General features: G+C 61.7%; 54 protein-coding genes (1 of these 54 running past the window's edge). 33 read left to right on the forward strand and 21 right to left on the reverse strand.

Features of this window, described 5'->3' with window-relative positions:
• The first annotated feature begins 896 nt into the window (after positions 1-896).
• On the forward strand, positions 897-1,856 hold the full coding sequence (locus H7E91_RS00005) for a ParA family protein (RefSeq protein ID WP_277814752.1): 960 nt from the start codon (positions 897-899) through the stop codon (positions 1,854-1,856).
• Positions 1,856-2,914 carry a ParB/RepB/Spo0J family partition protein gene (locus tag H7E91_RS00010; protein ID WP_182353024.1) on the forward strand — a complete coding sequence of 353 codons (1,059 nt, stop codon included), beginning with the start codon at positions 1,856-1,858 and terminating at the stop codon, positions 2,912-2,914. Before H7E91_RS00005 ends, H7E91_RS00010 begins: the two co-directional genes overlap by 1 nt.
• A 10-nt stretch (positions 2,915-2,924) precedes the next feature.
• On the opposite strand, the gene H7E91_RS00015 is transcribed toward H7E91_RS00010, so the two are convergent.
• The 7 genes from H7E91_RS00015 to H7E91_RS00045 are packed head-to-tail and all read right to left on the reverse strand — an operon-like array spanning position 2,925 to position 12,340.
• Positions 2,925-3,884: a D-alanine--D-alanine ligase family protein gene (locus H7E91_RS00015; RefSeq protein ID WP_182353025.1), complete on the reverse strand. Its 960-nt coding sequence runs from the start codon at positions 3,882-3,884 to the stop codon at positions 2,925-2,927.
• A gap of 13 nt (positions 3,885-3,897) precedes the next feature.
• A complete protein-coding gene (locus tag H7E91_RS00020; RefSeq protein ID WP_182353026.1) occupies positions 3,898-5,229 on the reverse strand; it encodes an aminotransferase-like domain-containing protein in 1,332 nt (443 codons plus the stop codon).
• Between the two features lie 24 nt (positions 5,230-5,253).
• Positions 5,254-5,553, reverse strand: coding sequence for a thioredoxin family protein (locus H7E91_RS00025; protein ID WP_182353027.1), 300 nt, complete (start codon positions 5,551-5,553; stop codon positions 5,254-5,256).
• Complete coding sequence (gene trxB, locus H7E91_RS00030; RefSeq protein ID WP_182353028.1) at positions 5,543-6,475, reverse strand: thioredoxin-disulfide reductase; 933 nt, start codon at positions 6,473-6,475, stop codon at positions 5,543-5,545. Before trxB ends, H7E91_RS00025 begins: the two co-directional genes overlap by 11 nt.
• Positions 6,476-6,485: 10 nt before the next feature.
• Positions 6,486-9,788, reverse strand: a complete 3,303-nt coding sequence (murJ, locus tag H7E91_RS00035; protein WP_182353029.1) for a murein biosynthesis integral membrane protein MurJ — start codon at positions 9,786-9,788, stop codon at positions 6,486-6,488.
• A gap of 3 nt (positions 9,789-9,791) precedes the next feature.
• Positions 9,792-11,807 carry a DUF6049 family protein gene (locus H7E91_RS00040; protein ID WP_182353030.1) on the reverse strand — a complete coding sequence of 672 codons (2,016 nt, stop codon included), beginning with the start codon at positions 11,805-11,807 and terminating at the stop codon, positions 9,792-9,794.
• Complete coding sequence (locus tag H7E91_RS00045) at positions 11,804-12,340, reverse strand: NUDIX domain-containing protein (RefSeq protein ID WP_206680298.1); 537 nt, start codon at positions 12,338-12,340, stop codon at positions 11,804-11,806. Before H7E91_RS00045 ends, H7E91_RS00040 begins: the two co-directional genes overlap by 4 nt.
• A gap of 88 nt (positions 12,341-12,428) precedes the next feature.
• Here H7E91_RS00045 and H7E91_RS00050 point away from each other — a divergent pair, with 88 nt between their 5' ends.
• From H7E91_RS00050 to H7E91_RS00110, 13 genes are all read left to right on the forward strand, one after another.
• The gene (locus H7E91_RS00050; protein ID WP_338401676.1) at positions 12,429-13,874 is read left to right on the forward strand and encodes a CCA tRNA nucleotidyltransferase; all 1,446 of its coding nucleotides are present in this window, start codon (positions 12,429-12,431) and stop codon (positions 13,872-13,874) included.
• The gene (locus H7E91_RS00055; protein ID WP_182353032.1) at positions 13,874-15,175 is read left to right on the forward strand and encodes an MFS transporter; all 1,302 of its coding nucleotides are present in this window, start codon (positions 13,874-13,876) and stop codon (positions 15,173-15,175) included. The genes H7E91_RS00050 and H7E91_RS00055 overlap by 1 nt, the downstream gene beginning before the upstream one ends.
• Positions 15,176-15,266: 91 nt before the next feature.
• Positions 15,267-16,613: an AI-2E family transporter gene (locus H7E91_RS00060; RefSeq protein ID WP_182353033.1), complete on the forward strand. Its 1,347-nt coding sequence runs from the start codon at positions 15,267-15,269 to the stop codon at positions 16,611-16,613.
• 8 nt (positions 16,614-16,621) lie between these two features.
• Positions 16,622-18,928: a transglycosylase domain-containing protein gene (locus H7E91_RS00065; RefSeq protein ID WP_182353034.1), complete on the forward strand. Its 2,307-nt coding sequence runs from the start codon at positions 16,622-16,624 to the stop codon at positions 18,926-18,928.
• Positions 18,929-19,022: 94 nt separating this feature from the next.
• On the forward strand, positions 19,023-19,316 hold the full coding sequence (rpsF, locus tag H7E91_RS00070; protein ID WP_182353035.1) for a 30S ribosomal protein S6: 294 nt from the start codon (positions 19,023-19,025) through the stop codon (positions 19,314-19,316).
• A 23-nt stretch (positions 19,317-19,339) separates the two neighbouring features.
• Positions 19,340-19,855 carry a single-stranded DNA-binding protein gene (locus H7E91_RS00075; protein ID WP_182353036.1) on the forward strand — a complete coding sequence of 172 codons (516 nt, stop codon included), beginning with the start codon at positions 19,340-19,342 and terminating at the stop codon, positions 19,853-19,855.
• 41 nt (positions 19,856-19,896) lie between these two features.
• A complete protein-coding gene (rpsR, locus tag H7E91_RS00080) occupies positions 19,897-20,133 on the forward strand; it encodes a 30S ribosomal protein S18 (RefSeq protein ID WP_126040888.1) in 237 nt (78 codons plus the stop codon).
• A gap of 9 nt (positions 20,134-20,142) precedes the next feature.
• A complete protein-coding gene (gene rplI / locus H7E91_RS00085) occupies positions 20,143-20,592 on the forward strand; it encodes a 50S ribosomal protein L9 (protein WP_182353037.1) in 450 nt (149 codons plus the stop codon).
• Between the two features lie 63 nt (positions 20,593-20,655).
• Entirely contained in the window at positions 20,656-21,480 is an 825-nt protein-coding gene (locus H7E91_RS00090) for a ribonuclease H family protein (RefSeq protein WP_182353038.1), read from the forward strand.
• A 132-nt stretch (positions 21,481-21,612) separates the two neighbouring features.
• The gene (locus tag H7E91_RS00095; RefSeq protein ID WP_182353039.1) at positions 21,613-22,269 is read left to right on the forward strand and encodes a DUF3152 domain-containing protein; all 657 of its coding nucleotides are present in this window, start codon (positions 21,613-21,615) and stop codon (positions 22,267-22,269) included.
• A gap of 10 nt (positions 22,270-22,279) precedes the next feature.
• Complete coding sequence (locus tag H7E91_RS00100; RefSeq protein ID WP_182353040.1) at positions 22,280-24,364, forward strand: S9 family peptidase; 2,085 nt, start codon at positions 22,280-22,282, stop codon at positions 24,362-24,364.
• A 45-nt stretch (positions 24,365-24,409) separates the two neighbouring features.
• Positions 24,410-25,459 (forward strand): LLM class flavin-dependent oxidoreductase, encoded by a 1,050-nt coding sequence (locus H7E91_RS00105; protein WP_182353041.1) that lies wholly within the window; start codon positions 24,410-24,412, stop codon positions 25,457-25,459.
• Between the two features lie 49 nt (positions 25,460-25,508).
• Complete coding sequence (locus H7E91_RS00110; RefSeq protein ID WP_182353042.1) at positions 25,509-26,735, forward strand: TIGR04053 family radical SAM/SPASM domain-containing protein; 1,227 nt, start codon at positions 25,509-25,511, stop codon at positions 26,733-26,735.
• Here H7E91_RS00110 and mtnN read toward each other — a convergent pair.
• Positions 26,713-28,026, reverse strand: coding sequence for a 5'-methylthioadenosine/S-adenosylhomocysteine nucleosidase (gene mtnN / locus H7E91_RS00115; protein ID WP_182353043.1), 1,314 nt, complete (start codon positions 28,024-28,026; stop codon positions 26,713-26,715). The genes H7E91_RS00110 and mtnN overlap by 23 nt on opposite strands.
• A gap of 2 nt (positions 28,027-28,028) precedes the next feature.
• A complete protein-coding gene (locus H7E91_RS00120) occupies positions 28,029-28,484 on the reverse strand; it encodes an S-ribosylhomocysteine lyase (RefSeq protein ID WP_206680319.1) in 456 nt (151 codons plus the stop codon).
• 121 nt (positions 28,485-28,605) lie between these two features.
• Between H7E91_RS00120 and H7E91_RS00125 the strand changes: the two genes are divergently transcribed.
• The 3 genes from H7E91_RS00125 to H7E91_RS00135 are packed head-to-tail and all read left to right on the forward strand — an operon-like array spanning position 28,606 to position 30,787.
• On the forward strand, positions 28,606-28,905 hold the full coding sequence (locus H7E91_RS00125) for a thiamine-binding protein (protein WP_182353045.1): 300 nt from the start codon (positions 28,606-28,608) through the stop codon (positions 28,903-28,905).
• A 26-nt stretch (positions 28,906-28,931) separates the two neighbouring features.
• Positions 28,932-29,459, forward strand: a complete 528-nt coding sequence (locus tag H7E91_RS12045; protein ID WP_338401701.1) for an NUDIX hydrolase — start codon at positions 28,932-28,934, stop codon at positions 29,457-29,459.
• Positions 29,351-30,787: an L-serine ammonia-lyase gene (locus H7E91_RS00135; RefSeq protein ID WP_338401702.1), complete on the forward strand. Its 1,437-nt coding sequence runs from the start codon at positions 29,351-29,353 to the stop codon at positions 30,785-30,787. The genes H7E91_RS12045 and H7E91_RS00135 overlap by 109 nt, the downstream gene beginning before the upstream one ends.
• A gap of 92 nt (positions 30,788-30,879) precedes the next feature.
• On the opposite strand, the gene H7E91_RS00140 is transcribed toward H7E91_RS00135, so the two are convergent.
• Positions 30,880-32,169 (reverse strand): citrate synthase, encoded by a 1,290-nt coding sequence (locus H7E91_RS00140; RefSeq protein WP_182353047.1) that lies wholly within the window; start codon positions 32,167-32,169, stop codon positions 30,880-30,882.
• A gap of 656 nt (positions 32,170-32,825) precedes the next feature.
• On the opposite strand from H7E91_RS00140, the gene H7E91_RS00145 reads away from it, so the two are divergent.
• From H7E91_RS00145 to nrdE, 4 genes are all read left to right on the forward strand, one after another.
• Positions 32,826-33,164 (forward strand): TM2 domain-containing protein, encoded by a 339-nt coding sequence (locus tag H7E91_RS00145; RefSeq protein WP_241698271.1) that lies wholly within the window; start codon positions 32,826-32,828, stop codon positions 33,162-33,164.
• An 838-nt stretch (positions 33,165-34,002) separates the two neighbouring features.
• Complete coding sequence (gene nrdH / locus H7E91_RS00150) at positions 34,003-34,254, forward strand: glutaredoxin-like protein NrdH (protein ID WP_182353048.1); 252 nt, start codon at positions 34,003-34,005, stop codon at positions 34,252-34,254.
• A gap of 50 nt (positions 34,255-34,304) precedes the next feature.
• Positions 34,305-34,721 (forward strand): class Ib ribonucleoside-diphosphate reductase assembly flavoprotein NrdI, encoded by a 417-nt coding sequence (gene nrdI, locus H7E91_RS00155; protein ID WP_182353049.1) that lies wholly within the window; start codon positions 34,305-34,307, stop codon positions 34,719-34,721.
• Positions 34,691-36,838 (forward strand): class 1b ribonucleoside-diphosphate reductase subunit alpha, encoded by a 2,148-nt coding sequence (gene nrdE, locus H7E91_RS00160; RefSeq protein ID WP_182353050.1) that lies wholly within the window; start codon positions 34,691-34,693, stop codon positions 36,836-36,838. The genes nrdI and nrdE overlap by 31 nt, the downstream gene beginning before the upstream one ends.
• Before the next feature lie 90 nt (positions 36,839-36,928).
• On the opposite strand, the gene H7E91_RS00165 is transcribed toward nrdE, so the two are convergent.
• Positions 36,929-37,408, reverse strand: a complete 480-nt coding sequence (locus H7E91_RS00165; RefSeq protein WP_182353051.1) for an aminoacyl-tRNA deacylase — start codon at positions 37,406-37,408, stop codon at positions 36,929-36,931.
• A gap of 48 nt (positions 37,409-37,456) precedes the next feature.
• On the opposite strand from H7E91_RS00165, the gene H7E91_RS00170 reads away from it, so the two are divergent.
• Positions 37,457-38,077, forward strand: coding sequence for a sugar O-acetyltransferase (locus H7E91_RS00170; RefSeq protein WP_182353052.1), 621 nt, complete (start codon positions 37,457-37,459; stop codon positions 38,075-38,077).
• Here the strand turns inward: H7E91_RS00170 and H7E91_RS00175 are convergent.
• Positions 38,004-39,218, reverse strand: coding sequence for a heparan-alpha-glucosaminide N-acetyltransferase domain-containing protein (locus H7E91_RS00175; RefSeq protein ID WP_182353053.1), 1,215 nt, complete (start codon positions 39,216-39,218; stop codon positions 38,004-38,006). The genes H7E91_RS00170 and H7E91_RS00175 overlap by 74 nt on opposite strands.
• A 154-nt stretch (positions 39,219-39,372) precedes the next feature.
• On the opposite strand from H7E91_RS00175, the gene H7E91_RS00180 reads away from it, so the two are divergent.
• Positions 39,373-40,287, forward strand: coding sequence for an ABC transporter ATP-binding protein (locus H7E91_RS00180; protein WP_182353054.1), 915 nt, complete (start codon positions 39,373-39,375; stop codon positions 40,285-40,287).
• The gene (locus H7E91_RS00185) at positions 40,284-41,102 is read left to right on the forward strand and encodes an ABC transporter permease (RefSeq protein ID WP_182353055.1); all 819 of its coding nucleotides are present in this window, start codon (positions 40,284-40,286) and stop codon (positions 41,100-41,102) included. Before H7E91_RS00180 ends, H7E91_RS00185 begins: the two co-directional genes overlap by 4 nt.
• Positions 41,103-41,188: 86 nt before the next feature.
• On the opposite strand, the gene H7E91_RS00190 is transcribed toward H7E91_RS00185, so the two are convergent.
• Entirely contained in the window at positions 41,189-41,647 is a 459-nt protein-coding gene (locus H7E91_RS00190) for an SRPBCC family protein (RefSeq protein ID WP_182353056.1), read from the reverse strand.
• 265 nt (positions 41,648-41,912) lie between these two features.
• On the opposite strand from H7E91_RS00190, the gene nrdF reads away from it, so the two are divergent.
• The gene (nrdF, locus tag H7E91_RS00195) at positions 41,913-42,887 is read left to right on the forward strand and encodes a class 1b ribonucleoside-diphosphate reductase subunit beta (RefSeq protein WP_182353057.1); all 975 of its coding nucleotides are present in this window, start codon (positions 41,913-41,915) and stop codon (positions 42,885-42,887) included.
• Between the two features lie 147 nt (positions 42,888-43,034).
• Here the strand turns inward: nrdF and H7E91_RS00200 are convergent, their stop codons facing one another.
• The 3 genes from H7E91_RS00200 to H7E91_RS00210 form a co-directional block, all read right to left on the reverse strand.
• Positions 43,035-44,657, reverse strand: a complete 1,623-nt coding sequence (locus H7E91_RS00200; RefSeq protein ID WP_182353058.1) for an MFS transporter — start codon at positions 44,655-44,657, stop codon at positions 43,035-43,037.
• Between the two features lie 455 nt (positions 44,658-45,112).
• Complete coding sequence (locus H7E91_RS00205) at positions 45,113-45,742, reverse strand: class I SAM-dependent methyltransferase (RefSeq protein WP_182353059.1); 630 nt, start codon at positions 45,740-45,742, stop codon at positions 45,113-45,115.
• 12 nt (positions 45,743-45,754) lie between these two features.
• Positions 45,755-46,180 (reverse strand): hypothetical protein, encoded by a 426-nt coding sequence (locus H7E91_RS00210; RefSeq protein WP_182353060.1) that lies wholly within the window; start codon positions 46,178-46,180, stop codon positions 45,755-45,757.
• Positions 46,181-46,884: 704 nt separating this feature from the next.
• Here H7E91_RS00210 and H7E91_RS00215 point away from each other — a divergent pair.
• Complete coding sequence (locus tag H7E91_RS00215; protein WP_182353061.1) at positions 46,885-47,451, forward strand: HdeD family acid-resistance protein; 567 nt, start codon at positions 46,885-46,887, stop codon at positions 47,449-47,451.
• A 111-nt stretch (positions 47,452-47,562) separates the two neighbouring features.
• Here the strand turns inward: H7E91_RS00215 and H7E91_RS00220 are convergent, their stop codons facing one another.
• The gene (locus H7E91_RS00220; protein ID WP_182353062.1) at positions 47,563-48,999 is read right to left on the reverse strand and encodes a multicopper oxidase family protein; all 1,437 of its coding nucleotides are present in this window, start codon (positions 48,997-48,999) and stop codon (positions 47,563-47,565) included.
• Entirely contained in the window at positions 48,996-49,244 is a 249-nt protein-coding gene (locus H7E91_RS00225) for an SHOCT domain-containing protein (protein ID WP_206680299.1), read from the reverse strand. The genes H7E91_RS00220 and H7E91_RS00225 overlap by 4 nt, the downstream gene beginning before the upstream one ends.
• A 209-nt stretch (positions 49,245-49,453) precedes the next feature.
• Between H7E91_RS00225 and H7E91_RS00230 the strand changes: the two genes are divergently transcribed.
• Positions 49,454-50,440 (forward strand): winged helix DNA-binding domain-containing protein, encoded by a 987-nt coding sequence (locus H7E91_RS00230; RefSeq protein ID WP_182353063.1) that lies wholly within the window; start codon positions 49,454-49,456, stop codon positions 50,438-50,440.
• Positions 50,441-50,480: 40 nt separating this feature from the next.
• Here the strand turns inward: H7E91_RS00230 and H7E91_RS00235 are convergent, their stop codons facing one another.
• Complete coding sequence (locus H7E91_RS00235) at positions 50,481-51,209, reverse strand: hypothetical protein (protein WP_182353064.1); 729 nt, start codon at positions 51,207-51,209, stop codon at positions 50,481-50,483.
• Between the two features lie 94 nt (positions 51,210-51,303).
• On the opposite strand from H7E91_RS00235, the gene H7E91_RS00240 reads away from it, so the two are divergent.
• Positions 51,304-51,870, forward strand: a complete 567-nt coding sequence (locus H7E91_RS00240) for a low molecular weight protein-tyrosine-phosphatase (RefSeq protein WP_182353065.1) — start codon at positions 51,304-51,306, stop codon at positions 51,868-51,870.
• Positions 51,871-52,008: 138 nt separating this feature from the next.
• Here the strand turns inward: H7E91_RS00240 and H7E91_RS00245 are convergent, their stop codons facing one another.
• On the reverse strand, positions 52,009-52,458 hold the full coding sequence (locus tag H7E91_RS00245; protein ID WP_182353066.1) for a SprT-like domain-containing protein: 450 nt from the start codon (positions 52,456-52,458) through the stop codon (positions 52,009-52,011).
• A gap of 88 nt (positions 52,459-52,546) precedes the next feature.
• On the opposite strand from H7E91_RS00245, the gene H7E91_RS00250 reads away from it, so the two are divergent.
• The 4 genes from H7E91_RS00250 to H7E91_RS00265 all read left to right on the forward strand — a co-directional run bounded on the left by H7E91_RS00250 (position 52,547) and on the right by H7E91_RS00265 (position 55,520).
• Positions 52,547-53,749: an NAD(P)-binding domain-containing protein gene (locus H7E91_RS00250; RefSeq protein ID WP_206680300.1), complete on the forward strand. Its 1,203-nt coding sequence runs from the start codon at positions 52,547-52,549 to the stop codon at positions 53,747-53,749.
• 7 nt (positions 53,750-53,756) lie between these two features.
• The gene (locus H7E91_RS00255; protein ID WP_182353067.1) at positions 53,757-54,431 is read left to right on the forward strand and encodes a hypothetical protein; all 675 of its coding nucleotides are present in this window, start codon (positions 53,757-53,759) and stop codon (positions 54,429-54,431) included.
• A 97-nt stretch (positions 54,432-54,528) separates the two neighbouring features.
• Positions 54,529-55,272, forward strand: coding sequence for a hypothetical protein (locus H7E91_RS00260; protein ID WP_182353068.1), 744 nt, complete (start codon positions 54,529-54,531; stop codon positions 55,270-55,272).
• A complete protein-coding gene (locus tag H7E91_RS00265; protein WP_182353069.1) occupies positions 55,269-55,520 on the forward strand; it encodes a hypothetical protein in 252 nt (83 codons plus the stop codon). The genes H7E91_RS00260 and H7E91_RS00265 overlap by 4 nt, the downstream gene beginning before the upstream one ends.
• A gap of 6 nt (positions 55,521-55,526) precedes the next feature.
• On the opposite strand, the gene hrpA is transcribed toward H7E91_RS00265, so the two are convergent.
• Positions 55,527-57,671, reverse strand: partial view of an ATP-dependent RNA helicase HrpA gene (gene hrpA, locus H7E91_RS00270; protein ID WP_182353070.1) — the 3' portion only. The gene runs 1,647 nt beyond the window's last position; 2,145 of the gene's 3,792 nt are visible here — the last part of the coding sequence; its start codon lies beyond the right edge, outside the window; its stop codon occupies positions 55,527-55,529.

The raw sequence follows: 57,671 nt of genomic DNA on the forward strand, positions 1-57,671 counted from the left end.
AGATCTCACCCAGGACGACCTCAACAAAGTGGCGGCACGGTTGAACTCACGACCGCGTAAGACACTCAGTTTTGATACCCCAGCCGATAGGCTTGAAGCACTGTTGCGCTGACCGGTTGAATCCACCCGTGCTTACTTTGGACAGCCGAGATGACAGCTCTGAAAGAGGAACAGATTCAACGGGACTGCGTCTAATGAAGATTTACGAGAGGGTTGCAGCAGGCGGTGCCGGCGAGGTTAGTCGGCCTCTATCTTGGTTTGGGCAATTGATCGATCACCCCAGTGATCGAGAATATTGAGGCGACGGTTGTTGTAGAAGTCGCCTACCGCTATGCCGATCGGTCCAGCGCTACACATTCGTCGAGAGCATGCGCAAAGTCACGGTCGGATAGTGCGCCAAGCAATTGTGACGAACACATTGAAATACCGTCATTCCAGCTGTTCTCGTGTACAAGACGTCATTGTCTATTTGAAACCCGGATCCGGTATGTGCCTCAAGCTGTCGTTGCACCGGCTAGCACAATGATGAAAGTAGACGTAAGCCGAGAATGCGTGATCTACATGAGGGCGTCTGTCTTGCAGCGATGTTTCACGTGAAACATCGGCGCGGAGATCTCACACCGAGTTATGAATCCTGGTAGCCCGAAAGAAGGTCGTAGCGACGACGAGCAGAGCCACTCGTGCAGCGCACGGTTGGTGACTGCAACAGAAAACCAAATTCGCAGGTTGAAACTCGTTCGACTAAACATTTCGTCTCGTCATGTTTCACGTGAAAAATTTGCCTACGCATGCACAGCGAGAGATGCATCGTGTTTCACGTGAAACGCGGGTCCACCTCGCCGCGAAATTATCGAAGACCCATAGAATCATGACAGAAGAAGATTACAGGAGTTCGAATGGCGGATCCCCGAAACAAGAAGTTGCAGGTGCAGGCAACGAAGTCGACAACATTTTATGACACGATCGCTACCGGAAGCGTTGGTTCGCCAATCGCCTCTGAACTCGCGCAAACCAAAAGTGCACGCCAACGACTCATGGAAGCGGAGTTCCCGAAGCCTGCGCACACCCGAATTATGGCGGTAACCAACCAAAAAGGAGGCGTTGGAAAAACAACGACAGCCGTCAACATCGCTGCCGCGCTCGCCAAGCACGGTCTTAATGTCATGGTTATCGACTCAGACCCTCAGGGCAACGCGTCCACAGCGCTCGGGATCGAGCATCATTCGGAGATTGCGTCTGTTTATGATGTGCTGCTCGGTGATATGTCGATTCGGGAGGTTGTACAGCAGAGTGCTGAAGGTCCGATGTTATCCGTCGTGCCAGCAACGATCGAGCTGTCTGGGGCTGAGATTGAACTCGTCGGTGTCGAGAACCGGGAAAGCAAGCTTGAAGCGCCCCTGGATGAATATCTCCGCACGGCCACTGAACACGATGAGCCCCGGCTCGATTATGTCCTAATTGACTGTCCTCCCAGCCTGGGTCTCCTGACGATCAATGCCATGGTGGCGGCTAATGAGGTGCTCATCCCTATTCAAAGCGAGTATTACGCGCTCGAGGGACTCAGCCAGCTTCTTAACAATGTTCAGCTGGTTAAGAATTCTTACAACAACATACTTGAGATATCAACTATATTGCTTACGATGTTTGACCGGCGAACTAATCTTGCGAATGAGGTGGCGCAAGACGTACGTGAGCACTTCCCAGAAACGACGTTGAACACAAAGATTCCACGCTCAGTGAGGATTTCTGAGGCGCCGAGTTTCGAGCAGACGGTCATCACTTATGACCCGTCCTCACCCGGTGCTATCGCGTACGAACAGGCCGCGCTCGAGATCGCGAAGCAGGGAGGAAAGTAATGACGGAGCGACGCAAAACCCCGGCACGGAAAAGCCTTGGAAAGGGGATATCGGCGCTCTTTCCGGCTCAGCAAGATACCTCAGGTGAAGCACCAAAGAAGCAGGCTATCGACGTATTCTTCGGAGAGGGTCCTCTCGCCGCCGTGGAAGAATTGTCTGTGCCCGAATCGGCACACACGCAAGAGCAAATTGCGCTCACGTCCGCTTCGCCAGAAGAGCCTCCACAGCTCGTGCCAGTGCCGGGGGCAGTCTTCACGAACATTCCTATCGGTGCGATTGTTGCCAACACAAAACAACCGCGCACTGTGTTCGACGAAGACGAACTCGCAGAACTTGCACAGTCGATAGCTGAAGTCGGACTCCTCCAACCGATTGTCGTTCGTCAAACGAGCGAGCACGATTACGAGCTCATCATGGGTGAGCGGCGGTGGCGCGCTTCTGCTCGAGCAGGGTTGACAACGATCCCTGCAATTGTCCGTGACACATCGGACGACGACTTACTACGAGATGCCCTGTTGGAGAACCTCCATCGAGTGGATCTGAATCCGCTCGAAGAGGCTTCTGCTTACCAGCAACTTCTTGAAGAATTTGGCTGCACGCAGGAGGAACTCTCACGTCGCATTGCACGCTCACGTCCGCAAATTTCCAATACGCTACGACTGCTCAAGCTACCTCCGCTTGTTCAACGCCGCGTTGCCGCTGGAGTGCTTTCTGCCGGACACGCTCGCGCCCTCTTGGGTCTAACGGATCCCGCCGCGATGGAGCGGATCGCCCAGAGGATTGTCGCAGAGGGGCTGTCGGTACGCGCGGTTGAGGAGATTGTGGCGCTGGGGGACGAGCCGCGCACGCGGGGAGGCGGCAGAACATCTGAGCGCCAGGCAGCACCACAGCTACAACGACTGTCAGAAGACCTGTCAAACAGGCTCGATACCCGTGTCAAAATCAGACTAGGAGCACGCAAGGGTACAATGACGGTCGACTTCGGTTCCATTGACGATCTCAACCGGATTCTCGACGTCCTCTCCCTACCAGTCGAGAGGGTCCCCGAGGCGGAATAGACTGATCGACTCAGAAAGCGAGTGCGGCCTCGACGATCTGCGCATACAGATCGGTCGGGGCCGTTCCGTTTTCCTCCGCATACCGCACGACCGCCTGCGGAAGTAGCGAGGTCTGTGTCATGCCCGGTGCCGAATTGACGTCGATGAACCACGGGATTCCCTGCGAGTCGACGATGAGGTCGGTGCGGGAAATGTGGCGCAGGTGGAGTGTGCGGTGGGCGGTCAGAGCAGCCTCCATACACGCATTGAGCAGATCATCAGATAGCCGAGCGGGAACAAAGTACTCGGAGCGCCCTGCGTTGTAGCGAGCATCGTAATCGTAGCGACCGTTCGTCACGATCTCGACAGGGGGCAAGGCAAAGGGCATGCCGCGCTCTACTTCAACGACTGACACCGCGATCTCTGAGCCAGCAATGTACTTTTCTATCAGCACCTGATCGCCGTACGCGAAGCTGTCGACCATCGCGCCCGGTAGATCCTTCGCCTCCGAAACGATGCTGACACCGAGAGCGCTTCCCCCGGCGGCTGGCTTGATGACAACGGGGAAGCCGTATCGCGCGGCAACGAGGTCAAGAATCGCGGTAGCGCCTACTTCCCTAAAGAGGGACTGCGGGAGCGACGTGGAGTCGGCGACCGCCACCCCGGCGTTCGAGACAATCGCCTTTGCGACAGGCTTTTGAAACCCGAGTCGGCAGCCGTGGGAGTCCGATCCAACATACGGCAGGCCAATGAGCTCCAGAAGGTCTTGCACGGAGCCGTCTTCGCCCGTCGAACCGTGAATGAGAGGCCACACAACATCCGGTTCAATAGCATCGAGGCGCTGCAGGAGGTTTGAATCGACGTCGAGCATCTTGACGTGGTATCCCGCCTCGGCCAAAGCCCCAGCAACGCGACGTCCAGAGTGGATCGATACGTCTCGCTCGTGGTTCAGTCCGCCAGCCAGAATTGCGACGGTGCGTGGTTCGGTCATAGCTCCTCCAGCTTCAGATCGTCTCGGTTGACGGGTATTCGACAGTGGAGCCAGGCGGGGTCCGATGCTGGACACCGAACATGTTGACCAGCTCCTTCTCGGCTTCAATAACGGTGCCAAGCCGGCGCACACCCTCGCGAATGTTCTCGGGCGTGGGATAGCAGAAGGACAACCGCATATAGTCCCTACCCTCACCATTGGCATAGAAAGCGGTTCCAGACACGTAAGCAACACGATGAGTGACAGCTCGCGGAAGCATGGCGTGAGCGTCGAGACCGTCGGGAAGCGTCACCCACGTGTAGAAGCCACCGTCTGGTACGGTCCACGTCGAACTGGGCAGGTACTCGGCGAGGGACTCCATCATCGCGTCACGCCGCTCCCGATACATGCTGCGATATTCCTTAACCTGCTGGAACCAGTCGTAGGATTTCAGGTACTCGGCGATCGACAACTGCCCCATCATGTTCGGGGAGAGAATCGCTGACTCTGCGGCGAGGACCATACGCTGGGTAACAGCATGAGGGGCCAGCGCCCATCCGACCCGGTAGCCGGGTGCAAAGATCTTTGAAAAGGACCCGAGGTAGACAACGGCGTCCGGATCGAATGTCTGCAGTGCCGGTAACGGCTCAGAGTCGAAGCCGAGAAGACCGTAGGGATTGTCCTCAAGGACAATGACGCCGTGGCGGCGACAGATTTCGACGACCTGCGGACGACGTTCGAGAGACATTGTCACGCCAGCAGGGTTATGGAAGTTCGGCACGGTGTAAAGGAACTTCACCTGTTTGCCGAGAGCCTCGGCCCGCTGAAGAGTCTCCTCCAGGGCGGCGGGAATGAGGCCATCATTGTCCATGGGCGTGTGAATAACTTCCGCCTGATAAGCGCGGAACACCCCGAGCGCCCCCACGTATGACGGCGATTCAGCGATGATGACGTCGCCCGGGTTGATGAAAATCTCGGTCATGAGGTCAAGCGCCTGTTGCGATCCGGTTGTCACGATGACGTCGTCGGGATGGGCATGAATCCCGTCGTAGCGCATGACCTCGACGATTTGGGTTCGGATTTCTTCCTCGCCTTGCCCGCCGCCGTATTGGAGCAACTTAGGGCCGCGATCACGTAGGAGACGCGCCGTCATCTCAGCCAAAAAGTCCAGCGGGAGCCCTTCGATATTTGGCATGCCGCCGGCGAGGGAGACGACTTCTGGTCGGTTAGCGACGGCGAACAGGCTGCGCACTTCGGAGGCCCGCATTCCCAGGGAACGGTCCGCATACGACGCGTACCACGGGTCGAGTCGGTTGCCAGCAGAGGCGCGTGCCGATCCCGTGGTGTTCTCGGTCGGATGTGCCATTGTTACTCCTCTACTGGACCTGTTCTAGTCTGCCACCCCTGTGGTTCCGGTTGGGGACACCGCGCGGACCGAGTTGCGGAGGAAGCTCCGAAGGTCGGCCTTGGGTCTGGTCCCAGTAAGACTATCGCGAACCTCTCCGTCACAGACGACGACGACCGTTGGGAGAGATTCGACCCCGAACCTGTCGGCGAGGTTCGGGGTCAGATCTGCATCGACGATCGACGCATCAAGGCCGAGCTCCCGCGTCACCTCAGAGAAGATCGGGGCGGCCTGATGGCAGGGATCGCACCAGGGTGCAGTGAAGAACAGTGCTTCACAGCTCATCAAGATATTTTTCGGCATCGAGAGCTGCCGAGCATCCAGTTCCGGCCGCTGTAATGGCCTGGCGGTAGCGGTGGTCAACCACATCACCACAGGCGAAAACGCCGGGGAGCGATGTTGCGGTCGTCGGATGATCGACGGTGATGTAACCGTTGACGTCGACGTCAAGCTGGTCCTTGACGAGAGCTGTGCGGGGGTCGTGCCCAATGGCGATAAAGAGACCACCGACCGGGAGCTCTCGCTGCTCGCCCGAATGTGTGTCGGTTAAGGTAACCGATTTGAGGCGACCATCCGGAGTGCCGTTAATCTTCGTGACAGCGCTATTCCACGCCATCTCAACCTGGTCGGCCGCAAGCAAACGGTCGGCCATGACCTTCGAGGCACGCAACTCGTCGCGGCGGTGGATAACTGTCACCTTCGAGGCGAACTTCTTGAGGAAAAGAGCCTCGGTCACGGCCGAGTCGCCGCCACCGACAACGGCGATTTCCTGGCCCCTGAAGAAGAAGCCGTCACACGTGGCGCACCAGGAGACGCCCTTGCCTGAGTAAATGGTTTCACCCTCAAGGCCGAGTTTCCGGTACTCGCTTCCGAGCGCGAGAATGACCGCCTTCGCTCGGTAATCACTCGTGTCGGTCGTGATCTCCTTGATGTCACCCTCGAGCTTGAGCTCGGTGGCATCTTCGAAGCGAACATCAGCGCCGAAGCGTTCAGCCTGCTCCCTCATATTCTCCATGAGGGCGGGGCCTTGGATGCCCTCGGGGAAGCCGGGGAAGTTCTCGACTTCGGTAGTCGTCATCAGTGCTCCACCGGCGTCGATTGCGCCAGCCAGCACGAGGGGTTTGAGTCCCGCACGTGCTGTGTAAATGGCGGCGGTGTATCCGGCGGGGCCGGATCCGACAATGATGATGTCGTGGATCTCAGTCATTGATTCCTCTTCAGCGAACAGTTATTTCAGAGATGTCGATTCGGAACAGTCCGTCTGAATTGGCGACCGGCAACTCGGTGAACCATAGAATGACCGTCTGCGAGACGATCGGCTCAGCCGCTGTCAGCACCGTTTCGGCGGACATGGCGGACTCCGCAAGAACCTGACCAGAGTCGGGAGCCGCATTGACGGTATCCCGCCACTGGACCAATCCGCCACTGCCATCAACGTTGAGCACGACGTCCGTGATCTCAGTTTCCTCAGTCAGCGTAATCTCGAGGCCGATGCCGTCCTTCAGCCAGAATTCCGGATCTGAATACCACCAGGACGACCAGGAGGTGGCCGGGTTGCCGTCGTACAGATTTGGGATCGAGCCAGGGTTGTCCTGAGCGTCGACGGTCGCCGGATCGAGCTGCGCGGCCTGTGGGTTGAGGAGGGTCACCGACTCGATCTGTGGCTCTGGATAGTCGACCGCCTCCTCTGTCGTCGGCTCGTCGGCAGGCGTTGACTCTTCTCCGTCGGTCTCTTCGTCGACAGCGGCCGTTGTCTCATCGTCCGCGATCGTGACGGGACTCGTATCGCTCATAAGGTACCGCAGTGCAAGGACTCCGATGACGACGACGAGGACGGCGATGACGGCGATAAGAATGTTCGAGGTCCGATCGGAGCGAACGTCATCCACCTGTTCCGCGGGACGAGCAGTCCACGCTGGCGGCTCAGCCGGCGACTCCGGGGTGCGCTGCGGCCAGACGGTCAACGCAGGACGCGGCGGGATGGGGCTCGCCGCCGTCATTGCGGGCCGCACGGGTTCCGCGAACGGGTCCGTGACAGCCGTCATTGCTCTCGTCGGCTCGAGATCCGGCATGCTGGCCGAATTGATCGTGCCCCACGGCGCAAGTGCTCGGATAACACCGCTCGTCGAGGTCGGACCGTCGCCACGGCTCACATCAGCCAGAAGAGTAGAGACCTCCTCGGAGGTGCTCGCGTCTGCGGCTCGTTGGAGGAAATCAGTGGTCTCCCCATCCCGGGCCGTCTCACCGAGAATGAGGGAAGCGAGGAGGACCGCGAGATTCTCGGCGTCCCTGCGGTCAAGCCCCTCCGGGTCGAGGTCAGCAGCATGCTGTCCTGCGAAGGCCGCATCGATTCCGAGACCGTCGACGAAGACCGAGCCCTCAGAGTCGAGACGGACGAGCTCCGCGCGAAGAGTGAGATGACGGACTCCGCGGCGCACTCCTGCCTGGATTGCGCCAGCTGTTTCGCCGACGATGGCGCGGGCCTGGTCTTCGGGGACTGGTCCTGCCGCAATATAATCCGCCATCCTCGTCCCGGTCGGAAGCTCGGAGACGATGACCGAGGCGCCTGGAATATCGAAGATCGACAGAAGCTTGATAAGGCGGACATCATCGACAAGGACGCCGCGGCGTGCCGCGTCGACGATCGCCTCACGGTCAGGATGATCGGTGGGAAGGACCATGAGGCGAACGTCCGCACCGAGCACGGTATCGACGCCGTTCCAGACTTCCATGCCGCCAGTCGACTCCATATGGTCGACGAGTTCGTAGCGATCGCGCAGCCGTCGTCCTGGTTCGAGGTTCAAGGACACATTTACTCCGTCGGTCGAGGATCTCTCACTTCGATCCAGTGTAGTGTCTTGTGATGACGGCCGTAGGCGCCGCAACACGCCCAGCAGGGGCCGCATGAGCACCGTGAGCTCCGGCATTCCACCCAGCCACATGATCCCCAGATAGATGGCGGTGACGATTGGGGTGATGACGATGATTCTCAGCACCGCCTCTGAGAACGTGAACTCCGCCATCACAGGTCCGAAGAGTCGAAGGACGGCGAAGCCGGCGACAGTGGCGATGAGAGCAGCAGCGGCGAGCCGGCTGAAGGAAGAGAGGATCGTCCGACCGTCGATCCGGCCGAGCCGGCGACGGAGCTGGAGCAAAGCCGCAAGGAACGTCGCAGTGTTCGTGATCGCCATCGACAACCCGACGCCCACGACAATGAAACGCGGTGGTAGGAGGAGCGCGGAAAGGATGAGGGCGGCGTGGAGAATAAAGAATGGGATCTGGATGAAGAACAGGCCCTTGGCGTCCTCCAGCGCGTAGTACACCCTCTGGAGCACGGTGAAAGAGCCAACACCAACGAGTCCGAGTGACATCGTCAGGAGAACGGGGCCGATCGATGAGACCTCTTGCCACGTCGATCCGGGGCTGACGACGCGGATAGCGGAGGTGGCGAGAACGGCGATGAGGGCGGTGGCGAGGAACGTGAAGACAGCAACGACCCGAAGGGCGCGCGACGTGTCGTCGCGGACACCCGCCATGTTTCCGCTCGTTGCCTTCTGTGCCATCCGGGTGAAGATCGCGGTGACGATCGAGACGACAACGAGGGAAGTCGGCAACGAGTAGAGGCTGTAGGCGGTTGTGTAAGCAGCGTTGCCAGGTACGCCGAGTGCGTCCAGCGGGTCCATCGTCGATGCTCGCTGGGAGGCAACCGAGGCAACGTTTGAGATGAGAAGCGTCGGGATCATGCCCGCACCCATCGAGGCAAGGACCCAGCCGCCCGACTGTGCCACTGAGCGGAGACCGGCTCCACGGAACGAGAAATCCGGCTTCAGCCGCACTCCCATCCGATACAGCGGCACGAGAAGGATCGCGGCCTGTGCAACGATCCCGAGCGTGGCGCTGCCGCCCAGGATCGCGATCCGCGTGCCATCCCACACCGACGCGTCGAGTGCGGTCTCGGGGCTCGTCGGGCCATAGAGGCCGAGGAGGGCGAGCATTCCGCCAATGGCGACGATGTTGTTGAGAACAGGCGCCCACATGTAGGGGCCGAAGTTCTCGCGGGCATTGAGGATCTGACCGAGTAGCGTGTACATGCCGTAAAAGAACACCTGGGGCACGCACCAGTACGCGAAGGCAACGGCGAGCTGATACCACTCGCCTCGCAGGCCGGATGCAAAGAGTGTGACGAGCAGGGGGGAGGCGAGAGTGAGGACGGCCGTGATCGCCCCGAGCACGACAACCCCGAGCGTCACAAGCTTATTGATGTAGGCCGTCCCGCCGTCATTATGGCGGCTCGAGGCGCGAACGATCGCTGGCACGAGAACGGCGTTGACGACGCCGCCTGCAACCAGCATGTAGATGAGGGTGGGGAGCTTGTTCGCAACGTCGAAGGCGTTGCCCGCCGGATAGTTGAGACCGACGACGATGGCAAACAGCAACGGGGAGCGGACAAGTCCCAGGATGCGCGAGACGAGAGTACCCGCGAACATCACCGCAGAACTGCGGGCAATATTGCCGGCCACTGCCTACTCCTCCGATTCGAGAGCGCCCGGCTCGCTGACGGGCGGGGTGCGGGTACCGCGTCGAGCGGAGCGGACAACACCAACGATAAGAATGATAAGGAAAGCTCCCGCGATGATTGCGGTGCCCATGTTCTCCCAGTCCGCACGAACCCGGATGTTGATCTCGGTGCCGGTGCCGATGACCTGGCCGACCGGACCGACGATATCGACCCGGGTGCTGATGTTGCCGGATCCGATTGCCCGCACGGGTACGCCGACTGTCTTTGTCGTATTCGGCTGAAGGACCGTCGACACGGGCTCGAACTCCAGCCTGCGATCGTCGCTCCGCATCTCAACCGCGACCGAGATCGGGACGGGCAGACCGGATGTGACGTGGACGGGGAACTCCGAGGCGCGGGAGATGAGGTTGACAGTCGATGAGGGCTGGACGGCGAGCTGGGCCGATAGTGATGCCGCCAAGGTCTCGAGTTCCTCGACCCTCGAGTCGAGATCCTGCGGTGTGAGCGCCGCCGAACCAGCGACTTGGACCGTCGCCGCGACTGCGTCTCGGAACATGTCCGGACGGACCGTGAGATCACCGATCGTCGCGATGAAGATCTCGGCCTCACGGATGCTCGCCACCGCTTGTTCCAGCCGAGATCCACTGACAGGATCGGCGCTCGCCAACCCTGCCCGGTCAAATGGGTCGAGTGGGAGCTCCTCGATGTCGGATGCCGTTCCACCTTCAAGCCACGCCGCACCATCCAAAATCTCGAGCACGTCGTTCACCTCGGCCGCGTCCGCACCGCGTGGAAGCATGAAGGCGAGAGGCCGGTGGTCGTTGGGGCGCTCGCGGTAGTGGGCGGCGGTCAAGGCGACGAGGGTCTGCCGTCGGTCGAGGTCAGACATGCTCCCTTCCCCGGCGAGGAGGCGGGACAGCTCCGCATCCGCGACGATCGCAGGAGTTTCGTCGATGACGGCATGTGCGGACGGGGTCCAGTTGAGCGGCTCGATGGGTGGCACGTCCGTGTTCTCGAGCGCGAGAACGTCCGCCCCATTCGCCGCCCCGAGCTCGGCGACCTCGTCTGTCAGCGGTCCTGGAGCAACGAGCAGATCGGTTCGGGCCGGGACATCGCGCTCGTCGAGGTCAGCCCGCGTGCGTTCGACCTGCTCGACGTGGGGCTTGAAGAATTCATCCGCTCCCGTCTTCGCCCAACCGGCGAGGTCCGCATCGAGGGCAGGCAAGAGGACGAGCTCGTGACCATCGCCCGAGGCGAAGGCTCGGAGAGGGTCCGCAGTCGCATCGAGCGTCCCATAGTCGGAAGCGGCGAAAGAAGAATCGAGGGCGAGGGTGATGCCGGGGCTTGTCAGCGCGCCGATATCATCGACGACTCGCTCTGTTGCCGACTGGATGGCATCACCGATCGGGTCCGGTAGCTCACCCTCCGGGTCGAGCGTTCCCTCGCGCAGGGCAGCGACGCTCTCCTCGTAACGTTGACGTGATGACGGAACCTCGTCAAGCTCATCGGCGGAGACCGTCAGGGGAAGAATCGTCGTAAATGTCATCGGCTCGAGTTCGAAGGACGGCTCCGTTGTGAGGATTGTTCGGTCGATGATCGTCTCATCATCGACGCTGACACTCGCCTGGAAGCCTCGCGGTCCCCACGAGACGGACGTGTTGCCCCATGTGAGAACCTCGGCAGGTATGTCGATATCGAACGTTGTCTCGCCTGTCGGCACATCGACTGTTCGCCGATCGAGAGTCAGCATCTGCGCCGACATACTGTCGTCCGAAATCCAGGATGACAACGTCGCGCGGTAGAGCGGAACCGACGCCTGAACGGTGAGATCGAGCGGCACATCCCGAAGCCGACTGCCGGGGTTCGTCACAGTGACGGACACGGGGACTGATTCGCCGGGACGATGGACGGCGGCAATGTCGGTGATCTCGATGTCGATGGCGTCGCTGGACTGCGCCGCCGCCGGTGGCGCGAATCCGAAAATGGCGGCCACGCTCACCGCTGCCATGAGCTGCTTCACGCTTTACCCGTCAAGACATCACGAGCGAGAGAGGCGATTCGGCGCTCGTTCGGGTAGGCGAGACGGGAAGCAACGTGATCGAGACGGATCCACGCCACGTCTTCCGCCTCTTGATCGGGGTCATTCTCGGTTGTCAGCTCTCCGGAGAGGGCTTCGAGAAGGAAGTGATGGACAACCTTATGCACCCGTCTGTCCGTCCCGGAGAACCAGTAGTCGATTGTCGCAAGGTGCGTGAGGATCTGGCCAAGGATGCCGGTTTCCTCGTGGATCTCCCGTACCGCGGCCTCTTCGGCGGTCTCCTCACCTTCGAGATGGCCCTTGGGCAGGCACCATTCGAGTCGACCAGCACGGTTTCGGCGAGCGATGACGGCGACCCAAGCGATGCCATCGACGGGTTTGACGACAATGCCGCCCGCCGAGGTCTCGTTGACGACGGGAAGATAGGAGCGTCGGGAGCCGATTCGGGTCGCTGGAACCGCACGGCGCCACGGCTGTGGGCCGCGCGGTCGAGGAATCGGGTCCGGCATCGGCATACTCTTAACTGTAATAATGTTCGCGCAAGTCTATCCCAGCAGGCACGTCACCGGCGTGGCCCTGCCCCACGTAAGGACGTGACCGAAGGTGTCCAGCACTCAGGAAACCGCACGCCGTCTCGGGGCCGCACAAGCGGCCCTCGCCGAGCTACCCGCCGCAGTTATGCGGCTATCTCAGCGTTTTACGGCTGCCGGTCACGAGTTTGCGCTCGTCGGCGGACCGGTGCGCGACGCCTTCCTCGGCATCCCCGCAAACGACATGGACTTCACGACGTCCGCACGGCCGGACGAGACCCTGGCATTGCTCAACGAGGCGGGCGCGTCGACGTGGGACATCGGGAGAGAGTTCGGCACAATCGGTGCCTCTTACCAGGGCGTCACGGTCGAGGTTACGACCTATCGCTCGGATGAATACGATCCGGACTCCCGCAAGCCTCAGGTTGCCTTTGGCGACACCCTTGAGGGGGATCTCACACGCCGGGACTTTACGGTCAACGCGATGGCGGTGCGGCTACCTTCCCTCGAGTTAGTCGATCCGTGCGGCGGCCTGCAAGACATTGTCGACGGGCTCCTGCGTACTCCTATCGACCCACATATCTCCTTCAGCGACGATCCTCTTCGGATCATGAGGGCCGCCCGATTCACGGCCCAGCTCGGCTTTGATGTCGACGAGGCGACGATGTCAGCGATGGCGGAGCTGGCTGACCGCCTGGAGATCGTTTCGGCGGAGCGGATCCGGTCGGAGCTCGAGAGGCTCATGGTGTCCCCGCACCCTCGGAGGGGAATTGAGCTCATGGAGTACACGGGTGTGGCCGAGCTCGTCCTGCCTGAAGTCGCCGCCCTGAAGACAACCGTCGATGAGCACGGCCGACACAAGGACGTGTACGAGCACACTCTGACCGTCGTCGACCAGGCGATCCAGCTGGAGACGGATGAGGACGGCCCGGTCCCGGCACCGGATTTTGTGCTTCGCTTCGCAGCCCTCATGCACGATATCGGCAAGCCACCGACCCGACGTTTCGGCCCGGGAGGGAAGGTGACGTTCCACCAGCACGATATTGTCGGCGCGAAGATGACGCGCCGCCGCATGCAGGCGTTGCGGTTCGACAAACAGACGATCAAGGACGTCTCCAGGCTCGTTGAGCTGCATCAGCGTTTTCATGGTTACGGTGATGCGACGTGGACGGACTCGGCTGTTCGCCGCTACGTCAACGACGCGGGTCCGCTACTGGAGCGTCTCCATCGGCTCACCCGCGCCGACTCCACAACTCGCAACCAGCGCAAGGCTATGCGGCTCCAGGCCGCGTACGACGATCTGGAGGGCAGGATTGCGAAGCTCGCTGAAAAGGAGGAGCTTGCATCTGTTCGGCCGGACCTTGACGGGAGTCAAATCATGGAGATCCTTGGCCTGGAGCCGGGGCCGGCCGTCGGCAGGGCTCGCAAACACCTCCTCGATCTGCGGATGGAGCACGGCCCACTCGAGGCCGAAGAGGCCGAGAGGTATCTCAGGCAGTGGGCGGAGGAGAACCTGTAGTGGCGGTCCTGGCCGACCTTAAGACCCTTCTCGTCCACGACGGCTTTCGGCGGCTTTTCCGTGTTCGGCTCATTTCCCAGTCGGGAGACGGCATGTTCCAGGTCGGTCTTGCCACCCTTTACTTCTTCAATCCGACAACGATGACAACGGCAGCTGGTGTGGCGGCCGCGTTCACAGTCCTTCTATTACCGTTCACCATCGTCGGACCATTCGTGGGTCCACTCCTCGACCGGTGGAGCCGTCAGGCGGTCCTTTTCTGGGGTAACGCCATCAGGGCCGTTCTCTGCGTCATCCTCGCGGTGCTCATGTTCACTGGAGCCGGCTTCATTCCCATCTCTGTCCTCGCGCTCAGTACCCTCGGTATCAATCGTTTCCTCCTGTCGGCCCTCTCCGCGGGTTTGCCGCACGTCGTACCCCGCCCGCAACTCATCATGGCAAACTCGATCGTCCCGACAATCGGTGCGGTCGCGACAGTTGTTGGTGCAGTGCTGGGCTTTATCCTCAACAGGCTCACCCCCGAAGGTTCCGTGCGGGACGCGTCGGCACTGGTCGCCGCGGCGCTCCTTCTCCTCGCGGCTGTTTGGGCTGCCTCGCGGCTCGGTCACCGTGAGCTTGGCCCGGACGAGCCGGCCGAGGTTCCGCTCGGATCCCAGGTCATGGCAGTGTTTGAGGAGCTGTGGCGCGGGGCTCGCTACCTTGCTCAACGCGGCACCCCCGGCCACGCCCTCGTCGTCATGGCTGCCCACCGATTCCTCTACGGCGTCAACTTCATTGCCTTGCTTCTAATCTCCCGCAACCTGCTCTCGGACCCGGCTGATCCGGATGCGGGACTCGCCATGTTTGCACTGCTCGCGGGGATATCGCTTGCCGGCAACGGGTCCGCCATCATCCTTACCCCCATCGCGCACGAGCGCCTCCAGCCATGGCAGTGGATCGTCATGTGCCTCGGCATCTCCACCCTGTCCCAGGCCATCCTCATCGCCACACCCGGCCTGCCGTGGATCGCGGTCGCGGCAGCCCTGATGGGACTTGGCGTCCAGGGAGCGAAAATCGCTGTCGACACGATTGTGCAAAGGGACGTTGTCGACGGCTTTCGGGGCAGAGCCTTTGCCCTGTACGACATGATGTACAACGCCGCCTTCGTCGGCGCAGCTGCGCTTGCCGCACTCATCCTCCCGGACACGGGCTGGTCGCGAATCAGTTTCGCCGCGCTTGTCGCCCTCTATCTGATCCTCGCCGCCTGGTATTCCTATGCGACAACGAAAATTAGCGGCACGCCGCGTCCGGTGACGTCCAGCTAGACGTCGAAGCCGGCCGTGCCACGACGACCCACGTACTGAGAATGGTCCGCTGTGGCTGTAATCTCAGATCTGGAAGAGAAGGGTGGCTCCCGTGACGAAAGACGAGACGGAATCGACCGCGCCGAGCTCGGCGTCCCCGGACGCGTCAGCGTCTCATGTAGCCGAGCCCGACAGTCAGAAGCCTGAGGTCGGCGACGTCGTTCTCCGCCAGAGCGGGGGGAGCCCGATTCCCTCCGGTGCGTGGATCCTTATTGTCGGGGCGTTTATGACGGTTGGCTTATGGGGGCTCAGCAGGTTTGCCTCGATCCTCGCCCCGGCCTTCCTTGCCCTCACGCTCGTGCTGACGATTCGTCCGATTCACCGGCGGATGGTCCGCAAGGGGGTACCGAAGTGGGTTTCCGCGATCGCGTCGATTCTCGTTCTTGTCCTCACTCTGTCGCTCGTTATCGGCCTCACCGTGCTCGCGTTCCTCCCGCTGCCGGATGTCATTGCCTCCTACCAGTACAGCTTCACCCGGATGGTGAACGACGTCGCTAACTTCCTGGAGAACAACCAGTTCCTCCAGGAGCAGGGGTACGACGTGTCGGCGTTTGACACGCTCCTCGCACAGCTCGACCTCAACACGGTCATGTCAACGGTTGGCACCCTCATCAACCAGATATCGGGCTTTAGTGGCTTCGTTGCCGTTACCGCGCTCTCAATCTTCTTTATCGTTATCGACACGATGACGATGGATTCGCGTTCCCGGATCGTTGAGAGAGCGGCACCTGAACTACATGAGGCTCTGTCGGGTTTCGAAGGGAGGGTGCGTCAGTACTGGCTTGTGTCGACGATCTTCGGCGCCATCGTCGCTGTGTTCGATTGGATCGCCCTCGAGGCTCTCGGCATTCCTCTTGCGCTTGCGTGGGCGGTCATCGCCTTCGTCACGAACTACATTCCGAACATCGGCTTCATCCTCGGTGTGTTTCCGCCCGCTCTTATCGGACTGCTCGAAGGCGGTTGGCAGCTCATGCTGTGGGTGGTTGTCGCGTATTCGCTCATCAACTTCGTCATCCAGTCCCTCATCCAACCAAAGTTCACGGCCGACGCGGTCGGACTATCGGTGACGGTCACATTCCTCTCGCTCATGGTGTGGGGTATCGTCATCGGCCCGCTCGGCGCTCTCCTCGCGGTCCCGCTCACGCTCTTTTTCAAAGCGATCCTCGTCGACTCGTCGACGTCGACGAGATGGTTGGACGCATTCCTTATCTCGGAAGGCGAGGCGAAGCGGAAGCTCGACTCCGGACGGTACGATGTCACGTACTCGTCACCCCACATGAGGGGCCGGCTACCGACCGTCGTGGCCCGCGCCACGAGAGGAATGAAGGGCTCCGGTGCTAAGCCGGAAAAAGTGACACAGCGCAGGATTATGCGCAGACGCTTCTCCCGTAGGGAATAATCGGGCGCATGGCAGGAAAGCGAACGAGCGCCGCACAAACGGGCAGAGCGCAGAGCACACGCAAACCGCTGTGGAACTACCCCCGCAGGGGCAGGGGCCCGATCCGGCGCTGGCTCCCGTCCTGGCGGTTCATCCTCGGCTCCATCCTCATCGTCATCGCCATCGGGGTCGGAGCGTTTGCCTACCTTTACGCGACGACCGACGTGCCCGAGCCAGATGACTTCGCTCTCGCTCAGTCGACCGACATTTACTACGCCGACGGCGAGACTAAGCTCGGCACGTTCGCAGACGTGCAGCGGACGTCGGTCTCCCTCGACTCGCTTCCCGACTTCGTTCCGCATGCCGTTGTCGCATCGGAGGATCAGCGCTTCTACGAGAACGCTGGCGTCGATATCCGTGGCACCGCACGCGCCGCTATCAACAACCTGCGCGGCCGGCCCCGCCAGGGCGGCTCGACCCTTACGCAGCAGTACGTCGAGCGGTACTACATGGGGACGACGACCGACATTCCTGGCAAGCTCCGCGAAGCTGTGCTCGCACTCAAGATCGATCAGGAGCAGTCGAAGGACGAGATCCTCGAGAACTACCTCAACACGATCTACTTCGGTCGCGGCACGTACGGCATTCAGGAGGCCGCCCAAGCGTACTTCGATGTCGACGCGGCTGATCTGACACTCGACCAGGCCGCCCTCCTTGTCGCCGTCATTCCCTCCCCGTCGCGCTGGGATCCCGCTATCGACCCCGATACGGCCATGGCTCGCTGGGAGCGCGTCATTCGGCGCATGACGGAAGACGGCTGGATCACCTCCCAGCAGGCAGCGGAGGCCCGGTTCCCGGACGTCGTCGAACGGGCGAGCCAGAACCAGTTCGCAGGCCCAACGGGCCACATCCTCGACGAGGTTCGCAGGGAGCTCGTGCGGTCCGAGGCGTACACGGAGGATGAGCTGGACACGCTTGGTCTCGACATCGTGACAACGATCGACCCTGATATGCAGCAGGACGCTGTGGATGCGGTTGCGAACCTTCCTGAGGACCGCCCGGACAACAACTACGTTGGACTCATCTCGGTCGACCCGGAGAACGGTGAGATCCGTGCGATGTTTGGCGGCGAGGACTACCTCGAACGCTCACGCAACAACGCAACTCAGGATCGGGCGCAGGCTGGCTCGACGTTCAAGCCGTTCGCGCTCATGGCCGGCATCGAAGACGGCATTAGCCTCAACGAGACATACGACTCGTCGTCGCCCTATCGGGTTGGCGACCTCGAGTTCGAGAATTTCCAGCAACGCGGCCTTGGCCAGATCAACCTTCTCGAGGCGACGGCGAACTCCGTCAACACGGTCTACATCCGGCTGAACGAACAGGTCGGACCTTCCGCGACGAAGGATGTCGCCATCCGCGCCGGAATCCCCGAATCCATTCCCGGTCTCGATGACACCTTGTCGAACGTGCTCGGCTCGGCCTCGCCAACGGCGAAAGAGATGGCGGGAGCATATTCGAGATTCGCGGCGCAGGGTGTTCGCACAACTCCTCATATCGTCCGCGAAGTTCGTAACGTCGAGGGTGACGTCACCTACCGGGGAGATACGTCCGGCGATCGGGCGTTCGAATCGGCTGACACCGCCCAGCTCACATATGCACTAGAACAGGTCGTTGCACCCAACGGCACAGCCCCACAGATTTCGCAGTTGGGCCGGCCGGTCGCAGGCAAAACCGGCACATCGTCGTTCCTTGTCTCAGCCTGGTTCGCTGGCTACGTTCCGCAACTTGTCACGGTCGTTGACATGTATCAGATCGGGCCGAACGGTGAAGAGGAGTCGCTCACCCCGTTTGGCGGGGCCTACGCCATCCAGGGTGGCGGTTATCCCGCGCAAATCTGGCTCGACTTCATGATGGAGGCGACGCGGGACATGCCGGTGGAGAACTTCCCTGAGCCGAAGATCCCTGAGCCAACCGGCATCCCAACACCGACGGAAGAGCCGACGACCGAGGAGCCGACGGAGGAACCGACGACGGAGGAACCCACCGAGGAACCGACGACGGAGGAACCCACCGAGGAACCGACGACGGAGGAGCCGACGACGGAGGAGCCGACCGAGGAACCAACGACTCCGGCGCCAACGACCGAACCAGAGCCGTCACCATCACCGACGCCAGCCCCGCCAACTCAGACGCCGACGGCGCCTCCTGGCCAGGGTGACGACCGGCCGGGGCGGCCCGGCGACGGTTCGAGGCCGACACCGCCGAATACCAATGCGGCGCCGCCAGGTGCGGAACGGCACACGGTGAACGCCCGCAGAGTTATGACATTTTGAAGCGACAACCTGTAGGGTGATCGGGTGTCTTCATTGACACAGATACCCTCCTGCCACGGAAAGACCGTGGCCGTTGAGACCAGAGGAGGTGGGTATGGATCAGCGTCAGTATGAACTGATGATCATCCTCGATCCGGAAGTTGACGAACGCAACCTCGCGCCCGCGTTGGAGAAGCTACTGAAAGTCGTTATCGACGACGGTGGCTCGATTGACAACGTGGACATCTGGGGCAAGCGTCGCCTTGCGTACGAGATCCACAAGAAGACCGAAGGCGTTTACGTCGTCGTCGAGCTGAAGGCTACGAGCGCTACTGCGCAGGAGCTTGATCGCCAGCTGGGTCTGAACGAATCCATCATGCGCACCAAGCTGCTGCGCAAGAACGACTGAGCAAGGCCAGTAAGGACTGAATCATGGCAGGCGAACCGATTATCACCATCGTCGGCAACCTCACCGCCGACCCGGAGCTCCGTTACGTGAGTTCCGGAATCCCGGTAGCGAGCTTCACGGTGGCGTCGACCCCGCGCACTCTCAACAAGCAGACCCAGCAGTGGGAAGACGGTGAACCGATGTTCGTCCGTTGCTCTGTCTGGCGTGAGTACGGCGAGAACGTCGCCCAGTCGCTCACGAAGGGCGCGCGAGTTGTCGTGACAGGAAAGCTCCAGGTCCGGTCCTACGAACACGAGGGCCAGCGACGCACCTCTATTGAGATGCAGGTTGACGAGATCGGCCCCTCTCTCCGCTACGCGACGGCGCAGGTCCAGAAGACCCAGCGCTCCGGCGGCGGTGGAGGCGGTTTCGGCGGCGGCTACGGCGGAGGAAACCGTGGCGGCAATGTCTCGTACGACGGCCCTTCCGGCGGCTCGACGAACGACCCGTGGGCCGATGGCCCGGCGGGCTCCAAGTTCGACGATGCCCCACCGTTCTAACTAACTTTCTGCGCGTCAGCGCGTAATCGAGGAGATCAATCATGGCGAAGCCAAACCTTCGCAAGCCGAAGAAGAAGCTCGGCCCCGTCAAGGTGACGAAGGTCGACAACATTGACTACAAGGACACCGCAACCCTGCGGAAGTTCATTTCGGACCGGGGCAAGATCCGTGCCCGCCGGGTGACCGGTGTGTCCGTCCAGCAGCAGCGACTCATCGCTCGGGCCATCAAGAACGCCCGTGAGATGGCACTGCTTCCGTACACGAGCAGCAGCCGCTAGGAGGTCATCATGGCAAAGCTTATTCTGACCCATGAGGTCGACCGTCTCGGCCAGCCCGGCGATGTCGTCGAGGTGAAGGACGGGTACGCCCGTAACTTCCTTATCCCCCGCGGCTACGCCACCCGCTGGACGAAGGGCGCTCAGAAGCAGATTGACCAGATGGAGATTGCTCGCCGCAAGCGCGACATCGCCTCGGTTGAGGATGCCCAGACCCTGCGTGACAAGCTCGAGGAGATGACGCTGACCATCACGGTCCGCACCGGCAACTCCGGTCGCCTCTTCGGCGCTGTCACCGCGGCCGATATTGCCCAGGCTGCGCAGGAGCAGACTGGAGAGGTCATCGACCGCCGCAAGGTCATGGTCGCGAACCCGATCAAGTCTGTCGGAACCTACCGGGTGGAAATCCGTCTCCACTCCGACGTCTCCGTCATGACGACGGTCGACGTCGTCCCAGAGTAGACAGCAGTCGAAGCGCCCGCCCGAGTGGCGGGCGCTTCGTCATGCTCGGGTAGCCTAGTTCGTATGGAATCCAGTGAGTGGCTCACCGCCGCAGATATTGCCCTTGCCTGCGGCACCGATCCGCAAACGGTGGTCCGCCACCTGGGCAGGCTCGGCCTCATTGGCACCGGGTCAGCACCGTCCCCAATGGCGCTACGCCACGATTTGGCGGTCGAGGCAAGTGACTACGCGCACGGTGCTGGACTTTGGCACGAGGACGTTTATGCGCTTCTCTCAGCGACAGGGCTGGAGAAGACCGCGGCACCGGTCGAGTACTCGGCCGAGCCGCTATTCGACGAGGAGGATGTCTCCCCGATTGAGCGGGCACGTTCCCGCGCGAAAAGCGCGCCCGCTGACGTGCCATCCAATCCGCCGACTAACAGGACCGGTCCGCACGTGCCGGGGGCAGATCTTTACGGCTTTGAACAGGTCATTGCGACCGATGGTGCGTGTTCGGGCAATCCGGGTCCAGGTGGCTGGGCGTGGGTTGACGAGCTGACGGGACAGGCCGGGTCAGGCGGGTCGCATCGAACGACGAACAACATCATGGAACTCACGGCCATGCTCGAGGCGCTGAGATATGCGGACCGTGACAAGAGCCTCCTCATCCGCGCCGACTCCCAGTACGTTATCAACGTCGTGACGAAGTGGGGTCCGACGTGGCGGCGGAAGGGGTGGAAGAAGGCAGACGGTAAGCCCGTTGCCAACCAGGAGCTCGTTGCCGCGCTGCTCGAGGAATACGAGAAGCGCACAGCCAAGACACGTATCGACTGGGTCCGCGGCCATGACGGTGACGCAGGCAATGAGCAGGCTGATCGCCTTGCCGTTGCCGAGCGTGACCGGCACTGACAACCGGTCGTACAGTTCGCGCACCTCTCAGCGCCCTGCTTCTCGGCATCGAGCTGCGCGGCCGTCGAACGCTGAGTGGCCGCTGGACGGATGCCTTGACGGGGCACCGGCAGTACTGCCTACGATCGCTGCATGGTCCGTTATCTTATTGTGATCCCATCTTTGCTAGCGGCGGCCGGATTGGCTGTCGTCGATGACGGGATCGGTGCAGCGTCGAAGGAGGGTGAGAGCCTCGGCGGTCTTCACCGTGAGGATCAGCCACGTGAGGGCTCTGGTGAATTCGACGAAGCGCAGGTTGATCATGACGCCCCCGATAGGGAGCGGATGATCGGTACTGCAGTGCTGACAGAGAAGGACGTGATGGTCGACACGGATGCTTTCGCCGAGATTGTCCTCGAGACATTGAACGACGAACGGGGCTGGGGAGGCGATGGCTCAGTCGGCTTCGAGCCTGTCGTCGTTGACGCTGCGGACCTGACTGTTCGCCTCGCGACGCCGGGGACTGTCGATGAGTTGTGTGCTCCGCTCAACACAAACGGTTACACGTCATGCCGGATCGGCGACGAACTCGTCCTCAACGTCGACCGGTGGGCGGCGGCAACGGAGGAGTTCCTCGACGCGGGTGGCACCCTCGATGACTATCGCGCCTACCTCCTCAACCACGAGGCAGGCCATTACCTCGGCCACGGGCATGAAGACTCCTGTGAGGACGGACTGGCGCCGGTCATGATGCAACAGACTCTCGACCTGCGAGGCTGTGAGCCTAACGGATGGCTCAACATCCCCTAACCTTGAAGGCATGACTAAGCCTCCTACGCCCCGCCGCGTGCCCGTCAACCGTGTCTTCCACGGCGACACTGTCACAGATCCATACGAGTGGTTGAGAGACAAGGACGATCCGGGGGTGATCGACTATCTCCATGCCCAAAACGCCTACACCGACCAGGTCATGACACCGACGGCGGACCTGCAGAAGACGATCTTCAACGAGATTAAGTCGAGGACGAAAGAGACTGACTCTTCGGTGCCGTTTTACAACCGCGGCTGGTGGTACTTTGCGCGGACCTACGAAGGTCAGGCGTATTCCTCCTATCATCGGGTGAAGGCGGACAGCCGCCCGGACCCGGACGTCATGACCGACGGCGAGCAGCTCCTCTTCGACCAGAACGTCCTCGCAGAGGGATATGACTTCTTTATCACCTCGGGCTTCGAGGTTTCTCCCGATGGTCGGCTACTGGCACTTGGCATTGACGCTGAAGGTGACGAACGATTCACCATCCGCATCATGGAGATTGACTCAGGTGAGGTCATCGACGAGGCCATCGTCGGCGCCGGGTACGGGATGGAGTGGTCGACCGACTCGCGGCACCTGTTTTACGGCATGGTCGACGACGCGTGGCGGGGTCACCAGGTATGGGCTCACCGCATCGGTGAGTCGATGGAGGGTGACCGCCTCATCTTCGAAGAGGAGGACGAGAAGTACTCCGTCCACCCCTACACCTCCCGCGATGGTCGGTGGCTCATCCTTCACTCCTCGTCCCGACTCACGTCAGAGGTGCGAGTCATGGAGGCGACGCCAGATGCGAACCCGGTCATCGTCTCTGAGCGCCGGCCGGGACTCGACTACACGGTTGAGCCAGCTGGGGACCATCTCCTTATCGTCCACAACCTGTCGCGCGTCGACTTTGAGGTGGCGACGGCACCGCTTGGAGCATCCGAACCGGAGTCGTGGGTGCCCCTCCTGGCCGCGAGTGAGGGTGAGCGAATCGAAGGCGTTAGCGCGTTTGCTCGCTTCGCAGTCGTCTCGATGAGGTCGGACGGGCTCCCGCAATTAAGGATCATTCCCCGGAATGACAGGTGGGGTGAGCCTTTTGTGCTGCCGAGCGCTGAACTGTCGACGATCGATCTCGCGAACAACCCCGACTACGAGACAGAGACGATCGATTACGCCCTTACCTCCCTTATCCAGCCGCCCTCGGTCTACAGCTACTCCGTCACGACCGGTGAGACCGTGCTTCTCAAAGAGCGCGATGTCCCCGGGTACGACCGGGGCCAGTACAGGACGAGCAGGGAATGGGCGACGGCGGACGATGGGACACAGATCCCGCTGACCCTCGCCTACCGTGCCGATGTGGAGCCGGACGGGACAAATCCGGGCCTCCTCTATGGCTACGGCTCATACGAGATCTCGATCGACCCCGTCTTCAGCACGTCGGTCGTCTCCCTCCTCGACCGGGGTGTCGTCTTCGCCTACGCACATGTCCGCGGAGGTGGGGAGATGGGCAGAGCCTGGTACGACACGGGCAAGATGCTGAGCAAGAAGAACACGTTCACCGACTTCATCGCCGCCGCCGATCGTCTCTTCGAGACCGGATGGGTCGACCGGAGCCGCCTGGCGGCTGAGGGCGGCAGCGCGGGCGGCCTGCTCGTCGGTGCCGCCGCGAATATGGGCGGAGACCGTTTCCGGGCCATCTCCGCAGTGGTGCCCTTCGTCGACAACCTCACGTCGATCCTCGATCCCTCGCTGCCCCTCACGGTCGGCGAATGGGAGGAGTGGGGCGACCCGTACCATGACCCGGACGTGTACGAGTACATCAAAAGCTACTCCCCGTATGAGAACCTTGAGGCGAAGGAGTACCCGGCGATCCTCGCGACCACCTCACTCAACGACACGAGGGTCTTCTACGTCGAGCCGGCCAAGTGGATCTCCCGCCTGCAGGAGATCGCGACGAACGGCCCCGACCGCCCGCTCCTCCTCAAGACGGAGATGGTGGCCGGGCACGGCGGCCGCTCGGGCCGCTACAACGCGTGGGAGGACCAGGCGCTGCGGCGCGCCTTCATCCTCTGGCAGCTCGGAGTCGGCGATGAGCAGGTTCGCCTGTAGCGGCAGCGCTTGAAGAGACGGGGCCGGGTCGGGAAGAGTGAGGGTATGACCGTACCGCTCAGCATTCTCGACCTGGCCCCGACATCCACAGGACGGAGCCGCAGGGATGCACTCGATGACTCCCTCCGCCTCGCCCAGGTCGCCGAACAGGCCGGATATAAGAGGTTCTGGATGGCGGAGCACCACGGGTCGGCCACCTTCATGTCCTCGGCCACCGCGCTGCTCCTCGGCCGGGCCGCCGAACACACCTCGACGATCAGAGTCGGCTCGGGCGGCGTCATGCTGCCGAACCATTCCCCGCTCATGGTCGCCGAATACTACGGCACCCTCGCCACCCTCTATCCAGACCGCGTCGACCTCGGCCTCGGCAGGGCGCCCGGCACCGACCCGGTGACAGCGGCGGAGCTCCGCCGCGGTGGAGCGGACCTCAACGATTTCGCCGCCGACGTGCTCAAGCTCAAGCGATTCTTCGGCGGCTCCGACGATGCGACCGTCGACCACGGAGTGCCGGGATCCCAGGCCTCCACGCTGGGGATCGAGCCGCGGGCACACCAGATCCGCCGCGCGGTTCGCGCGATCCCCGGCGAGGGCACGCATGTGCCGCTGTGGATGCTCGGCTCCTCCACGGGCGGAGCCCAGGTCGCCGCTGAGCTCGGACTGCCGTTCTCGTTCGCCTCGCACTTCGCCCCCACCCACATCGCCGCAGCTCTCCAGATCTATCGGGACCGGTTCAAGGCGGATGCCGAGACGGCCCAGGTCGATCGACCGACCGTCATGGCCGGAGTCAACGTCATGGTCGCGGAGACGGATCGCGAGGCCCAGTACCAGGCCAGCACCCACACGAAGCTCCAGTCGCAGCTCCGCTTCGGGTCGACCGGACCTCTGCAGCCGCCGAGCTGGGACGGGGTCGGGACGCGAGTGAACCCGGGAGTCGATCCGACCCACATCGTCGGCACCCCAGCCGACGTGGCGGAGCGGATCGGCCACTTCGTCGAGGCGTTCGCACTCGACGAGGTCATCGTCACCTGCTACGCATTCGACCCCGCCGTGCGGGAGAAGGCGCTGGTCAGCCTGGCGGAGGAGTGGTCTGCCTAGGGACGTTCGGCTCCCATGGAGGAACGGCCGCGATGGCATCATGTACTGCATGACTATCAACGCCGGCGCTCCGCGCACCCAGCGACCGATCCGCGCACGTCGGCACGATCCGGCGATGCAGCCGATGATCGTCATCTGGGAGGCCACGCGTGCCTGTCAGCTTGCGTGCCGCCACTGCCGAGCAGAAGCGGCTCCGGGACGCAGTATTTTTGAGCTGACGACCGATGAGGCGACGAAATTGATGGAAGAGGTGCTGTCCTTCGGCAAGCCCGCGCCAATCTTCATCATCTCGGGAGGCGACTGCTTCGAGAGGGACGACCTCTATGAGATCGCGAAACGCGGCGTCGACATGGGTCTCCATGTTGCGGTCTCCCCCTCTGGCACCGACAAGCTCGATCGGACGTCGCTCAAGAAGCTTCAGGACGTCGGGGTCAACGTGATCTCGCTGTCCCTGGATGGTTCGACACGAGCCAGCCACGATGGCTTCCGCCGCATTCCGGGCACATACGACAACACGATTGCCGGATGGGAGGCTGCCCGTGAATTGGGCATGAAGGTTCAGCTCAACACTGTCGTTGCGCGGCACAACGTGTTGGAGCTGCCGGCTATCGCCCAGACTGTCCGCGATCTTGGTGTGCTCACATGGTCCGGATTCCTCCTCGTCCCGACGGGCCGCGGCGTTGATCTTGGAGCCCTGACCGCGGAGGAGACCGAAGACGTGCTTAACGTCTTCTACGACATGGGAGAGACTGTCCCCGTCAAGACGACAGAGGGCCATCATTTCCGCCGCGTCTCCATCCAGCGGCATATTCTCGCCGAGGCGGGCGCGGACCATGTCGCCATTATGAATCTCGGACCTCTGTACACCACCCTTCGTGCGGACGCGGAGGCCCGTGGCCTTCTCGCCGGCGAACGACGGCGCCGCCCGCCCATCAATGTCTCATCGGGCAACGGCTTTGTCTTCGTCAACCACGTCGGCCAAGTGACTCCATCTGGCTTCCTCGATGTCCCAGCGGGAAATGTCCGAGACTCGTCGATCGTCGACCTGTACCGCGACTCGGAGCTCTTCACCGGAATCCGTCGACCCGACCTGCTCGAGGGCAAGTGCGGGGCGTGCGAGTACAACACCGTGTGCGGAGGCTCCCGCTCGCGCGCCTACAACTCGACCGGCAATATCTTCGCTGAGGAGCCCATGTGTGTCTACGAGCCTGGCAGTTTTCCTTACGCGGACGAGGTCAAGGAGCTCTTCGCGGCTAATTCTCCGAGTAGAGGCTGAGGATCGCGTCAGCCCACGTGCCGAAGTGCTGGCGGATCGAGGCGCCTGACGGATAGGGCTTGTCCTGGGAGGACAACCACTGCTGGTAACCGGAATACGAGGGATTGCGCCGCTCCGCACTCATTGCCTCGTGGTAGAGACGAATCGCCTCGCGGTAGTCCTCATCGGAGTAACGCAGTCCGCCCCGGCGTCTCCCGCTGCCCCCGGTTAAACCAATCGCGGTCATCGCGTTGTTCCAGTAGCCGTCGAAACGCTTCATGATGGTCTGCGACGTGGGCGGCCACGTCTGGCGTCCGCGGCCGCCAACGAGGTTAAGATCTTCGAGGATTTCTGCACGGAGCGTGTCATACCGCTGCGACGTGATTCGCGCAGACGGGTTGTCAGCGACGAACTGCTTGCCAGCGGCGATAAGTTCGGCGAAGGATCGCACCTGCTCGTCATGCAGATCGCGCGACAGGTCGGATAGGTCGAGATTGAGGTCCGTCGCGTCCACTGGTTCCAGACCATTGTCGATCGCGACGACAGCGAACAGTGCTGCGAAGAGGGCATCAAGACCGAACTGCCGGCGGCGTCTGCCGGGCGTCCCTCCACCTCGCAACACCGAGATGATCTCGAGGGTTGTCTCCGCGGCGAGCACGGCGGCCTCATCGAGGGCCATGTGGAAGTCTTGATCGGCGGCGGGGCCGCACAGGTCAGAGACGGCGCGTACGGCGGCGAATTGCGTGCCGAATGCGTGGCAGACCTGGGCGGCGGCCACGGATTCCATGTCGGTCGACAGGGCAGTCGGGAATGCCTGACGCACAGCGTCGACGTTCTTTGCTGTGACGAAGCTGTCGGAGGACAGCATGAGACCGGTTGTCACACGGTCGTTCTCAAGCTGTTCGACGATGTCGAGGACTCTTGGCGAACACGTGAACTCTGGCGGCTGACCCGGCACTTGGCCGAACTCATAGTCGAAGGCAGTCGCGTCTGCCATGCCATACCGATAGGTAGAGCCGATGATGATGTCGCCGACCTCAACAGACGGGTGTAGACCACCGGCCGTGCCGGAGAAGAAGACGTCGCGGGTCGAGACTTGTCCAAGCGCCCACGTGAGGGCGCTCGCTGCCGCCGTCTGTCCAATTCCCGACTGAACGAGAAGGATCCGTGGTGAGGCCAGTTCGAGGAACCACGCTCTGAAGGTCGACGGTGTAGTGAGCTCGCCAACGCGGCGCGTCGCGCGCGCTTTGGCAAGGAAGGGCTCCGCCTCTTCCGGCATTGCGGTGAGGACGATTGCGGCGGCAGTACGCATGGCTACGCTTTCATGACCTGTGACCAGGAGTCGCGCTGATCGAGCATCGCCCGGGCCGCCTTCTTGGCACCCTCAAGATCGTGGCTTGCTCCCCACCCGCACTGGACGACGTTTGCGGCAGGAACTTCATCCACGCCGAGAAGATCGGTGAGGGTCTGCGCGACAAGCTCGCGGATTGCCTCCTCGTCCGGTTCGCCCGCCATGAGCAGGTAGAAGCCGGTCTGGCACCCCATGGGGGAGAAATCGATGACGTCGTTGGAATGGTTGCGCGACAGTTCCGCGAAGGTGTGCTCGACGGAATGGATTGTCGGCATTTCAAGGTGCTCAACGTTCGGCTGGCAGAAGCGGACGTCGTACTTTGTCAGCACATCTCCCTTCGGAAGGGTCTTCACGTCAGCAACCCGGATGTAAGGAGCATCGACATCCCGATGATCCAGATTGAACGATTCAACATTCATTGTCGACATATGTCCTCCACGGCTAGAATCTGATCCTACTGTAGCGCGGTCAGCGACAGCAGGAGTGCAGACAATATTTCCTGGTCTGGATTCGATCACTTTGGTGAACTAGCGTGAACACATGCTCCTTGCTTTCTCTATAGCTCCCTCGACTTCTGAGACCGACACTGGTTCCGTCTCAGAGGCTGTCGCCGCCGCGGTCGCTGTTGTGCGGGCCTCCGGCCTGCCCCACGAAACAACCTCAATGTTCACAACCCTTGAAGGAGAGTGGGACGAGGTCATGGCGGTCGTAAAGGAAACCGTTGATGTCGTCTCTCGGTACGCCCCGCGCGTCTCACTCGTCATGAAGGCCGACATTCGTCCCGGATACACGGGGCAGCTCACCGCGAAGGTTCAACGTATCGACGAACACCTGTCGTGATCCTGACCATCACCGGGATCTGCTTCGTGGATCGCGGCCGGCTCCTCACCGTGCGAAAGAAGAACACGACGAAGTTCATGCTCGTCGGTGGCAAACTTGAGCCGGGTGAGACCGCGGTGGCCGCTGCGTCGCGAGAGTGCTTGGAAGAAGTCGGTCTTATCCGCACGCCAGACCAGCTCGCACTCCTCGGCCGACATGAAGAAGAAGCAGCCAACGAACCCGGTTGGAGGGTATTATCCACCATATTCGTGGCAGACCCGCTCACGGATGAAGAACGCGTCACACTAGAGCCGCGCGCTGAGATAGCCGAAATCCGATGGCTCGATCTCGCCGGCGACCAACCGACAGATCTGGCACCACTCCTCGTCAGGCATGTCGTACCCGCACTCCGCAACCGATTACCCATCGGAAAGGACCAGGACTCATGCGCTCCTCACCCGCGGCCATCGTCTCCGGACAACTCAGAGCCGACAGGGCCAACCGACCGCTCTCCGTTTTCGACATGTTCCGCATCGGCATCGGCCCCTCCTCATCGCACACCGTCGGCCCCATGAAGGCTGGGCACGCCTTCGCTGCCCTTATCGCTCACGAATGGCCAGGCCGCAAGCTCACGCGAATCACGATCGAACTCTTCGGCTCGCTCGGCGCGACCGGGCGCGGGCACTGGACTGACCGTGCCATCCTCCTCGGGCTTGCCGGCTACCGGCCAGACACGGTCGGCATCGAAGCCGTCGACACGATCATGGACGAGGTACGCCAGAACAACGCGATCCAACTCGCCAGCTACGGGAGACTCTCCGTCGATCTCGACACCGACATTGTGCTGTCCCCGCGGGTGCGCCTGCCCCACCACGTCAATGCGCTGACCATCACCGCCCACAGCGGCGACGATCGGTATTCGCGGACCTACTATTCGGTCGGGGGCGGCTTCATCATGGAGGACCTCTCCGACGATCCGGCGGCAAGCCCCGACGTTCACGGGATGGCGACAAGCGAGTCGCAGGCGGCCCACGCAACACGGGCTCCGTATCCGTTCTCCACGGCAGGCGAGCTCCTTGCCCTCTGTGCCGCGAAGGGCATGTCAATCTCAGACATCGTGTGGGCTAATGAGGTCGCCGCGCGGGACCGTAGCGACGTCCTTCACTACATTTCCGAGATCCAAGCCGCCATGAACGACTGCATCAAGGCCGGCATCTCCACCGAAGGCGTGTTGCCTGGCGGGCTCGGCGTTCGGCGCCGCGCAGCCAGCCTCTACCGGGAGCTGACCGAGAGCACGAAAAAAGACTCACTGTACGGCATCGACTGGGTCAACCTGTGGGCGCTCGCGGTCAACGAAGAGAACGCTGCCGGACATCGAGTCGTGACTGCTCCGACGAATGGCGCTGCCGGAATTGTCCCTGCCGTTTACACGTACTACCGACTCCATGTAGAGGACTCGGACGATGATGGGGCGCGCAGGTTTTTCCTCGCAGCGACCGCAATCGGCGCCCTCATTAAGACGAACGCGTCAATCGCGGGTGCCGAGGTCGGCTGTCAGGGCGAAGTGGGATCGGCCAGCGCGATGGCGGCCGCAGGCCTGGCCGAAGCCTTAGGCGGCACACCCGAACAGGTGGAGAACGCCGCCGAAATCGCCATGGAACACAATCTCGGTCTCACCTGCGACCCCGTCGGCGGGCTCGTCCAGATCCCCTGCATCGAACGCAATGCCATCGGCGCCGTCAAAGCTATCAATGCCGCTCGTCTCGCACTATGGGGCGATGGTCAGCACACGGTGTCATTTGACGCGGTCATTGAAACGATGCGGCAGACGGGGGCTGACATGCATTCCAAATACAAGGAGACATCGGAGGGCGGGCTCGCCGTCAACGTCGTCGAGTGCTGACGGGGTTGCAACCGCAGTCGCCGTGACGCAGGCGGGAGCTCTCCGCGCAAAAGGAAGCGGGACCCCGTGAGGGGTCCCGCCAGCCACGTTGGTCAGTTGCGCTGATCGCGCGGCACCCACGTGTTCTCGACATCGCCCTGGTAGATCTGGCGAGGCCGGTAGATCCGACCCGTCGGGTCCTCATGGACTTCCTTCCAGTTCGCAATCCAGCCGGGCATGCGACCGATGGCGAACATGACGGTGAACATATCAAGGGGAATGCCGACCGCTCGGAGGATGATGCCCGAGTAGAAGTCGACATTTGGATAGAGCTTGCGCTCGACGAAGTAGTCGTCCTTGAGCGCGACCTCTTCGAGCTTGAGCGCGACGTCGAGGAGCGGGTCCTCGACGTTCATCTGCTCGAGCACGTCGAAGGCGGCATCCTTGAGGATTGTCGCGCGCGGGTCGAAGTTCTTGTAGACGCGGTGACCAAAGCCCATGAGCTTGCGGCCTGTCGACTTGTCCTTGACCTCGTCCATGAAGACCGCGGGGTCGAGGCCCTCGTCGTGAATCTTCTGCAGCATTTCGATGACCGCAACGTTGGCACCGCCGTGCAGGCGGCCCCACAGTGCGGAGATGCCAGCAGAGGCGGAGGCGAACATGTTGGCCTTCGAGGACGCGACCATGCGGACGGTCGACGTCGAGCAGTTCTGCTCGTGGTCTGCGTGGAGCACGAAGAACATGTTGAGGGCGCGAACGACCTCGGGGGAGGGTTCGTAGTCGTGGTACGGGCTTGAGAACATCATGTGGAGGAAGTTCTCCACGTACTTGAGGTCCTTGCGTGGGTAAACGATCGGTTCGCCAATCGTCGTCTTGTAGGACGCCGCAGCGATCGTCCGCACCTTCGACATGAGAGAGGCGGCCGCGTAGAACAGGTCGTTCTCGTCCTCGGGCTGCATGACCTGCGGGTCGTATGCGGTCAGCGAATTGACCATGGCGGACAGGATTGCCATCGGCTGTCCGTTTGAGCCATACCCGTCGAAGTGCTTGAGCATCGACTGGTGGAGTGGTGCGTTTTCGGTGAGGAGCGCGGCGAAGTCATCCCGCTCCTTCTGCGAGCAGAGCTTGCCGAAGATGACGAGGTAGGCGGTTTCGATGAAGCTCGAATTCTTCGCGAGTTGCTCGATCGGGTAGCCGCGGTAGCGAAGGATTCCTTTCTCTCCGTCAATGAAGGTGACCTTTGACTCGCACGAGCCGGTGTTGCCGTATCCGTCGTCAAGAGTGATGTAGCCCGTGTTGGCGCGAAGAGAGCTGATGTCGACAGCTTTCTCGCCCATAGTGCCTGTTACGACAGGGAGTTCGTACTCCTTGCCGTCGAGAATGAGCTTTGCAGTCTCGCTCATGAACTCTCCTTATTGTCTGTAGCCTGTGTTCCTCAACCGTGAGCAGGCGTGTATAGATCTTCGTCGGAATCTCCTTCTACAGCCTACATAACTGTGCGCCCCCTCACCCATTCGTTCGCCGTTGTTTTCTCACGACATCGCCAACGTAGAGAGGCTGTGACCTGGACAGAGATCGCCTGAGCGCACCTAACGGTGTCCGATGTGGCACTCATCATTCTCGGCCCGAGAGCGGGTACGTAAGTCGGAAGAGGCTTAGGCATTGGTAGGCGTCTAAAGATCACGAAAGAACGCCCGCTCAGGGTCGACCGCGTCTGCCCCTCGTGCGGTGCCAGTCACCTCGCCGAAACCATCACCGCACAATACTGGTTCGACACCTGCCAACTCGTCCGGGACGATTCTGAGCTCGAAGCCCTCGCCGAGTAGAGGCTTGTCTCCCGCATCACCTCTGTCACACCCAAGCAGGCCGCGGATATTCTGGGCGAATCAGAGAACATCGTCAAGCGTCGCATCCGACGTCACCAGCCTGCTTGTGAGCTCGTCGACGTGACGCAGCATTGCGGTCTTGGCGACCTCAAACCGGGTCGTGTACCTTAAAAGTGTGGGCGAAGCGCACTCTCAATGCCGAGAGCAAAGGGCGGCCACAGAAAGACGCAACCATGACAACTCCCGATTCTCAGCACAACAACTATCAAGGCATGCCACATCCTCAGTTCCAGCAACACCCACAGTTCCAGTATGTCGCGCCAATGTCCCCCATGCACCCAGCCTATGCACGGTCCGACAAATCCAGGCTGGTCGCAATCCTTCTCGCGTTCTTTATCGGAGGGCTCGGAGCCCACAGGTTCTACGTCGGTAAAATTGGGACAGGAATCCTCTGGCTCTTCACCCTAGGGTGGCTCGGTATCGGCGTTATTGTTGACATCATTCTCATCGCGGCGGGGTCCTTCAAAGACTCTGATGGTCGCCGCGTTCTCGACTGGTCCCCCGAGAGCTAGCACGCACCTTTCCACTCCTTGATAGCCCCGAACTTCTCGGGGCTATCTGCTTGTCCGGAGGTGGCGCGGGTGTCTGACAGGGTAAGCAACGGACGCGGCGAGCTTGCCGCCTTAAACGCCAACATATCCACAACCACTTCCCACGCGACAACCTGCCCTGCGACCGGTGCGGCATTCCCTTCGACTGGATCATTGCCGACTACACCCACGCCGGGTACTTCACTGCCGACCACACCAAAGCGACCGCCACAGGCCCCCATATCTCCGCACAGCGCATCACCCCACTCAGGGCGCTACCTGCGTCACGGATAGTCGTAACATTGCCCCCGCCCGCGGCCTTGTCTCGACGATCGCAACGCTTTCGTGGCCGAGTCGCTGCGTATCAATGCGGGGGACCAGGTCGCGTAAGCCACCTGAGCGGCAGAACACGCCGGGAGTGCCGACACGCCGGAAATGAATGATTCTGCGCCTTCGCCTGTCCACAGTTGTGGACAGGGACGAGGTCATATGTCCACAGGTGAACGACGTCTGTGCGACACGGAATCGTCGCCCATTCTGTCCGGACCGCGCGGCATGATGTCGCTGTAGCTCGCGAACACTGCGTGCCACCTGCACAGATGGCGTAATGGGTGCTGGCGGGGTGCAGGTCAGGCATGCACAGCCATCCACAGTCCGTCCACCACTCGTCCACAGAATTTGGTGTTAAGGATCCCCTCAACACACCATGTTGTGGTGCTGACGAATTCAGCCACAAGGTGTAGTGTCAAAGTTCGAGGATGACATGGATGCAATTCCTTATCATCGCGACACATTTATACCTGGGAAGAAGGAGCGCTCGATGAGCATCACCGTTTACACGAAGCCGGCATGTGTGCAGTGCAACGCCACGAAGCGGGCCCTCGACAAAGCGGGTCTCTCATACGAGATGATCGACCTGATGGAAGATGCGGACGCCCTCGAGGCCGTCAAGGCGCTCGGTTATCAGCAGGCTCCGGTCGTCATGGCGGGCGGTGACCACTGGTCGGGCTTCCGCCCCGACAAGATCAAGGCCCTCGTCGCGGCATCAGTCTCCGAGGCGATCACCGCCTGAAGCAGCCGCACCGCGGCACGGCGCCCTCAGGGGCGTGAAGGAATGTCATCGTGGTAAAGGTTGTCTACTTTTCGTCGGCGACGAACAACACTGCTCGGTTCGTCGAAAAGCTCGGCATGGAGGCGGAACGCATTCCGTTGCGGCGCAACGATCCCGATCTGATCGCTGACGAGGAATATGTCCTCATCGTTCCGACCTACGGGGGTGGGAACAACCGCGGCGCGGTCCCGAAACAGGTCATCAAGTTCCTCAACAACGAGCACAATCGTAGCCTCATCCGCGGCGTCATCTCCGCGGGCAACACGAACTTTGGGCGCGCATACGGGCTTGCAGGCGACATAGTCTCAGCGAAGTGCCAGGTGCCCCACATGTACAGATTCGAACTCCTCGGCACACAGGATGACGTGGCCAAGGTCAAGCAGGGATTGGAAGAGTTTTGGGAACAACGCTCACAGACACAGGGCTAGAAACCCTCGACCCCAGGGTCGACTACCACTCGCTCAACGCACAGCTCAACCTCTACGACGCGGACGGCAAGATCCAGTTTGACGCCGACCGCGAGGCCGCCCGTCAGTATTTCCTTCAGCACGTCAACCAGAACACGGTCTTTTTCCACTCGCTCAGGGAGAAGCTCGACTACCTGGTCGAAGAGGGCTATTACGAGCAAGAGGTCCTCGACCAGTACGACTTTGAGTTCATCAAGTCGGCGTTCAAGAGGGCCTATGCTGCAAAGTACCGGTTTTCCACGTTCCTTGGCGCTTACAAGTACTACACGTCCTACACGCTGAAGACATTCGACGGAAAGCGCTACCTCGAGCGCTTCGAGGACCGCGTCGCCATGGTCGCCCTCGCGCTCGCTCGTGGTGACAGGGATCAGGTCTACGACATCATTGACGAGACCATCTCAGGTCGCTTCCAGCCGGCCACTCCGACGTTCCTCAACGCCGGTAAGAAGCAGCGTGGCGAGCTCGTCTCCTGCTTCCTGCTCCGCATTGAGGACAACATGGAGTCGATCTCCCGAGCCATCAACTCCTCGTTGCAGCTGTCTAAGCGCGGTGGCGGGGTCGCACTCAACCTCACCAATCTGCGTGAGCAAGGCGCTCCCATCAAGAAGATCGAAAACCAGTCCTCTGGCGTCATCCCGGTGATGAAGCTACTCGAAGATTCGTTCTCCTACGCGAACCAGCTCGGTGCGCGCCAGGGCGCGGGTGCCGTCTATCTCAACGCCCACCACCCGGATATCATGCGATTCCTTGACACGAAGCGTGAGAACGCGGACGAGAAGATCAGGATCAAGACCCTGTCGCTCGGCGTCGTCATTCCCGACATCACGTTCCACCTGGCGAAGTCGAACGAGACGATGTACCTCTTCTCGCCCTATGATGTCGAGCGCGTGTACGGCGTCCCTTTCTCAGACATCTCGGTGACCGAGAAGTACGAGGAGATGGTGGCGGACAAGCGGATCAAGAAAACGAAGATCAACGCGCGCCAGTTCTTCCAGACAATTGCGGAGATCCAGTTCGAGTCCGGCTACCCGTACATTGTGTACGAGGACACCGTCAACAAGGCGAACCCGATCGCGGGCCGCATCTCAATGTCGAACCTGTGCTCCGAGATTCTCCAGGTCTCCGAGCCGTCAACCTACAATGCGGACCTGTCCTACGACCACATCGGCAAGGACATCTCCTGCAACCTCGGCTCGCTCAACATTGCGAAGACGATGGACTCGCCAGATTTCGGCAAGACCGTCGGCACCGCGATCCGTGCCCTGACGGCGGTCTCGGAAACCTCGGACATCAGGTCCGTGCCGTCGATCGAGAACGGCAACAGGCTGTCTCACGCGATTGGCCTTGGCCAGATGAACCTGCATGGCTACCTCGGACGCGAGCGTATTCACTACGGTTCTGAAGAAGCGCTCGACTTCACGAACATGTACTTCTACACGGTGCTGTTCCACGCGCTAACCGAGTCCAACAAGCTTGCCATCGAGAAGGGTAGCGCGTTCCACAACTTCGAGAACTCCGACTATGCGTCTGGCACGTTCTTCGAGAAGTACATCGAGAAGGAGTGGGTGCCGCAGACGGAGCGGGTCACACAACTCTTTAAGAATATCCACATCCCAACCCAGGAGGACTGGCGCGAGCTCGCGGCGTCTGTCATGGAGCACGGTATCTACAACCAGAACCTCCAGGCCGTTCCGCCGACCGGGTCGATTTCCTACATCAACCACTCGACCTCGTCGATCCACCCAATCGTGTCGAAGATCGAGATCCGCAAGGAGGGGAAGATCGGGCGCGTGTACTACCCGGCCCCCTACATGACGAACGACAACCTTGACTACTACAAGGATGCATACGAGATCGGCCCGGAGGCCATCATCGACACCTATGCTGTCGCGACCCAGCACGTCGACCAGGGGTTGTCGCTCACGCTGTTCTACCCGGACACGGTGACAACCCGCGACGTCAATAGGAACTATATCTACGCATGGCGCAAGGGCATCAAGACCCTCTACTACATGCGCATCCGCCAGCAGGCCCTTGAAGGCACGGAGATCGAAGGTTGCGTTTCCTGCATGCTGTGATGAAATAGTGCGATGACTGTGGGCAGCTCAAGTGGGCTGCCCACAGTCGTGTTCTCGTGCGATGAGACCCGCATGCACCTGCGGCGTGTCTCAATCCAGAGCGATGGCGGCGATCGTCGCGCCCAGCATCTCGACGAGGTCCGCGGGGGTGAGTTCGACTTTGAGCTGTCGATTACCTCCGGAGACGGCGATAGTCGGGTGAGCGAAGGCGCCCTGGTCGACGACGATCGGCATGGGCGTGAGGAGACCAAAGGGGGAGATCCCGCCGACAACGGAACCGGATAGCTCCTCAGCCTCCGTTGGCGGGACCATGGTCGCCTTCTTCTTACCGACCGCGTTCGCCAAGGCCTTGAGAGAGATCTTGCCGGTGACGGGTACAAGTCCCATAACGAGCGTTCCTTGCGCTGAGGCCATGAGGGACTTGTAGACCCGCTCACCCGGAATTCCCATCTGTTCTGCGAAGAATGCGCCGATGTCGATCGTGGAGAAATCGACTCCGTCAACGTCGGTTTCGAAGATTCGGAACGGCTTGCCGGAGGCCTGGAGAAAAGCGACTGCGGGTGTGCTCATGCAACAATGGTCGCCACAACTGGACCTGATGTCGAGTGCAGGAGAGGGATGACGGAATCATTTGATGTGCAGCGGATGCTGAACGGTGAGCTCTACCGTGTAGGCGAAGCACACCAGCCTTTGAACGACAGGGGCCAGGCCCTCATTCGGGAATTCAACGGCTCAACCGATGAGAGACGGAAGGACGACATCCTGTGGGAGTTGCTCGGTTCCCGCGGGGACGCGTGCACGATGACGGCGCCGATCGGCTTTGACTATGGCTGGAACACCTTCATCGGCGAGAACTTCTATGCAAACCTCGATCTCATTGTTCTCGACGTGTGCGAGGTTCGGATCGGCGACAACTGCTTCTTCGGTCCGAGAGTATCCCTGCTGACGGCGACTCATCCCACCGCGCCGGGCCCGAGGGCCGCGGAGCTTGAATATGGCATCCCGATCACGATCGGCGACAACGTGTGGCTGGGTGGGGGCGTCATCGTCAATCCCGGCGTCACAATCGGCGACAACACGGTCATCGGATCCGGTTCAGTCGTGACGAAGGATATCCCCTCGGGAGTCATCGCTGCAGGTAACCCGTGCCGCATTATCCGAGTGATCACACAGGAGGAGATCCAAATGTGGGAGGACCGGGCTGCGGAGTACTATGCTGCGGCTGCTCGTCAGGAATGAGGCGTGCGGCCTTCGTCGACGCCCAGTGAAGGAGGCGCTCGAGCGGCCCTCGCCCAAGGAAATGCAGCCACAGTGAGCATGCCGCCAGGGTGATGAGCACGAGCCACATGAGCGGCGCGTAAGAGTCCGGGAACACCATGGCGGGAATGAGCCAAATGGCGATGATGTGAAACGAGTAGGCCGATAGCGGCATCGAACCGACAGCGACGATCGGGTAGAGGATCTTGCCGAGGACTGGACCGGCGAGCAGAAGGACACCGATGATGGCGATCGCGAGACCACCCGAACCTACGGCTTCGAACACGGTGCCGCTATGGGGCTCCGCACCGAGAAGGACGTGCGGGTCCGGCGGCGTGACGTACGGATCCCAGTCGGGACCCATGCCGTCGTTCCGCCAGCCCAGGTCACTATAGCCCCTGTCGTCATACGTGTACTCGTCGTTATCAGTAATTGGGCCTGCTCCGAGCTGTGTGAGGACGAAGGCAGAACCATATCCGACGAGCGCGAGAGAAGCACCGACTGGCGCGAGCGTGGCGGCCACGGCTCTGCTCGATAGGTCAAGGCGGCCAATCCCAAGCCCCGCGAAGACGAAGCCCATGTAGATAAGGCCCGGGTAGATGCCCGTCAGAAGCGCATCGACAACGAGACCGGATGCGTCGGTTGTTGCCGTCATATCGAGCTTGTCGAGGAGGAACACAAGGTAGGTCGTGAGGATGGGGCCGATGAGCCATGCCGCGGCAGCCATGATGAAGAGCCGTTTGGCGCTCCATCTGAGGAACGGGATGGCGAGGACAAACCAGACCGCGTAGGCCCCGAGGATGAGGGCGACGAAGTCATTCATCATGACGAGAAAACCCGAGATGACGAGAAGGAGCGCGGCGCGGGTGAAAATTCGGACCTTGGCCTGGAGGAACTCGACCCCGGTGTAGGGGACGTTCCTGCCGCTAAGGATCGCCAACGACACCCCGGCAAGCGTTGCGAACAAGATCGATGATCGACCGTCCGCGATTGCCATGAGCCAACCGGCAAGTCCGTCCCGATCAGGTTTGACGTGGGCGACAAACATGCCGAGAATCGCGAGACCCCTCGCGATGTCGAGGGCGACGATGCGGCCGCCGTAGCGCGCCATGGACTTCAACATTGCACCAGAGTAACCCGCAGCGGTGGAATGGACGGATTCGCGTCCAAAGGGCCGGCTCAGGGTCGACCCTGATCTTTCCCCAGCAACCGCTCCGTGCCGTTGGAGCGCGTGCCCGCCCCGACTTAGAGTTAGCCCGTACCGAGAAAGGCCACTTATGATTACGATCGAAAACCTCACGAAGAGGTACGGGAAGACGGCGGCGACCGACGACCTGTCGTTCACCGTTCCGCCCGGGGAGGTCACCGGATTCCTCGGCCCCAACGGCTCGGGCAAATCGACGACAATGCGCTGCATCGTTGGCCTCGACCGGCCGACGGAGGGTCGGGCCCTCATCAAAGGCAAGCACTACAGTGAGCTCACCAGCCCACTTGAGACTGTCGGCGCGCTTCTCGACGCCAAAGCCTTCCATCCGGCACGCACGGCCCGCCAGCACCTGTCGGTTGTCGCCGACACGCACGGTTTCCCCACGTCGCGGATTGACGAGATCCTTGACCTCACGGGCCTTACTCACGTAGCCAATAAAAGAGTGAAGGGCTTTTCTCTTGGCATGGGGCAGCGGCTCGGCATCGCAACCGCCATGCTCGGAAATCCCGAATACCTCCTGCTGGACGAACCGGTCAACGGACTTGACCCGGATGGTGTGCGCTGGATTCGTGACCTCGTGAAGACACATGCGAAGAAGGGTGGGACCGTCCTCATCTCCTCCCACCTCATGTCAGAGATGGCGATGACAGCGACGAATCTTGTCGTGATCGGCAACGGTAAACTCATCGCCTCCGGGCCGATCAAGCAGTTCACTGAGACAGCGGGTCATACGACCGTGCGGGTCGCAGGCCCAGACATGACCGGGATCGCCGAAACTCTCGCTCAGCTTGACCCTCGGCACGAGCTAGTTGACGGCAGGGAAACCCTTATCGTCATCGGGGCGACCGCTGCCGACGTTGGGCGTGCCCTTCACGTGGCCGGTCTAGAAATCCACGAACTGTCGACAACACATTCGTCCCTCGAGGACGTCTTCATGGAGCTCACCGGCAACGCGGTCGAGTTCAAAGCAGGAGGCGAACGATGAGCACTGCAGTTCACCAGCCAACCTTCGCCCGACTTATCAGGTCTGAGCTCCGCAAGCTGACGAGCCTGCGTTCCACGTGGGTTATCGCGGCGCTGACGATCGCCTTCTACCTCCTCATCTCCTTCTTTGTCGCCCAGGCGGTCGACACGATGATCGAATACATGTCGAGCACGGAGCTCGCGGTCTTCACCGGCTCCTACATGGTGACGAGCATCTTCCAGATCGCCCTGCTCTTCGGAATCGCCTTCGGGACGGTGACGATGACAGCCGAGTACTCTCACAACACGATCCAGATCTCGCTCCTGTCCTCGCGCTCCCGAATGACGTTCTATGCGGCAAAGATCATCGTTCTCGCGGGATTCTGGGCAGCTGTGAGCGCGCTCGCCCTTCTCCTGTCGACGATCCTCATCAATCTCATGATCGGCCGCTATGATCTGTCGTTGCCGATGGATGACGTGGGCTTCTGGCTGTCTCTTCTCAGCACCGTCGCCGTCCTCGTCGCTAGTGCCGTCATGGCAGCCGGGCTTGGCGCGGTCCTGAGGTCGACAGTAGGAGCGACGACCACGATGTTCGGCATTGTCCTTATCCTGCCGATCCTGCAAATCATCCCGCTCGACTTCATCGAAAACCTCACGCCGTACTTCCCCATCAACGTCATGATGTCGGCCGTCGCGCCGCGAGAGAACGGCATCTTGGCAGGCATCGTGTCATCTGGAGACTCCCTCAGCCCCGACACCGCCCTCATCGTCCTCCTCATCTACGCGACGATCTTCGTCGGGCTCGGCGCATTCTCTCTGCGTAAGAGGGACGCGTAGCCGCACGGTGGGTTAGGCAGACGTGAGCGCCTCGGAAGACCGAGGCGCTCACGCGTGTCAGCGGGATGAAGAGCGTCCCGCCTGAGTCAGTTGATGGTGGAGGCAATAAGGTTGAGCGATTGCGCGAGCTCGTCCTCGGAAACCGCGGGAAGCTGGCTCGCCAACTGCTTGTCGGTCACACTCTCCCACGAATAGGAGAGCGTGACCTCTGTCGAACCGGCGTCGAGCGGCTTGAGGGTGTAGAGCCACTCCCAGCCACCCACCCTATCGGGATCCTCGGCGAGCGCGGGCTGCCAGCCAATCATCTTCCCCTCATCGAACGCCGTCACGTGGTTGTGTGTCTGGTACTCGTCGCCGCTGCGGCCGACCATATTCATGACGAACACGTCGCCGACCTGCTGGATGCGCTCGGTGTTGTCGGAGGAGCGGACCATGCCCGACCCATCGAAACGGGGGTGCCGAGCGGGGAGGGACAGACTGTTGAAGATCTCCTTGGCTGAATGGTCGATGATCCGGGATACGGTGATCTGCTTCTCATTGCTCATGGCACCCACCCTGCAGGGACGCGCCGAGGCAGGTGAAGTCTTTCAGCTTAAAGAGAGAGCCGGGCAACGGTTTCCGCCGCGACCGGCCCGGGCCCAATCAGGCATTCGGCAGATCCTCGCCGATTCCAAAGGTCCGATGTGTGAGGCGAAGTTCGGCGCCCAATTACCCCGATCCTGTTCGAGATGAGGGTGCCCTAACCCTCTCCACGTGGCGCGTAGAAAGTGGCAGGATGAGGGGTAGAAATCTGTGAGCAAAGGAGTTTCTGTGGCCGAAAAGCTACCCCTTATCTCGAGTGTCCAGGCTATTAACTGGAACAAAATCGAGGATGAGAAAGACGAAGAAGTATGGGATCGCCTGACCGCGAACTTCTGGCTACCCGAGAAGATTCCGCTGTCGAATGACATTCAGTCGTGGAACACGCTGACGCCCCAGGAGCAGCTGATGACGACTCGTGTTTTCACGGGTCTCACCCTGCTCGACACCGTCCAGGGAACTGTCGGCGCAGTCTCCCTCATCCCTGATGCAGTCACGCCTCACGAGGAGGCCGTCTACACGAACATCGCCTTCATGGAGTCCGTCCATGCGAAGTCCTATTCTTCGATCTTCTCGACCCTCAACACGTCCGAGGAGATTGAGGAGACCTTCCGCTGGTCGGAGGAGAACGAGCACCTTCAGAAGAAGGCCCGCATCATCCTCGACTACTATCGCGGGGATGATCCGGAGAAGCGCAAGATCGCGTCCGTCATGCTCGAGTCCTTCCTCTTTTACTCGGGCTTCTACGCGCCTATGTACTGGTCCGCGCACGGCAAGCTGACGAACACAGCGGACCTTATCCGCCTCATCATTCGCGACGAAGCCGTCCACGGTTACTACATCGGATACAAGTACCAGCGGGCCGTGAGCAAGATGGACCAGGCCCGCCAGGATGAACTGAAGGACTACACCTACGAGCTCCTCCAGGACCTCTACGACAACGAAGAGGACTACACCGAGTCCCTCTACGACGATCTCGGGCTGACGGAGGACGTCAAGATGTTCCTCCGGTACAACGCGAACAAGGCGCTCATGAACCTCGGGTATGAGTCCCTGTTCCCGTCCGACCAGACCGCGGTCAACCCCGCCATCCTCGCCGCCCTCTCCCCGGGCGCCGATGAGAACCACGACTTCTTCTCCGGCTCCGGATCCTCCTACGTCATCGGCACTGCCGAGGCGACTGAAGATGAGGACTGGGACTTCTAGAAGTTCTTCTCTGAGCCGTCCCTCAATTCTCTGATCATGCCCCGGGCCCGCAGGATTCCTGTGGGCCCGGGGCATGTCAGGCGGCTGGTCTAAGAGCCGCCGCGCTTCCGCTACGTGCTGTCATCCGCCGCGTCGCCCGGTGATTCCTCAGGTTTTCTCGCTTCCTCCGCGACGTGCGGAGGCTACTGTCTCCTCTGGTGAGCGCTGGGGGCGAAGATTAAATGTCGCCGCGAAGCCGATCGCGAGAAACCCTGCACCAATGTAGGCAGACCACTTCGTTCCCGAACTGAACGCCTCTGCGGCAGCGGCTCCCACCGCCGGGTCCTGCCCGGTTATCCCAGGGATCGCGGCACCAGCTGACCGATCGAGTGTCGTGACGAGCTGCGAGCGAGTGTCTGCGGGTATGTTGCTGAAGTCGCGATCGAGGGAGGCGGCGAAGGCTGCACTGCTCGCGGTGAAGAGGACCGTCCCAAGAATTGCGATCCCGAGTGCCGATCCGATCTGTCGAGCTGTGCTCTGGGTGCCGGAGCCTTGGCCGGAGAGCTCCTTCGGGACGTCGTGGAGAATCACGCCGGTGAGCTGGGCAGTGGCGAGACCGACTCCGAGGCCGTAGACGAAGAGGCACGGCACGAGAAACGCCCAGGTTGATTCCGCAGTGAGGCCCACCGCCAGAGCCAGAATGCCTCCGACCTCGAGGAGCAGTCCGACGCGAACAATCGCAAGCGGTGACATCGTCTTGAGCAGTCCGCTCGAGATGCCGCTGGCTGCGAAGGATCCACCAGCCAGCGCGAGAAGAACGAAGCCGGTTTCCAGAGCCCCATATCCCGCCACGTTCTGTAGCCAGAGCGGTATCGCGAGCAGAATGCCGAATTCGCCGAGTGAGACGATGAGGGCTGCAACATTGCCATTTCGGAAAGACGGAATGCGGAAAAGCGAGAGGGAGAGCAGGGATGGTTTGCCGAGTCGTCCTCTCCGCCGAGCTCGCACGACGAAGAGTGTGACGGCGAGCGCTGAGATCAAGAAGGCGATGGGGACGAGCGAAATTCCGAGGGGCCATTCCCAGCCCCCGACAGAGAACGGATTGTCGGGCTTCGTCTGCCACCAGCCGTAAGTTCGCCCCTCGATAAGTCCGAACACCAGCGAGCCGCTGGCGATCACTGAGATCAGCGCACCACCGATGTCCACGCGATTCGGTGAGCGTTGGTCAGCGCTGTCTGAAATGGTCATCATCAGTCCAACCATGATGATAAGACCAAGAGGGATGTTGATCCCGAATGCCCACCGCCACGAGTAGAACTCCGTGAGCCATCCGCCGAGCAGGGGGCCGAGAGCGACCGTGCCGCCGATCGTCGCACCCCAGATGGCGAACGCTATTCCCCGTTCACGGCCGACGAAACCTGTGTTGATGATGGAGAGCGTCGTTGGCAGCACCATGGCGCCACCGACGCCCTGGATCACGCGAGCAAGAATGAGGAGCTCGCCGTTGGGCGCGAGGGCCGCGAAGACTGACGCCGCGCCGAACACGACGATACCGAGTATGAGGAGCCTCTTGCGACCATGACGGTCGGCGAGCGAACCGAACACGAGGAGGAGCGCGGCGAAGACGAGCGTGTAGCTCTCCTGCACCCACTGCACCTGTGTCGAGGTGATACCGAGATCGTCCACAATGGTCGGAATGGCGACGTTGACGATGGTGGCATCGACGATGATCATCGCGACGGAGAGGCTGATGAAGAAGAGCCCAAACCATCGTGTGCGTGGTGACTTCATGGGGTCCCTAGTGGTGAAAGGGTGGCACTGGGCCGCCGAATGTCTATGGTTGCCACGCGAGACGAGTCTAGATGGAGTACGCGGGGGTGAGATGAGTCTATTTTGTCGACACTGCGTCGACAAGACGATATGTGGCCGACCGAGCGGCGTCCGTGGTCGATCTTCGTCTGCGGTCCGCGCTCAGCCGACATCAGGTTAGACGACCGTGGCGCGCGGGTGGCACCGCTACCGCCCACGCCTCGACGAACCTCAAACGCCGGTGCGTGAATTCTCAGGCGCCCCGCCAGGCGTGCGTGGTCTGCATTGGTGAGGGCGGGTGTGGGGTCGATGATCTAGCCGAATACGTGGGGCGCAGTTTCGGTCTCGTTAGGTGCCTCGGTCCCGCCGGGCGTCACGGTCGACGACAGCACCTGCGTCTCCCGTAAAGGTAGGGTTCCGGTTTCTGGTCGGGGTGGTCAGCGATGTCTGCGACGGGCATAGAAAAGGCTGTCATGAACCGTTGTCTCTCGCCCGTCCGATGACTTCGGGGTCCGTGGACGCGCCTCACAGGCGAGTGTTTCCCAATCGGATGAGTCGAACAGCTCGGCGACGCTCTCGGGAGTGAACAGCAGACCCTCACCGGAGGGTCGCTTGACCCCGGCGTTCAGATCCGAGGGGTGATGGCCGACAATGAGTAGCGTGCCGCCCGGCGCGACTGCTTCGCCGAGTCCGCGAAAGACCTTCTCCCGTCGTTCGCTGGGCAGATGGAGGAAGTGGACGGAGACAAGGTCATAGGCACCAGACTGTGGTGACCACGCTTCGACATCCCTGTGCATCCACTTGATCCGTTCCTCGACACCCGCAGCCTCCGCATGAGAGGCCGCGCTCGCGAGTGCCACCGACGAGAGGTCAACGGCGTGGACGGTCCACCCTCGTTCGGCTAGCCAGATCGCGTCAGCACCCTCGCCAGCGCCGATGTCAAGGGCGACGCCGGGGATGCGCTCCTGTGCGGTCTCCATAAGGAGGGGGTTGGGGCTCCCGCTCCACACCGGTCTGCTTGAGCCGTAGCGAGCGTCCCATTGTTCTTCATCGGGCGTTCGATTCATGACGCCATACTCTCAGACGACGATCGCATTCGGGAGAGGATCTCGCCCGGCGCACTGCGCCACGAGAGGCGCGGAGGGCCGTTCCACGTTGAGGCACCCGCTCCGTGAACTTCGCCGTGCGCGTGCCCACCCGATTGTGCCTGCCGCGTGCGCGGCAGCTGCGTTCCTCTCGGGATCGGTTCGGCTACGGAAGAACCAGTGCTTGACCGGCTCGACGCACGCCAGGTAGGTGACGACCATGAGGGCGAGGACGATGAAGAATGGGTCCGGCAACGGCAGGAAGCCCAGCAGTCCCGACACTGGAGAGTAGGGGCGCCACGCGCCGAAGGCGACGACTGATATCGTCGCCCAATCGACGGCCGGCTGTGGAAGAAGGGGATGCGTCGGCGCACGGTGGCCGTTGAGAATGTTGGGACCGGTGGTCGTCGCGCTCCTCATGCCGCGGCTCCTCCGGCGCCTGTCCGACCGGCCGGTGATGCTGACGGGAGGCGGCGCACTGCCTATTCTTCTTCTCGCTGGTACGGGAGTGTTCGCTTGAATGGAGGGCGGCGCTCAGTGGATCGCGCTACTTGCTGTCTGGCTACTGCTTGGAGCCGCAACGTCGATGATCCTCACTCCGTCGGCCCGGCTCCTTCGCCGCAACAGCACTGAGAAGACCCGGGCCGCGGTCTTCGCTGCGCAGTTCTCTCTCGCACGCGTGCTTCCTCATCACGTACCCTCTCGCGGGCATCCTCGGTGCGGCAATCGGCCTGTCCGCCGTTGCGCTTGTCCTTGTCGGGATAGGTTTGGTCGGCACAGTAGCCGCGCTTGAGGCTTGGAAAAGCACATCTGCGAGACCGTTCGCAGAACATGGGCAGCGAGTGTAGACACCCGCGGTGCGAAAAGCGTCGGAGCAGAGTCGCGTGTTTCTTAGCCTCGGTATAGGTCGAGTGAAGCTCTGGCAAGATCACCTCGCTACGGTTCTCGCCGCACATCGGAGTGAGTTCGCGCCGAGCCTCGACGTACGAAGCAAGTTCGTTTGAGCCGCCTAACTCCCTGGTCAGGACATTGGGCAATTGTCAGGCTTGTTCGATGACCTTTGTGAGTACTATGCTTCGCTCTGAGGAAAACCGTCCAGGATTTCCAGAGAGCCGAGCACGTCGATGACCGCACAATCTGCTACCGAGTCCACTTCCAACAGGCCCGCCGCCGTTAAAGGCGCGAGACGCGCCCTCCTCCTTGCCGGCCTGGCCGGTATCGGCTTCGGCGCTGCTATTCTTCTTTGGCCCACGAAAACGGCTGTTGCCTTGACTGGCGTGATCGCTCTCTATGCGGTCCTAGCCGGCATCGTTTATGTCGGTATCGGCGTTATCGGCAAGGAGCTCGGCACGGGCGGCCGGATCGCCCACATCCTTCTTGGCGCGCTCTACGTTGTGGCTGGCGCTTACGCGTTCTCATCCCTCAAGGAATCCGCCGCCTTCCTCGCCCTGTTCCTCACGATCATGGTCGGCTTCATGTGGATTATCGAGGGTTTCGCGGCCCTGTTCACGCTTGGCCAGTCCGGCTCTAAAGCGGTAGGCGCCATTTTCGCCATCATCTCGGTTGTCGCCGGTCTCACGCTGTTGAGCAACGCTATCTGGGGTGCTGTGTTCCTTTGGTGGTTTGTCGCGATCTCGCTCATTGTCCTCGGCATCCTTAACGTGGTCCGAGGGCTTACCAAGCAAGCCTGAGCGCACCGAGTTCTTAAGACTGAGCCGAGGGGCCGTAGCACTGCTACGGCCCCTCGGCTTACCGCTGGCAGACGAGCCCGCCAGCGCGGGTACACCGTATGAGCAGCCTTCTCACTGAACCTCGACGATCGCCATCATCCCCGCATCCTCGTGGTCGAGGATGTGGCAGTGGTAGACGCTGCGACCGGGATTTCGCGAGAAGTCGACGAGGACACGTACGCGACCCTGTGCCGGCACATTGACGACGTCTCGCCAGTCAGGCTCACCAACTGGCTGTCCATTCGCCTCAATGACCTGCATTGGCCACACGTGCAGGTGGAAGGGATGGTCCATCGGTGTCGGATTGCTGATGGTCCAGTCCTCGACGATCCCAGCGTCGACTCCTTGGTCGATACGGTCGATGTCGAACGCCCGACCATCGAAGCCCATGTCCATCATCCGCCCTCCTCGCATTCCCATAGTCATGGTGAACGAGATGTCCCGGGCCCTTGCGATTGGCCTTCCGCGCAGGTCATGAGTGTCCTGCGCGCCGGCAAGCCGAATCGACTCGGCGGCACCGTCTCCGGTGACGCGGAGCGTCGCGAGCGTGGCGGGCCCCGACAGGCCTCCGCCCATCATTCCCATGCCTCCGCGGCTGTAACCGAGCGTCTGGACGTCCGACGTGCCGGAACTTAGCGCCACGAGCAGGTCAGCACGGCCCCCCGGAGGCAGGAGGACGTCAGAGATGCCTCGAGGAGTAGATTCCCCGCCCATATCTCTGCCGAGTAGCTGAACGTCCTGGCCAGGCACGGCGAACCTTATATAGCGGGAGGTGCAGGCATTGATCACCCGCCAGCGTTCGCTGTCCCCGGCACGTGCCGAGATCTCAGGTTGATGCTGTCCGTTGACGAGCAGGAGCTCGCCTTCCCTCCCCATCATGACGTCGCGCTGCGAGGCAGGGGCGACATCACCGGACGCGGTCAGCGAGATATCGGAGATGATGAGCACGCGCTCGCGTGAGGCGGGCACATCGTCGCCTTCGACAATAAGAGCGCCATAGAGTCCGCCGAAGAGCTGATCGGCGACGGTGCCGTGCCTGTGGGGGTGGTACCACGCCACGCCTGTCGGATGATCGTCGGGGAGCTGGAACGTGTAGTCAAAGCTCTCCCCCGGCTCGATCGAGAGGAATGGGTTATCCCCGTTGCCGCGCGGGGACACCGCGAGTCCGTGAGTGTGAAGGTTGGTGGGCGCGTCAAGTTCGTTGCGCAACCGGACGTCGATGCGGTCGCCCGGTTTGACCCGCCAGGTGCGTCCCGGAAGGGTACCTCCGTAACCCAGCACGCGTGCGTCACGGCCGGCGATGGTTGTGCGGTGGCGGCCGGCGACTAAGTCAACCTCGAGCCTGCCGCCGCTGCTGCGGAGAACCGCAGGATGAGCAAGTTCGTCTCCTGCGGTTGTCGTCTCGCGCCACGGCAACCCGGTCTGGGACAGTCCGACACCGCCGATCGCCACGCCGAGGGTCCCCCATGCGCCGAGCCGGATCGCCTGGCGCCGACTCAGGTCCTTCATGTGCCGGACATTCCGTCCAGCCTGCGCCGCCGTTCGTCATACTCGCTGGAGTCGATCTCACCCCTCGCATATCGCTCATCGAGCAGCTCCCGCGCTCGGATCGCCGACCCTTGCTCCGGTCGACTATCGCGTGTCGTGAGCTGGCGGATGAGGATGGTCGCGAGCACGACGATGCCGATGATGAGGATAACGAGGAATACCCATCCCCACGCAGTGCCTCCACCCATATGCCAGTTCGGTCCCATGTCACACCTCCGATGCGAAGTTCGACAAGACGGCAACGGACACGTGCCGCCGTATCGAGTGGTGGAGACAACCCTACTCCAGAATGACGAGCCAACCGAGGGCGGATGTGAGCAAAGACCCAGGTCGGGGCGGGTATTGTCTGGCGGTATCATCTGTACATCCGCCACCTCTGTCCGGCAGATGCAGACAGCTCACCGAGGGAGTCCCTATGTCTGTCGCGCTCGCCCGCCTCTCCTCCCAGCTCCTCGTTGAGGGGCGTGAGCCCAACGGGGTCGTTTCCCACTTTGGGGCCCTGCAGGGGCAGGACCTGCCCGGAGTCATCGCATCCATGGCACTCCGCGCGACGGGTGACAGGCAGGACGTTATTGAGGCTTTCAATGCAGGAGAGATCGTTCGGACCTGGCCGCAGCGAGGCACTCTCCACGTCGTCGGAGCAGACCGAGTGCGGGACGTGCTCGTCGTCGCAAGAGAGCGAACCTGGCCGCAGACCGTGCGCCGCCGCCAGCAGCTGGGTATCGATGACGACGTGCTCGACAGGGCACGTGAGACTGCGCGTGCGGCTGTCGGGTCTGGCATCACCCGGGCTGAGCTCGTCAAGGCCTGGAAGCGGGCCGGCATTGCGACGGAGCAGGGCCGGGCCTACCACCTCATCTTCCATCTGAGCCTAGAGGGACTGCTGGTGTGGGGGCCGATCAAGGGTAGCGAGCAGTTGCTCGTCGCGCTTGACGATTGGGTGCCACAGGCGCAGACGGCGAGATACGAAGACATTGTCGCGGACATCGTCACCCGCTATGTCACGTCTCATGCTCCAACAACGAGAAAGGACGTCGGCTGGTGGGCGAACCTACCGTTGAGGGACGTCGACCGAGCATTCGCGGCCTCCACTCTCATTGAACGTGACGGCTACTGGTGGGGACCAGAGAACTCGGTACCAGCGAGCCCTCGCAGTCTCCACCTGTTGCCCGGCTTCGATGAGATGCTTCTCGGCTACTCCGATCGCATGGCCAGTTTGCAGGCTGACCACGTGTTTGACGTCTGCCCCGGGAACAATGGCGTCTTCACGCCAACGATCATGCTCGGCGGAAGGGTCATTGGAACCTGGAAGAGGGCAACGAGAGAGGTAGCGTTTTTCGAGCAACCGTCGCGGGCACTGAGGAAGCGGGTGGCGAAGAAGTTGGCAGAGGTACCGCTCTGATCGTCACAGTGCGCCTCGGAGGTCTGGCTACTGCGTCTCCCTATTCGGGGATCTCGATGTCCTGCGGTACGTCCCATTCGACGTATTCGGTAATGACAGTGAGCGGCTCCGAGTCCGGAGCCTCCATCGTAAGCGTCATCTTCTGCTGACGGTAGTCATCGCTCACCCAGACCCGGAGCGTGCTGGTCGAGGTCTCGTCCGCGAACTGCGCTCCGAGGATTGTATAGTCGACGCCGTCGATCTCTTCGCTGCCCTCAACGCTGTAGACGGTTCCGTCAGGGATGTCGGCCGCCGTGTAGGCAGGGTCATGGCTCAGCAGATACGTGTCATAGATCTGGGTGGCCTGGGCAGTCAGGTAGTCGTCTGAAGAGATGTCGGCCTCCACCCATTCCCCGTCACCAGCGTCCACCCAAGCATCAGCCGCATTCGCAACGATCGCGGTGCCATCAGCGTAATTTACTTTGACCGTGAAGGGCTCAGTGTTGACCCGCAGCATCGTCTCTCCCGCACCGTCGACAACGGATGTCGTTGCGTAGCCCTCCGTGTCGGCGAGGGCGAGCGTCGTGCAAACGATGAGGTCGTAGGCATCGACTTCACTTGACACATCGGCGAGTGGATCCGTGCACTCATAATCCACAGGTTCCGTCGTTTCGGCGGATCCCGCGGTGTCCGGGGATGCGCCGGTGGTCTCCGGCGGTTCCTCATCGCTCGAGCAGGCTCCGAGGGCGAAGAGGGCGGTGACAACAAGGGCAGCGGTGCGTCGCAACATGCGTTAAGCCTACGCGAGCACCGCTCGGACTCGGGTCGTCAACGGCGCTGGGATGGCAACCGAAGCAAAAATACCGGTGCGATAGGATTGTGGCATGCGCATTCTTGTTGTCTGCACAGGTAATATTTGCCGATCTCCGATGGGCGAGATCGTGCTCCGTGAGCGGCTGGCCGAGGCTGGCCTCAACGCCGACGTTGATTCTGTCGGTGTCTCCGCTGAAGAGAGCGGCAACCCCATTGATTCACGGGCCGGCAACGTTCTGCGAGAAGCCGGCTACGAAGTCCCCTCTCACTCCGCACGCAGAGTCACCGCGCGCGATCTCGAAGAATCAGATCTCGTGCTGGCGATGACGGTGGGGCATGCGAGGCAGCTGAAGAAGCTCGCCGACAGCCACGGCATCGACCATTCAAAGATTCACCTGTGGCGGGAGTATGACGAGACGAGCGGCCTGGAGTTAGCTCCCGAGGGAGCGTTCGGCGAAGGCGGTGCACTCCACGGTCACCGCAAGGCGGGCCGCGGCTATTCGGACTTCTATTCCTCCGATGGTGACTGGGATGTACCCGACCCCTGGTACGGCGGTCAGGACGGCTTCTATGACACGCTCGCCGCTGTCGAGAGCGGTGCAGAGGGCATCATTCGGACATTCGGTCCCCGGAACTGACAGCGGAACCGCGGGCACAACGCGCCGCGGAGTCCTGCTCTCGAGTTGGCGACGAGCGAGAGTTCTGTGCCTGGCTACCCGCAATGTCGTGGCCCAGAACGTGGCGCGCGTCGATTAGGTAACCGGCCGGGAGAAGCCTCAGCCTCCAGGTTCGCGCACCCACGACAGGGCATGTCTCGGTGAATAGCTGGAGGAACAGTACCCACAGCTGACATCCCTCGTCGGGAGCCGGAAGCGCTGGTGCGTGTGGCCAGCCGAGCAGGTCGCCCGCCACGGCGCGGGCACCGTGGGAAAGTCGGGGCCGGTGACCCTTCTCGGATCGGCTCCAATGTGCCTCGCCATCCGTTTCCACTGGGCGTCGTGGCCGTGGCCTGGACCAACAAGCGCGTGGGCGATCTCGTGCAACACGGTCTGACGCACCTGTTCTTCGGTACAGAGCTCAGTGAGATGCTTCGACAGCGTGATCCGGCGAGCAGTGAAGTTGGCCTGCCCAGCCCGTCTGCGGGCATGATCCCACCGAAACTCCCAGTCCAATCCGTGGCTGGCGATGAGGGTCGTCGCAAGGTGGGAGGCTGCCGCAAGTTCCATAACCCCATTTCACCACAGCACCGAGACGGCGGCCGCGCGCCCCTCGTGAGAAGTCTCGCCCATCCGGTGCATGACGTACCTTTGAAAGATGACATGGATAAGCGAATTGGCGCGGCAAACTCCAACTCTGGCGCCCGGGGCGTGGATCCCGACCGGCTCCGACTGGGGCACGCATCCGGCATGGCTCGACACGTCATCAGGTGCCATGCGGTCTGAAACCCGCTTCGTTGATGTCCTTGTCATCGGAGCTGGCCAAGCGGGCCTGGCGGCTGCCCACGAGCTCAACCGCAGAGGCATGAGAGGCTTCGCTGACGGCACCTCCCTCGCGGGCACGTACCAGGTACTCGATGCTGAGGTGCGGCCGGGCGGCGCGTGGCAGCACAGGTGGTCGACGCTGACGATGGCGACCGTCAACGACATAGCCGATCTTCCTGGTCTGTCAGTAGGCCCCCACGAACCCGATGACCAAGCCTCCCATGTCATCCCCGAGTACTTCACACGCTATGAGGAGGCGTTCGACCTGCCGATCATGCGGCCCGTCTTCGTCCACTCCGTACACCGGGACGCGGGCGGCTATCTCGTGACGACGACGGCCGGCACCTGGCAGGCGCGGGCGATCATCAACTGCACGGGGACATGGAGCCGCCCGTTTATCCCGCACTATCCGGGTATCCACAGTTTTGCGGGTCTGCAGATGCACACGCAGGATTACAGGGGACCGAACCAGTTCACACGCAAGCGGGTCGCGGTTGTCGGCGGCGGCATTTCCGCCACCCAGCACCTTGCGGAGATCGCTCCGGTTGCGAAGTCGACAGCATGGTTCACCCGTCGCGAGCCTCAATGGATCGAGTCCGGTGGCAAGCTCACGTCGGGCCTCGACGTCGAAAGGTCCGTCAGAGAGCGGGTCGAGAAAGGGCTCCGTCCGCTCTCAGTCGTGGCGGCGACCGGACTTCTTGTTACAGCCTCCGTGCGGGAGGCGCTCGCTGCAGGAGTATTTAAGCGGCGGCCCATGTTCACTCGGATCGAGCCCGATGGTCTTGTGCAGGAGAACGGGAAGCTGTGGCGGGCTGACAGCATTTTATGGGCCACGGGATTCCGGTCGGAGCTCCGCCATCTCGCACCGCTCAAGCTCAGAACAAAGTACGGCGGAGTCATGATGAGCGGAACTGCTGTCGCAGGTGAACCGACGCTTCACCTCCTCGGATATGGTCCGACTGCGTCGACGGTCGGCGCCCGCTGGGGCGCGCGAAAGGCCGTGCGGGAGCTGATCAAGGTGCTCGGGATAGACTAGTGCCACTATGTCCTCCACTGAGCTTGTCACCACCATCATGAAGGGCGGGCTCGTGCCCGCGGATCGCCCGCAGGACCGAGTCCAGCGCATTTTCACGGGGCTCTTTTTCGGCACACTCGTCGGGTCTCTCATCACAATCCTGTTTTTCTCCGACCGAGTGTCGCTCGTCGGCTACGCGGTTCCCTTCATCGTCCTTTTCGTCATCGGTGCGATCGGCTACGCGGTGTGGGCGGCCGTTCGCGGCAAGAACTCGGACCAGTCGATTCCCGTCGTAGCGAAGGTCCTTGGCACGTCCGAAGCAGAGTCGGAGCGGCGCACCCGCACGGGCGACATCATCTGTCCGGTTGTCGTTCGCCCGCTCGAGGGCGCAGACTTCCGCTCAATCATTGTCTCAAGCTCCGGTTCGAAGCAGCCTGCGAAAGACCTTGCTCCCGGCACGATCATGGCGCTACGCCAGGTTGAGCCCGGTATCGGTGACCTTGTCGTCGCCCCCGCCACCGATGAACAACGGGACCTCATGGAGCGGTGGGCGAAGAATCCGAAACTTGTGTCGAACCGGCCGCCGATTCTCGCTGGACGGCGCGGCCCACTCGAACGTCAGCCGCTTTCCGCCGCGATCGAGTTTTACCTGTCACTGAGCATCGGAGCAGGGGTTATGTTCGGCGTACTCCAGTTCGTCTAATACCCGGAGCGCGTACCCTGAACAATGAGGGGGTGGGCCGGTGAGTGATGAGGAGACGTGGGATCCGGAAATTCACGATCCTGCGTATAGCGGTGACGTGAGAACCCCCGTCCCGTACCGACGTCCGCTAACCAGCCCTGCCGGGGTGGTCGCCCCCGGTGGAGCGGCAGGGCGAACCAGTGACTTCCTCGGTCAGCCACGGCCCGACATGGTCCGACCCCGAAAGGTGGAACTGCCCGCGACGACCGAGCCGAAAGCAGACAGCGAATACGAACACTATCGCGACGGCGGCACGCTTCCCTGGTGGGCATGGGCCGGGATCGGCGCGGTCGTCACCGGTTGCGGGCTTCTTGCGTTCGCTGCTGTCGCGCCACCAAACATCGTGACAGCAGAGTTTGACCCGCGACTCAGCACCGACTATTCGACATTGGACGTGCTCCCGGTGGATGGCGTCTTCGAAAGCACGGTGGGCCAGGTGTCGTGGGCTGTCGACATTGAGTCCGTCAGCTGGTTCGCGGACCTTCAGGCCCGAATCGACACGAGCATGCCCGAGCCGGCCAACGGGATGAAGTACGTCGCCGTCGAGGTCGACATCGTGACCGAATTTCCTAACATGACGCCGATGGACGAAGCGCTGTTCCTCACGTATCTCGCGCCGAGTGGGCAGGAGTATACGGTGCACTACTGCAGTAGCGGTTGCCTCGCCGACCCGGGCCCCGCCACCTACGAGACGGCCGGTTGGGTGTATTTTGAAGTGCCGCGATCCGAACCGGCGGGCGGGCACCTGCGGATCAAGCTTCTCTATTCCGGTACTGCCGACATCCTTATGGAACTCCGATGACCGATTATCAGCCACCCGAAGCTGACCCGTTCGACCTCGGCCCGGTTGAACCACCTCGCGACGCAACCCAACCGGCGCCCATGGACACGTTTCTCGACAGACTCTACGGCCCGACCGACGAGCCCATGCCTCTCATCCGGACAGAGCCCCGGGAGCAGGGTTCGCGACCGTTTCCCCCGGCGATGTGGCTGTGGGTAACCGGAACCCTCACTCTCGCCATCATCACCATCCTCCTGCTGCTCAGCTGACCGATGTCAGCTGAGGAGTTTGCGGATGCGGGGGAGCGAAACTTTGACAGACGTGCCGAGCTTTTGCGCGAAGAGGGACACGCGTAGCTCTTCGATGAGCCACCGCGCACGCTCAGCCGCAGCCTCATCATCAGCGCTCGCGGGCTTATAGCGTGCTAGAACATCCTCGGCCTCAGCCACCTGAGTTGCCTTCTCGTCATCCGACCCCAGGTCCGCTGTCTCGATGCGGAGCCTCGCCGCGCTGAGGTAGCGGGGCAGGTGAGGTAACCACTCAGCGGGCGTCTTTTTGAGGAACCCGTTGTAGACAAGTCCGTCGACCTGGTCCTTCACCTCGGCGACAACGCCCGCCATAGACGAGGGAGCCCGCTCCATGCTGGCGAGAACTTCCCTCCAAGAACCGAGAACCCGGCCGGTGATGTCGGCAAGACGGTAGATCTCATCCTCGACGGAGTTCCTCAGCCTCTCGACGAGCGCATCGAAGTCCGCCTGCGTCCGGATGTTGCCGACCGGGCCAGCGAGGCTACGCACAGCAGCCCACTGAAGATCCGCGACCAGCGCCTCTGTTGTCGGGTACGGCGATCCCGCCATCGTCAGGGCGAGAGCGGGGGACCATCGTGAGGTCACTCGGCTGACAGGTAGAGAGAGCTTCTGCGTCGCGAGGGAGAGGACGCCGAGACGATGTTCGCGGGCCTGAGCGCGGGTAGTGTCGAGCACCTCAACCTTGACCGCGCCACCTCGTTCGACGAGAGCCGGGTAGCCCTTCGCGGTACCAGCCTCTACTGTCAAAGGCAGACCGCTACCAAAACCGGTCGTCGGCAGGGACGGCTGGATCGCCGTAGCCACCGCCTTCTTCACGGCACGTGCGACAGCCTGGCGAGTGTCGGGAGCAAGCTTCTTCTGCAGGTAGGTAATCGACGGCCCTTCGGCGAGCACCTTGCCACGGCCGGAGACAACCCGGAAGTTGGCTGATAGGTGTTCAGGCAGGTCACCCCACTCGTCGATTGTCACGCCGCGCACGTGTTGGACCGCGGCAGAGAATGCCTCCCGGAACGTGGGCGCGTCCGGCTCACCGGTGGCGACCTCGTCCCAGGCGGGTAGCAAGGCAAGGACGGCGCGGGCGACATCGGGTGCCGGCACGAGCTCGCGGCGGATTCTCTTCGGCAGGGAACGGATCGTCGACTCCGCAAGGTCGGAAAGCATGCCGGGGACGAGCCAGTCGAACCCGTCATCTGTCAGCTGCGGCAGGACCGTGACAGGAACGGTGATCGTGATCCCGTCATGGCGGGAACCCGGATTGAAATCGTACGAGATGGGGAGGCGATGACCGCGCTGGACCCACGTGTCCGGATAGTCGTCGGTGCTCGCCTCTGTCTCGCCGAGCAAGAGGGAACGCGGGTACCTCAGGTCAACCCGCCTGCTGTTCTTCTTGTACCAGGAGTTGAAATGGGCGGCCGAGACGATATTGTCCGGCAACCTCTCATCGAAGAACTCCTCGAGCTGCCGAGAATCGGCCAGCAATCCATGGACCCTCCGGCGTTGCTCAACCTCGCGAGCCTCTTCTATCGCCTTCCTGTTTGCTTTGATAAACGGATGCCACGTATCACGCCACTGGTTCTCTACAAGAGCGTGTCGGATGAACATCTCCCGCGCCAGCTCATGAGCTTCGATGGTGCCGACTTTCGACAGCAAGACCTGCCGGTCGGCAATGAGGGTGAGCCCGTAGAGCATGACTTTTTCGTGAACCATGGCCGCGCCGTGCTTCGTTGACCAGAATGGTTCTGAATGGACCTTCGACATGACGTGAGAGGCGAGCGGCTCAACCCATTCGGGCTCAATCTGAGCGACAGTGCGCGCAAACAGTCTCGACGTCTCAACAAGCTCAGCCGCCATGACCCACGAAGGATGCCGTTTCGCAAGGCCGGAGCCCGGCCAGATAATGAAGCGCGATCCGCGTGATCCCTCGTAGTCCCGCCGCCTCTCGTCCCACGAGCCGAGCGAGGACAGGAGTCCGACAAGCAGGGCCTTGTGGATTTCCTCCGACTTTGACCGATCGAAAGCTCGGACGGCCGACACGACATCTCCTGCCTGGTCGATGAGCTTCGGGCTGGGAATGCCGATCCTGCGGGCGCCGAGCGAACGTCCGACCTGGCG

The sequence above is a fragment of the Flaviflexus huanghaiensis genome (genome assembly GCF_014118685.1).
GTDB lineage: Bacteria > Actinomycetota > Actinomycetes > Actinomycetales > Actinomycetaceae > Flaviflexus > Flaviflexus huanghaiensis.

Coding starts and splice junctions, on each gene's coding strand:
- H7E91_RS00110 (WP_182353042.1), top strand. CDS start 25,509: ATGACTATCAACGCCGGCGCTCCGCGCACCCAGCGACCGATCCGCGCA.
- H7E91_RS00065 (WP_182353034.1), top strand. CDS start 16,622: ATGGCAGGAAAGCGAACGAGCGCCGCACAAACGGGCAGAGCGCAGAGC.
- H7E91_RS00205 (WP_182353059.1), bottom strand. CDS start 45,742: ATGAATCGAACGCCCGATGAAGAACAATGGGACGCTCGCTACGGCTCA.
- trxB (WP_182353028.1), bottom strand. CDS start 6,475: ATGACTGAGATCCACGACATCATCATTGTCGGATCCGGCCCCGCCGGA.
- H7E91_RS00105 (WP_182353041.1), top strand. CDS start 24,410: ATGACCGTACCGCTCAGCATTCTCGACCTGGCCCCGACATCCACAGGA.
- H7E91_RS00145 (WP_241698271.1), top strand. CDS start 32,826: ATGACAACTCCCGATTCTCAGCACAACAACTATCAAGGCATGCCACAT.
- H7E91_RS00185 (WP_182353055.1), top strand. CDS start 40,284: ATGAGCACTGCAGTTCACCAGCCAACCTTCGCCCGACTTATCAGGTCT.
- H7E91_RS00240 (WP_182353065.1), top strand. CDS start 51,304: ATGCGCATTCTTGTTGTCTGCACAGGTAATATTTGCCGATCTCCGATG.
- H7E91_RS00020 (WP_182353026.1), bottom strand. CDS start 5,229: ATGGCACATCCGACCGAGAACACCACGGGATCGGCACGCGCCTCTGCT.
- H7E91_RS00015 (WP_182353025.1), bottom strand. CDS start 3,884: ATGACCGAACCACGCACCGTCGCAATTCTGGCTGGCGGACTGAACCAC.
- H7E91_RS00045 (WP_206680298.1), bottom strand. CDS start 12,340: ATGCCGATGCCGGACCCGATTCCTCGACCGCGCGGCCCACAGCCGTGG.
- mtnN (WP_182353043.1), bottom strand. CDS start 28,026: ATGCGTACTGCCGCCGCAATCGTCCTCACCGCAATGCCGGAAGAGGCG.
- H7E91_RS00230 (WP_182353063.1), top strand. CDS start 49,454: ATGTCTGTCGCGCTCGCCCGCCTCTCCTCCCAGCTCCTCGTTGAGGGG.
- H7E91_RS00075 (WP_182353036.1), top strand. CDS start 19,340: ATGGCAGGCGAACCGATTATCACCATCGTCGGCAACCTCACCGCCGAC.
- H7E91_RS00255 (WP_182353067.1), top strand. CDS start 53,757: ATGTCCTCCACTGAGCTTGTCACCACCATCATGAAGGGCGGGCTCGTG.
- H7E91_RS00090 (WP_182353038.1), top strand. CDS start 20,656: ATGGAATCCAGTGAGTGGCTCACCGCCGCAGATATTGCCCTTGCCTGC.
- rplI (WP_182353037.1), top strand. CDS start 20,143: ATGGCAAAGCTTATTCTGACCCATGAGGTCGACCGTCTCGGCCAGCCC.
- rpsR (WP_126040888.1), top strand. CDS start 19,897: ATGGCGAAGCCAAACCTTCGCAAGCCGAAGAAGAAGCTCGGCCCCGTC.
- H7E91_RS00170 (WP_182353052.1), top strand. CDS start 37,457: ATGACGGAATCATTTGATGTGCAGCGGATGCTGAACGGTGAGCTCTAC.
- H7E91_RS00250 (WP_206680300.1), top strand. CDS start 52,547: ATGACATGGATAAGCGAATTGGCGCGGCAAACTCCAACTCTGGCGCCC.
- H7E91_RS00120 (WP_206680319.1), bottom strand. CDS start 28,484: ATGAATGTTGAATCGTTCAATCTGGATCATCGGGATGTCGATGCTCCT.
- H7E91_RS00210 (WP_182353060.1), bottom strand. CDS start 46,180: ATGAGGAGCGCGACGACCACCGGTCCCAACATTCTCAACGGCCACCGT.
- H7E91_RS00180 (WP_182353054.1), top strand. CDS start 39,373: ATGATTACGATCGAAAACCTCACGAAGAGGTACGGGAAGACGGCGGCG.
- H7E91_RS00265 (WP_182353069.1), top strand. CDS start 55,269: ATGACCGATTATCAGCCACCCGAAGCTGACCCGTTCGACCTCGGCCCG.
- H7E91_RS00005 (WP_277814752.1), top strand. CDS start 897: ATGGCGGATCCCCGAAACAAGAAGTTGCAGGTGCAGGCAACGAAGTCG.
- H7E91_RS00225 (WP_206680299.1), bottom strand. CDS start 49,244: ATGGGACCGAACTGGCATATGGGTGGAGGCACTGCGTGGGGATGGGTA.
- rpsF (WP_182353035.1), top strand. CDS start 19,023: ATGGATCAGCGTCAGTATGAACTGATGATCATCCTCGATCCGGAAGTT.
- H7E91_RS00175 (WP_182353053.1), bottom strand. CDS start 39,218: ATGTTGAAGTCCATGGCGCGCTACGGCGGCCGCATCGTCGCCCTCGAC.
- H7E91_RS00215 (WP_182353061.1), top strand. CDS start 46,885: ATGACCGCACAATCTGCTACCGAGTCCACTTCCAACAGGCCCGCCGCC.
- H7E91_RS00010 (WP_182353024.1), top strand. CDS start 1,856: ATGACGGAGCGACGCAAAACCCCGGCACGGAAAAGCCTTGGAAAGGGG.
- H7E91_RS00220 (WP_182353062.1), bottom strand. CDS start 48,999: ATGAAGGACCTGAGTCGGCGCCAGGCGATCCGGCTCGGCGCATGGGGG.
- H7E91_RS00190 (WP_182353056.1), bottom strand. CDS start 41,647: ATGAGCAATGAGAAGCAGATCACCGTATCCCGGATCATCGACCATTCA.
- nrdH (WP_182353048.1), top strand. CDS start 34,003: ATGAGCATCACCGTTTACACGAAGCCGGCATGTGTGCAGTGCAACGCC.
- H7E91_RS00235 (WP_182353064.1), bottom strand. CDS start 51,209: ATGTTGCGACGCACCGCTGCCCTTGTTGTCACCGCCCTCTTCGCCCTC.
- H7E91_RS00125 (WP_182353045.1), top strand. CDS start 28,606: ATGCTCCTTGCTTTCTCTATAGCTCCCTCGACTTCTGAGACCGACACT.
- H7E91_RS00165 (WP_182353051.1), bottom strand. CDS start 37,408: ATGAGCACACCCGCAGTCGCTTTTCTCCAGGCCTCCGGCAAGCCGTTC.
- H7E91_RS00200 (WP_182353058.1), bottom strand. CDS start 44,657: ATGAAGTCACCACGCACACGATGGTTTGGGCTCTTCTTCATCAGCCTC.
- H7E91_RS00095 (WP_182353039.1), top strand. CDS start 21,613: ATGGTCCGTTATCTTATTGTGATCCCATCTTTGCTAGCGGCGGCCGGA.
- H7E91_RS00245 (WP_182353066.1), bottom strand. CDS start 52,458: ATGGAACTTGCGGCAGCCTCCCACCTTGCGACGACCCTCATCGCCAGC.
- H7E91_RS00025 (WP_182353027.1), bottom strand. CDS start 5,553: ATGAGCTGTGAAGCACTGTTCTTCACTGCACCCTGGTGCGATCCCTGC.
- H7E91_RS00140 (WP_182353047.1), bottom strand. CDS start 32,169: ATGAGCGAGACTGCAAAGCTCATTCTCGACGGCAAGGAGTACGAACTC.
- H7E91_RS00100 (WP_182353040.1), top strand. CDS start 22,280: ATGACTAAGCCTCCTACGCCCCGCCGCGTGCCCGTCAACCGTGTCTTC.